Raw genomic sequence first — 57,671 nt, 5'->3', positions numbered from 1 at the left:
GCCCAGCACAGGCACCGGTGCATCCGCTTCGATCACCTGCTCGCGCTTGAGCTCTTCCCATACCGCTGCCGGAATCGCCACGCGCATCGAGGCCGCATTCGCAAGCGCCTGCTCGGCCGTGCGCGCACCCGGAATCACCGCGGACACCACCTTCGGCGCAGCGGCAAACTGCAGCGACACTGTGCGCAGATCCACGCCGTGGCGCTCGCAGATGGCGAGTGTTTTCTGGCGCTTGGCCGGCGCCCACTCCGGCACGGTGCCGTCGTAGAGATAACGCTCGCGCCCGGCCAGATAGCCCGCCAGCAGCGGCGCACCGACTACTACCGATGCACCGTGCTTTGCGATCTTCGGAAAGGTGTCGTGCAGCGCCTGCGCGTGATCGAGCAACGAGTACTGGCAGGCCAGCAGGAAGATGTCCGGGTCGGCCTCTTCGATCGCACGCAGGGCCGGCTCGGGGCGATTGACGCCAAAGCCCCAGGCCTTGATCAGGCCCTCCTTGCGCATCTTGGTCAGCTCGGGCATCGCGCCTTTCACCGCTTCGGCAAAACGCTGCTCCCACGGCATGCCCAGGTCTTTCTCGTTCTCCGGTGACAGGTCGTGGATGTAGGCGATATCGATCTGCGACACGCCCAGGCGCTGCAGGCTGTCTTCGATCGAGCGACGCACGCCGGAGGCGCTGTAGTCGTAGCGGTAGTCGAAGGGCGACGGCTGCTGCCACATCGTCTTCGGCGGTTTGTCGGTAGCGGTCAGCAGGCGCCCGACCTTGGTCGACAGCACGTAGTCGTCTGCAGCGTGATTGTGCAGGTGGTGGCCGGTACGGCGCTCGGACAGGCCCAGGCCGTACCACGGTGAGGTATCGAAATACCGCACGCCCGACTCCCACGCCGCAGCCAGGGTCGCTTCGCTTTGCGCATCGCTGGTCGGCGCAAAGCCATTGCCGATCGCCACGCCACCAAAGCCCAGTCGACTCAAGGGCCGATAGCGTGCGCCCTTGCTTGCGGGATTGGTCGGCAACGCCGATGCGGCGGCCTTGCCGCGCGTGGGCATCACGCTGCCCGGTGCGGAAGTCTGTGCCAACAACGGGGCGGCGGCCAATGCCGCGGTGCCGGCAGCGGCGGCGGAAAGGAACTGGCGACGGGTATTCATGGGGGAAATCCTTGCGGCGACTCGATGCACAAGGATGGTCCCGCCTGCGTGCAGACAAGGTCAGCGCAGGGACCACAGGCCTACACATGCAGGCAACGAACGACTTATGTGCGACTCCACAAGCAGGCACGTCAGCACAGGTTAGTAGCGGTCGCTGCTGCTGGTCATCGCATGCACCGCATGCTCAGTTCATGCGGCGGTGGCCTGCATGCCCGGCCGATGCATTTCAGCGCACGGCATTGTCTAAAAGCGGCTAACAAAACGTAGCGGCCTTCAGGTGGGTGCGGACGGCGCGCTCAGAAGCACAGTGCACGCATGGCCATGCCGATTCCGAGCAGCGACCGCGCACGCATGACGGCTGTGCAATCGTTTTTTGCTGGCCGCTCCAGATCCCTGCACACGTCTCTGTTGCACGGATCCAACTTCCGTCAGCGTATTTCCAGCAGCTGCAGCTGCGCACGCGGCGGACCATCGCCCAGCCACAGCGCGCCCACACTGATCGGCAAGCTGAAGCGACGCGGACCGGCGCTGCCCGGATTGATGTACAGCACATCGTCGTGCGTCTGTATCGACGGCTTGTGCGAATGCCCGCTGATGATCACATCGGCAGCAACATCCGCTGCCAGCGTTTTCAGATCGTGCAACACATGGATGCGCACGCCTGCGATCAGCAGATCCAGCGTTTGTGGAAGCTGCGCCGCCCAGGGCTTGTTGTCGATATTGCCGGCGATCGCATGCAGCGGTGCCAGCGCCTGCAGCGCAGCGAGGATCTCCGGCTTGCCCACATCGCCGGCATGGATGATCGCCGCACAGCCCTGCAACGCAGCCACCGCCTCGGGCCGCAGCACGCCGTGCGTGTCGGAGATCAGGCCAATGGGTAAGGCGACAGCCGTCATCGGGTGTGGGTGAAGGTGGCGGGCGATCAGGATGCACTGCCCGGCGAGGCCGTCGCGTCAACGGGCCAGGTTGTCGGGCCAGCCGCATGGTCAGCGACCAAGTGCTCCGCCGCAGCTGATGCCCGGCACACCGTCGCGTGCCAGGCATCAATCACGTCAGTGCGTCGACTCAGCGCGCTGCGCGCGCTTCCACGCCCAGACGCTGTTGGGATCGCCCTGCAGTCCGCGCCGCCTGCTCGCACGCGCCAGTTGCCAGTACGCCCATGCCAACACCAGGGCGATCAGGTCCACGACCAGCACCGTTGCGTCCTGCCACGGCAGCACCACGCCACGCGCGGAAACACAGCTGGCCAGCGGAATCAGCCCCGTGAGGACAGCGCAGGCCAGCAACGCCTCGTACGCACCACGTGCGGTGGGGCGGACCAGCGCCCACATCAGCACGGCCGCAAAGACCGCGTAATAGACATAACGCTCCTGTCCTTGCGCAAGCAGGCGTGCGGCGATGAACAAGGCCGAGATGCCGGCGACGCTGCCCAGGCAGACACCGATGGTCAGGCGTGCCATCGCGTGCGTGCGGCGCGGTTGATCCACCAGCCGACGCTTGCGGCGGGTTTCGATCCACAGCAGGTTGCCGCTGCAGAACAGGAACGCACCGCCCAACCCGAGCAGGAAATACAGCCACTGCACCGGTGCATGCCCGAAATTGCCGAAGTGCAGCCCTTGCAGCCCGCGCAAGGCGGAGGTGCCTGGCGACATCGTCCTTGGTTCGAGCACGCGCAGGACCTGGCCGGTTGCCGCGTCCAATGCCACTCCACCGAGTGTGTTGAGGCGGCGCTGATCGTTGTGGCCATACACTTCCGCGCGTGCATGGGCATCGCCTGCATCATGGAACCCGATGCTCTCCGGTACCAAGCCCGGGCTGGCTGCGCGCGCCTTGTCCAGCAGCACCGCAACCGGCAACACCGGCGCCGCACGTCTGGCCGGTTGCACATGTGGGGTGAGTTCGAACTCCGGTGCCAGGATCTGCATCAATTTGCCGTCGAACACCAGGAACTGGAACGGCGCCAGCAGCAGCACGCCCAGGCACAACACCGCGCCGGACCAGGCAAAGATCACATGGAACGGCAGCGACAACATGCCGACCACGTTGTGCGCGTCCTGCCACAGGCGCTTGAGGTTATGCCCCGGCCGCAGCGCGAACAGGTCCTTGAAGAACACCGGCGCGTACAACACCACCCCGCTGAGCAATGCCAGCCCGTACAGCACGCTCACCACACCGAACAGATAGGTGCCGAACACGCGTGGCAGGCCGGCGGTGAAGTGCAGGTCGTAGAGGAAATCGGCAAAGCCCACGCGCTGCGGCAGTTCCAGCAGGCGGCCATCGGCGGCCTGTTGATACTGCCGCATGCCGCCACTGGCCTCGGCCTGCGGCCCATACCAGTACAGCCGCGGAATCGGCCCGTGCTCGCCGGGCAGCAGCACCAGGAAGGAGTCGGCCACCTGCGGATGCCGGGCGATCACCGTATCCAGCAAGGTCTGCGTGGCGGCGACCGGATCTGCCGGCGCAGGCTGTGTGACAGGCGGCGTGGTCTGCCAGCCGCTCAGTTCATGCGTGAACACGGTGATGGCGCCGGCGTAGAAGGCGATGAACAAGGCCATGCCCGCCAACAGACCCATCCAGCTGTGGACCGACAGAAACGCGCGCAAGGTCGATGCTTTCATGCGCCCAGCTCCGTCCAGCCCAATGCCTTGATGCCTGCAAGCGCGAGGTAGCACAGCAGCGTCAGCCCGCCGAGCACGGCCCAGGCGCGCGATGCGCGACGGAACACGAACGGTAGCGCCATCGCACCCACCCAGGCCGGAAACATCAGCAGCAGCCATGCCAGCGTGTAACTCTGCTGCGGCCCCGGCAGCAACAGGGCGCACAGGCCGACCACGCCGACCGCCAGCGGCAGGCCCAGCACCACTGCGGCCAGCCACCTAGCCCACATGGCGCACCTGCCTGCGTTGCGTGCGCGCCTGCCGCCAGGCATCCAGATAGGGCAGCGCCACCGCCACCAGCATCAGCGCCGTCACTGCGGCGAAGATGCCGGCCCAGGTGCCCAAGGCCTGCATGGCGCAGCCCAGCGATAGCAGCAGCAATGCGCTGGCGCCGATGCGTAGCGCGCGTGCGGACAGCCGGCGCTGCGGCCACAGGCGTTGATGCCGTGTTGCCAGATAGAACGTCAGCGCCGACGCCGCAGCGCCGAGCAGATAACACCAGGTCATCAAACCGCTCATGCCTGCGTCCGCGTTGCATCGGAGAAACGCAACACACCGAGCTGCGCTGGCCACATGCCGCCACCTTGCGCGCCGACACACAGCGAACATGCAACCCACACCAGTGCATGCGCGCATCCAGCGATGCGCACACCATGGACAAACGGCTCAACCATCGAAGAAACCACAGCCATCAAAACGCCCACGCACAACACTCCCGTACACACGGTCGACGGAAGGCATGGCGGCGGCTGTGCCCGGCAGCCCTCCCCGGGCCGCCTACGTAGCGGGTGACACCCCGGCTGCACCGCCCGGTGGGCGCGCAGCGAGGTGTTGGCCGCTCTACGGCGCGCAATCTAACAGGTGCTACAGCGCCGGACCAGCGGTCCGGCGCTGTGTGTGCTGCATCAGCCCTGCGGCGTCAGCACGATGACGCCCAGCGGCGGCAACAACAGCGGCAGGGATTGCGCATGGCCATGCATGGACTGCTGCTCGGCGCTCACCACACCGCCATTGCCCAGGTTCGCGCCGCCGTAGATGCCGGCATCGCTATTGAACACTTCGCGCCACTGGCCGCCTTGCGGCACGCCGATGCGGTAGCCGTGCTGCACGATCGGGGTGAAGTTGATCACCACCAGCACCGGCGCATCGCCGCGCTTTGCCTTGCGCAGGAACGCCACCACGCTATTGGCCGCGTCATCGCCGACCACCCAGGCAAACCCGGCCGGGTCGTCGTCCTGCGCGTGCAGCGCGGGGTATTCGACATACAGCCGATTCAGATCGCGCACCAGGGTCTGCACGCCGCGATGGCGCGGGTCATCCAGCAGATGCCAGGGGATGCCGCCGTCGTGGTTCCACTCGGTGGGCTGGCCGAATTCGCAGCCCATGAACAGCAACTTGCGCCCCGGGTGGGTGAACATGTAACCCAGGTAGGCGCGCAGGTTGGCAAAGCGCTGCCAGTCGTCGCCCGGCATGCGGCCGAGCAACGAGCCCTTGCCGTGCACCACTTCGTCGTGCGAGATCGGCAGCACGAAGCGCTCCGAATACGCATAGACCATGCTGAAGGTCAGCTCGCCATGGTGGTAACGGCGGTAGATCGGATCCAGCGCGGCGTAATGCAGGGTGTCGTGCATCCAGCCCATGTTCCACTTGTAGTGGAAGCCCAGGCCGCCGTGCGCCACATCGGCAGTGACGCCGGGGAACGCGGTGGACTCCTCGGCAATCATCACCGCACCCGGGGTGTGCTCACGCACTACCTCATTGAGCCGGCGCAGGAAGGCAATGGTCTCGTAGTTCTCGCGCCCGCCGTGGATGTTGGGCACCCACTCGCCGGCATTGCGGCTGTAGTCGCGGTACAGCATCGAGGCCACCGCATCCACGCGCAGGCCGTCGACGTGGAAGCGCTGCAGGAACTCCAGCGCACTGGCGATCAGGAACCCGGACACCTCGCGCCGCCCGTGGTTGTAGATCAGCGTATTCCAGTCGCGGTGGAAGCCTTCGCGCGGGTCGGCATGTTCGTACAGCGCGGTGCCGTCGAAATGCGCCAGGCCGTGGGCGTCGGTGGGGAAATGCGCCGGTACCCAGTCGACGATCACGCCGATGCCTTCGCGGTGGCAGCGATCGACGAAGCGGGCAAAGCCATCCGGCGAGCCGAAGCGCGCGGTCGGCGCGAACAGGCCCAGCGGCTGATAGCCCCACGAGCCGCCGAACGGATGCTCGGTCACCGGCATCAGCTCGACATGGGTGAAGCCCATATCGGCCACGTACGGAATCAAGCGGTCGGCCAGGCCATCCCAGTCCAGGTCCACGCCTTCCTCGCGCAGCCAGGAGCCGGCATGGATCTCGTAGATGCTCATCGGTGCGTCGTGCGCCTGCCGACGCGCACGCGTGGCCATCCAGCCGTCATCGCTCCACTGGTGCGGGGTGGGGTCGGCCACGATCGAGGCGGTGCCCGGCGCCAGCTCGGCACGCCGCGCCACCGGGTCGGCCTTGGCCGGCAACTCGTTCCCATGCGGGCCGCGCAGCTGGTACTTGTAATGCGCACCCGGGCCGACGTCGGGCACGAACAGCTCCCACACGCCGGACTGGTGCCGCAACCGCATCGGATGCCGGCGTGCGTCCCAACTGTTGAAATCGCCCACCACCGCCACACGCGTGGCATTGGGTGCCCACACCGCAAAGCGCGTGCCGCGTACGCCATCGACTTCGATCGCGTTGGCGCCGAGCGCATCGGCCAACTGCAGGTGGTGGCCTTCGCTGATCAGGTGCAGGTCGAAGTCGCTGAGTTGCGGGCCGAACGCATACGGGTCGGCGGTGTCCTGCTCGCCGCCGGGCCAGCCGATGCGCAGGCGGTAGCCGCCCTGCGCCGGCAATGCGCCGGCGAACAGGCCCGGCTCCGGGCCTGCCTCCAGCGCGATGACCTGGCCATCGTCGAGCACGGCATTGACGTAGTCGGCACCCGGTTGATAGGTGCGCAGCAGCCGACCGTTGTCGGTCGGGTGCGCGCCCAGAATGGCGAATGCGTCGCCATGGCGTGCCTCGGCCAGGGCGCGGGTTGCGCCGGGATCCCATCGATTGGTCACTGCTGTCATCACTCCACTCATCATGTGTCTCCCGCACCAGCGCGCGCGCGGTGCAGGATGCGTCGCAAGCCCTCGATCGGCACCATCAGCCAGCCGGGGCGGTTGGCAGCCTCGTAACGCACCTCGTAACAGGCCTTCTCCACCAGGAACAGCAAGGTGGCCGCGTTGAACGCTGCCGGTGCGATCCACGGGTGCGTACTGGCGTCGAGCACGGCATGGTACGCGTCCAGAAACGCCTGTGTGGAGCGGCGGCGGAACTGCACCAGGAGCTCGTCCAGATGCGTGTCCACGCCCACGCCCGCACGGGCGGCGGTGCCTTCCTCGCCACGCGCCGACACTTCGCTGGCGTAATCGAGCGAGCGCAGGAAACCGGCCACATCGCGCAGCGGGCTGGCCTTGGCGCGCCGCTCGGACAGCGGCTTGGCCGGCTCGCCTTCGAAGTCGATCAGCACCACATCGTCGAAGGCCACCAGGATCTGGCCCAGGTGGAAGTCGCCGTGCACGCGGGTCAGCAAGGAGTCGGCCAGCACGCTCGGTGCCTGGGCGAGCAAGGCATCCAGCTGCGGGCGCTCGGCCAGCACCGCCTGCAGCGCGTCGCGTTCGGTTGCATCGTCGCTGCCGGCCAGGCGTGCATTGACCGTGTCCCACATCTCTTCGACCTGGCGTGCGACGCCGGCCACCACATCGTTGGCGGTGGGCAGGTCGATGCGCTGCGGGGCGAAGTCGGCATCGTCGGTGTCGCGCGACAAGGCCTCGTGCAACTCGGCCAGGCGCTTGCCGACCACCGCAGCGAAGGCATCGTAGCCGGCGATGGCTTCGGCACGCGATTCGTCGGTCTGCGCGGTGGCGTACTCGTCGAAGCTGCGTGCCAGATGGTCCAGCGTCCACCGCCAGGCATCGCCCTGGTTGCGGATGAAGCCCTGCAGCAGTGCGATCGTGGTGATGGTGCCCTGCGCATCGATACGGCTGACGCTGCCCAGCAAGGGCGCGGCGTTGGCGTAGCCCATCTCGGTCAGGCGACGGCCAATCTCGATCTCCGGGTTGGCGCCGTTGGCCACGTGCCGCAGCAGCTTGAACACCGCCTTGTCGGCGACCACCAGCGAACTATTGCTCTGCTCGGCCGACAGCCAGCGGATCTCCGGATCCTGCGGTATTTCCAGCGTGGCCAGCGCCGGTGTCGCCTCGAAGCGCACCTGTCCCTGCTGCGAGGCATCGTCGCCATCGCAGAACTCCAGCGCGGCGTTGTCGCGCAAGGCGTCGATCACCCCGCGCACCATCGGCTTGAGCGCGAAGGCATCGGTGAGGTAACCCACCTCGCGGCCCTGGCGCACCCGCGCCAGCGCAAGCTGCTCGGCCAGGGTGCTGGGCTGGTCGCGCTCCCACACGATGCCGACCGGCAGCATGTAGCTCTCGTGGTGGCCGTCTTCCAGCTCCACTTCCAGCTCCAGCAGGCTCATTGGCTCGGCGCCCGGCAGCGGCGTACGGCGCGAGATGCGCACGTGCTTGAGTGCCTGGTCCTTGGCCGAGAACCAGCGCCGCGCCGACAACCAGGCCGGCAGGATCTCCGCTTCCAGCGTGGGCAGATGCGGCAGCAGCGCATTGCTCTCGTCGGTGTCGCTGCGCAACACCAGCGTGCGGTAGTCCGGCAACGGCACCGGGCTGGGCACATGCCAGTCCGGCAAGGTGCCCTCGCTGACCAGCTGGAATGCGTAGAAGCCGAACGGCGGCACGGTGAGCAGATAGGTCAACCGCCCGACCGGCGGGAAGCTGCCGCCGCCGATGATGTCCACCGGTACGCGGCCCTCGAACTCGGACAGGTCCAGCTCCACCGCCTGCAGCGTATGCGACAGGTTGGCCACGCACAGCACCGTCTCGTCCTGGTAGCACCGCAGGTAGGCCAGCATGCGGCGGTTGCCCGGATACAGAAAGCGCAGGCTGCCGCGGCCGAAGGCCTGGTAGCGCTTGCGCACGCTGAGCACGCGGCGGGTCCAGGTCAGCAGCGAATGCTGGTCGCGGATCTGCGCTTCCACATTCACTGCCTGGAAGCCGTACAACGGGTCCATCACCGGCGGCAGCACCAGCTGCGCCGGGTCGGCGCGCGAGAAGCCGCCATTGCGGTCAATCGACCACTGCATCGGCGTGCGCACGCCATCGCGGTCGCCCAGATGGATGTTGTCGCCCATGCCGATCTCGTCGCCGTAGTACAGCACCGGCGTGCCGGGCATGGTCAGCAACAGGGAGGTCATCAGCTCGATGCGGCGGCGGTCGCGCTCCAGCAGCGGCGCCAACCGGCGCCGGATGCCGAGATTGATGCGTGCGCGGCGGTCGGCGGCATAGGTCTGCCACAGGTAATCGCGCTCCGAGTCGGTGACCATTTCCAGCGTCAACTCATCGTGGTTGCGCAGGAAGATCGCCCACTGGCAGCTCTCCGGAATCTCCGGGGTCTGGCGCATGATGTCGGTGATCGGGAAGCGGTCTTCGCGTGCGATCGCCATGTACATGCGCGGCATCAGCGGGAAGTGGAACGCCATATGGCATTCGTCGGCGTTCTGGCCGAAATACTGCTGGGTGTCTTCCGGCCACATGTTGGCCTCGGCCAGCAGCATGCGGTCCGGGTACTCGGCATCCAGCGTGGCCCGGATCTTGCGCAGGATCGCGTGGGTTTCCGGCAGGTTCTCGTTGGAGGTGCCGGAGCGCTCGATCAGGTACGGCACCGCATCCAGACGCAGGCCGTCCACGCCGCGGTCCAGCCAGAAGCGCATCACTTCCAGCACCGCTTCCAGCACCGCGGGGTTGTCGAAGTTCAGGTCTGGCTGGTGCGAATAGAAGCGATGCCAGAAGTACTGCCCGGCCACCGGGTCCCAGGTCCAGTTGGATTTTTCGGTATCGCAGAAAATGATCCGCGTGCCTTCGTATTCCTGGTCGGTGTCAGACCACACATAGAAGTCGCGCTCCGGCGAACCGGCCGGCGCGTTGCGTGCGCGCTGGAACCACGGGTGCTGATCGGAGGTGTGGTTGATCACCAGCTCGGTGACGATGCGGATGCCGCGTGCATGCGCCTGCGCCACCAGCTGCTCGAAGTCTTCGATGCTGCCGTAGTCCGGATGCACCGCCATGTATTCGGCGATGTCGTAGCCGTCGTCGCGGCGCGGGCTGGGGTAAAACGGCAGCAGCCAGATGGTGTCCACGCCGAGTTCGGCGATGTAATCCAGCTTGGAAATCAGCCCCGGAAAATCGCCGATGCCATCGTCGTTGGAGTCGAAGAACGACTTGACGTGCACCTGATAGATGATCGCGTCCTTGTACCAAAGCTGGTCTGCAACCACCGCGGACTGTTCCGCGTCGGCTTGTAACGATGGGACTGCATTCATGCGACCTCTCCTGCGCGGATGCGCCATAACGCGAACGGCCGCGTCGCCTCTAAACGGATGTGTTGCTGTTTTCCCTGCCATGTGAAGCGATGGCCGTCCCACAGGTCGTCCACTGCCACGCTGGCGTGATCGGGCAGGCCCAACTCCCACAGCGGGACTTCGATCGCGGCATCCTGCGCAGCGTTGGGGTCCAGGTTGATCGCCACCAACACCATGCTGCGGCTGCGCGACAGGTAGCCGGCATCCAAGAACTTGCCGAAGTACAACACCTGGTCGTTGTGCGCCTGGTAGAAGCGCGTGCCCAGGTGCGACTGCAGCTCCGGGTGCATGCGGCGCAGCTGATTGAAGCGGGTGATCTCATCGACGATGTCGCCGGGCGCACGCTCGGGCCAGGCGCGCAGCTGGAACTTCTCTGAGTCCAGATACTCTTCCTTGCCCGGCGCCAGCGGCGTGGCCTCGCACAGTTCGAAGCCCTGGTACATGCCCCACAGCCCCGACAGCGTGGTCGCCAGCGCGGCGCGGATCAGATGCCCGTTGCGCCCACTGGTCTGCAGGAACAGCGGATTGATGTCCGGCGTGTTGACGAAGAAATGCGGGCGGAAGCATTCGCGCGGCACGCCCTGGTTCAACTCTTCCACGTACTCCTGCAACTCGTGCTTGTGGTTGCGCCAGGTGAAGTAGGTATAGGACTGCGAGAAACCGCACTTGGCCAGGCGGTACATCATCTTCGGCCGGGTGAAGGCCTCCGACAGGAACACCACATCCGGCCGGCGCCCGCGGATATCGGCAATCAACCACTCCCAGAACGGGAACGGCTTGGTATGCGGGTTGTCGACGCGGAATAGCGTCACGCCCTCGTTGACCCAGAAAAGCACCGCATCGCGCAACGTGTTCCACAGATCCGGCACCGCGCCGCTGGCGTAGAAGTCGACGTTGACGATGTCCTGGTATTTCTTCGGCGGGTTCTCCGCATACGGAATCGAGCCATCCGCGCGCCAGGTGAACCAGTCCTTGTGGTCCTTCAACCACGGGTGATCCGGCGCGCACTGGATGGCGAAGTCCAGCGCCACTTCCAGCCCATGCGCACGTGCGGCCTGGATCAAGCGGCGGAAGCCCTCAAGCCCGCCGAGCTCGGCATGCACCTCGGTGTGGCCGCCATCGGCCGCGCCGATCGCATACGGGCTGCCCGGCTCGCCATCGACCGCGGTGACCGAGTTGTTGCGGCCCTTGCGGTTCTTCGCGCCGATCGGGTGGATCGGTGGCATGTACAGCACGTCGAAGTTCATCGCGCGGATATGCGCCAGCCGTTTGATCACATCGTCGAAGGTGCCGTGTTGTTGCGGATCGCCGCTTTGCGAGCGCGGGAACAATTCGTACCAGCTGGCAAAATGCGCCGCGCGCCGCTCGGATTCCACCCGGAAGGTCACCGGCGTCTCGGAGCGGAACGGCTTGTCGTCGGCCGCTGCCATCGCCTGCGCGGTGTCCGGCTCCAGCACGATCGCCAGCTGCTGCAGCGGCTCGCTCTGCGCGCCGATGCGGGTGAGGACGGCCTGCAGGCGCTCGGCCAAGGCACCGCTGCTGCGTGCATGCGCGGCCTGCACCACGGCCACTGCTTCCTGCACGTCCACCGGCAGCACCGTGTTGGCGGCGCGCTTCTTTTCCAGATCCGCATGCAAGGTGGCGAACACATCGCGCCAGCCTTCCACCCGGAACTCATAGGTGCCGATGCGCTCCAGCGGGAACTCTGCACGCCAGCGATCGTTGCCCAACGCACGCATCGGCGCGCTGGCCCAGGTCTTGGCATCGGCCGGACGCCACAGCACCGCCACCGCGATGCGGTCGTGCCCATCGCAGAACGCATCGGCTTCTACGCAGATACGGTCGCCCACGGTGCGCTTGACCGGGAAGCGGCCGTTATCGACCGACGGGGTCACCGACTCGATGCACACGCGCGGCCAGGCAGCCGCGGTCTGCGGGCGCGGGCGCATGCGCGGCACCGCCAGCACGTGCCGTGCCGGCACGCTGCGATAGACCCGCACCTCGCCCGGCTCCAATGCTTCCAGCGTCGCGCCGGAGAGCGTGCTGCCATCCTCGCCCACCAGTGCTTCGGCATCGCCGAGCAGGCGCAGCAGATCCGGCGCCGGGACCGGCACCACATGATCGGCATCGCCATTGATCAACAGCAGTGACGGCAAGCCGCCCAGCGGCTCGATCGCCACCGCCGTCAGGCCGGTGCCCTCGCGCAGCAGCGGACGCAACCGCAAACCGGCATTGCTCGGCGGCACGCCATCGCGGGCCCTGATCGACAAGGGCATTGTCTCCAGCTGGGTCTCGTCCAGCAGCCACGCACCACCCAGTGCCTGCGCCAGTTGCCAGTGCTGCCCGGCAGTGGCCGCACGTTTGCCATCGGGCGCGCCCACCACTGCGACAACCTGCGACGCCAACGCGCGCAGCGCCGTGTCTTCGTCGAAGAACCAGCTGCCGCGGCCGTCCCACCATGCGAGCGAGGAGAACGCCACGTCGAACCCGGCACCGGCCAGTTGCTGCAAGGCCTCGATGCCCAGGCCCGGCGTCCACGCCGCAAACACCACCTCCGGAGCCTGCGCATGCACGCGAGCGATCAGCTCGCGCCAGCGCTGCGCCGGCACCTGCTGCGGCTGCAACAGGCGGAAGCCGGCCACGCCCTGCGAGGCCCAGTCCAGCAAGCGCGCGCTCCACCACTCCACCAGCGCCGCACCTTCCTGCGCATAGGTAAAGCGTGCCTCGGCCACTTCGGGCGTGGCGCGCGGCTGGCGCGGGTCCGGCACCGCCGTGCTGCGTGCGCGGAACCACTGCGGGTTGTCGCGCACCACGGCGCTGGCACCGCCCACTTCATCCAGGCGCACATCGAGCAGCAGCTTCACGCCGGCCCGGTGCGCGGCCTGCACCACCTCGCGCAGACGTTGCGCGTCTTCCTCGCCGGTGGTGGCGACCTCGCTCAGCCGGCCTTCGGCGTCGCGTGCAAACGGCGGCGCGAGCACCACATGGTCAAAGCCCGCCTCACGCGCCGACTTGCAGCGCTGCTCCAGCCCGGCCTGCTCGCCGGTTGCCTTATTGAGAACACAGATCCGCATGGCGCCCCCTCAGCAGACCACGGCGCGCGCACGCACCGTGACAAAGGAGACGACGCGGGCCGACCCACCCCGCAGATCCACCGGCGCTCGGTCACGACGCACCAGTCCAACTCCCGTCCGGATCGACCCCTGCCTACTCAAGGCCTGGTCGACCCTTTCTACCGTGACTGCACTCATGTGCAACTCCGCAACGATTCTTGACCGATGCAGTCAAGCACCCCCACTGCGAATTTCATGTGTCGGTGGAATTGACGAAAATCAAACAAGCGCGGCAGTGGTGAGGGCTCAGGCAGTGCTGGCCAACTCCCAAGGGTTGTAGGCTATGGCCTCAACCTGCAGGGAGAGCAAGGATGCGGAGCTACGTCATGGCGGCACTGCTGGCCACCGCCACAATTGCAACGGCAAAGGATCAGAGGCTGAGCCCGAGCCGTGCCGGAGAGATCGTAGGGCTTTGGCAAGACGTCAGCGTCAACGACGACATCGTCAAGGAGGACTACGCCGGCTTCGTCCAGGTCGTCGACCTGGACAAGGATGGAGTCGATGAGATCGTCTATCTGAGTTCTTCGTATTGCTCGGGTGTCAGAACCTTCGATCGTTGCCGCTGAGCAGAAGGTCGGTTGCCATCACGTTTGCGGCAACGCGACGTGGGCTCGACCGCATCGCCAGAGAACGTTTGATCGACGTCCGCGCAGGTCCTTGAAGCTCAAAATGGCGACGTCGCGCTCATTCGCCGCTTGCAGACCAGGCGTGGCAGACCGGCGATCTGCCACGCCCGCGATCACATCGCCTTCTTGATGGCTTCCGCCTTCGCCAGGTGCTGCTCGACGTGCGTCTTGGTCTCGGTCAGATGCTGCTTGACCGGCTCGGTCGACGCCACCGTCATCATCTGTGTCTCGATCAGCTGCAGCGCGTCCTTGTGCCCGGCGATCATTGCATCGATGTAGGCCGCCGCGTAGTCATTGCCGGACTTCTGCCCCAGCGTGGACAGGTCCTGCTCGCCCTTGCTCTCCAGCTTCTTGACGTCCGGGGTTTCAGCCAGCGTTCCCAGCGCCTTGGTCTTTTCCAGGTTCTCGGTGTGCTCTTTCTCCATCATCTTCGCGTAGTCCAGCACCGCGCCGGTGACCTTCCTGTCCTGCGCCTGCTTCGCTGCGGCGATCTCGTGGTTGTCCACCGCCCCGAGCAAGCCAAGGGCGATGTCGTCTCCGGAACTCGCGCGCGCCGCGCCTTCAGGCGCCGGGCTGGCTTGGCCGACAGGCGGCGTGGTCGGGGTCGCCGCGCCACCGGTCGGCGTCGGCTCGGTGGACGCGGCAGGCGCTGCGGCCTCCTTGTCGGCATTCGGCTTGCAGCCAGCGAGCGCCAGCGCCGCGACGATGGACAGGACCAACAGTGACTGTTTCATGCTCCACTCCCTCTCGATTGGAGACAACAGCATCTGCCTGCCCAGGTGAAGAAGGCTCATACACGTCCACTGAGTGATTCAGACGTACGCACCGCCCGCGGGCGAATGCACAACGCCGCACCATGCCGCAATCGGCGGCACGCGCTTGCGCGCGGGCGTGGAACAGGACGTGGTCAGCGCAGCTGTGGCATGCGTGGCGTGTGGTGGCACTTTCCTGCTGAAAGACGGTCCGGTTTGCCGCACACTACCGCGCCACATTTGGAGTGATAGCCATGCACAAGGCCTGGATGCTTGCCCTGTTGGGCGTTTCGCCGTTGGTCCACGCCGCGCCTGCCGACGACGATGCCACCTGCCGCAATGGGTTGTTCACCAGCGCGCCGGTGGCGTTCTCACTCGGCAAGGTCATCCCGCCGCGCCTGTACCTGCTCAAGGACACCGATGGTTGCCCGGACACGGGCAGGGCCGCATGCCAGGGGCGCGCCTACGTGGTCAAGAACGATATCGTCCTGACGGCGCAGCGCCGCAATGCCTACGTTTGCGTGCTCTATCCCAACAAGGGAGGCGGCAATGCTGGTTGGGTCGCACAGTCGAGCCTGCAGATGCAGCCAAGCGCGGCCACGCCCACACCGCAGGCGTGGAACGGCCACTGGCACAACGGCGACAACACGCTGCAATTGACCACCAACCCAGACGGCAGCATCACCGTCAACGGCGATGCGTACTGGCCCAGCGCCTTTCCCGACCCGGAACAGACGCCGGGCGGTCCGCACACGGGCTCGGTCACCGCGCGCGGCTATCCGGAAGGCAACCGCGTCGAGGTCAACGAAGACACGTGCAAGGTGCGCCTGCAATTGCTGGGCGACATGCTGCTGGCCGACGACAACCTGGAATGCGGCGGAATGAACGTTTCCTTCGGCGGGGTGTACCGAAAGAAGTAATCGCAAGCCTAGCCCCCCGGTGCGCCGCACGCCTGCAGTGGCAGGCGCATCGAGGCAGGCACGCCATCGACCACCGCGCGACATAAAAGCCGATGCCAAGCGGTGAAGTGCGGTTTACGGTGGCCCGCACCGACCAGAGCGGGTTCGGCTCGCTCGATCCCGCAGGCGGTACGGTGGATGCTGATAGCAGCAGGACGCGCCAGAAGACCTTGTTAGGGGTGACGCACCACGTAGACCGGCGTCATCTATCATTGCCGATTGCTGTTTTGAAGGAATTGCGTTGAGACGTTCCGCCACGCGTTTGATGCGCGCACCGCTGCTTGCTGCCATGGCGTTGCTTGCCGCTTGCAGCACAACCAACACCACCAACAAATCGTTGCTGCCGTCGGCGGACAATCCCGTCAAGACCAGTTACTGCATTGGGCGTCTTGCCGTGACGACCGATGTGCCCCTGCACTTTCTGGGGAGTTCCGCGCAGTTTTATTGGGGCGACATCGATACCTACCGCGAGGACGCGGCCAGCTATGCGCAGCGCCTGCTGAGCGCACAAGCATCGGCCAGCGATGGCAAGGTGCGCCAACTGATCAAGCCGGTGGAAACGCTGGCACAGGACGATGGCAGGGTCATCGTCGCACACGCGGAAGACACGTTGCCGCTCGACCCGAATGTCGTACAGGTCACCGGCTTCGCCCATCGCGATGGCACCACCTTTCGTTTCCAGAAGACGGCCATCAGCCGCCTGCAGGACATCACCGAACGGCGCACCAAGGAAATCCTGGCCTCGATCACCAGCAGCGCATCGCCCTTCCCGCCAGCGGCACAGTCCCAGCAGGGGTTTTGCGTCATGCACGGCACCGTCAATCTGGCACCCGGACACGACTGGCACGAAGCCTCCAGGGTCGAAGGGGAATTCACCCTGCAGGAAACGCGCTACCGTTTCAGTCTGCGTTCGCGCTACCTGCGCTCGCTGTCGTTGAACGAACAGGAAGTGACAAACCAGCGCGACCTGCTAGTGGCACTGGCGGGCGCCGTACCGGGCTCCGGCCTGGCGCCGATCAGTGAACTATCGGGCGCCGACCGCAATCCATCGCAAGGCAGTGCCCGCCTGCTCGAGATGACGACAGCCGACGGTACGCACCAGGTCTATGAGTGGCACATGCCGGCCGTCAGTACAGCACCCAATACGCCAGCGACGTTTCTCTACATCTGGCCAGCATCCGGGCAGGCGTCAGCGCAGGACCAGTCCAATTTCAGGCGCTGGGTCGTGGCCCATCCGCAGCAGGCGACACCGCTGTTGCAGATACAGCAAATCGCCAGCAGCGTTATACGGCAGCAGGCGACGCCAGCAGTAGAAGAGAGCAGGCTGGTGTACCGGATGCAGCTGCATTACCACGGCGACCAGGCTGCCGGCGGGCGCCATTACGTGATCTACAAGGATGGCCAGAAAGTCGACGATGGACGCAGCGATGCCAACGGATTCACCAAGTCACACAATGCCGATTACGACCAGGTGTGGACAACCAAGGTGCTCAATAAATGAGTCCCTGCTTCAGTGCGGCGCACCCTGATCTATAACCAAGCACGCTGGAGAAGACCGGTAACCATACGGTTAACCTATCCTCCTGACCGGCGCTGAAGATAGGCATCCAGGCAAGACGTCTCGCTTTCGAAAGTGTAGGCGTTCGAGCAGCATATCCGGGCTTTTCAAGCGCACTCTGGTTACCTGCCTTTCGGAATCCGCTACGCTCAAACCCCAACACGTGGACACGAGACAGGCAATGAAGCTGACAGCTGCGCAAATCCTTTCGACGCCTGGCCAAGTCGAAGAGAACATCGGTAAGCACCTCGATGTCATTCGCCTGGCGGCGAGCAAGGGTGCGGATGTGCTGGTCTTTCCCGAGCTTTCCCTCACTGGTTACGAACCCGGATTGGCGCAGGCGCTGGCGGTGCAGCCGGCTGATCAGCGCTTTGATCAATTTCAGCTGGCAAGTGACCGGTACGGCATGCTCATCGCCGTTGGAGTACCCACGAAGGGGGCAAAAGGCACCGAAATCAGCATGCTCTGCTTCCAACCGGGGCTGGAGCGCGCAACCTATTCCAAACAGCAGTTACACCCCGACGAGTTCCCGTTCTTCACCGCCGGTACCGAGCAGCTTGTGCTCAGACACGCGGATCAGGTGCTGGCGCCTGCCATTTGCTACGAGTCACTGCAGGCAAACCATGCGGAACAAGCTGCAGCGTCAGGTGCTGGCGTGTACCTGGCAAGCGTAGCCAAATCCGAGAGAGGCGTGACATCGGCCTACAGTCATTATCCGACAATTGCAAAAACGCATTCCATGACTGTATTGATGGCAAACTGTGTAGGCCCCGCCGATACCTTTATAGGAGCGGGCCGGTCTGCCATCTGGAGCAGTGACGGTGACCTCGTTTGCGGCGCTGATGCCTTCCAGGAGGCGTTAGTGGCGTACGACACGAGGGATGGAGAAGCGAGCCTCTTCAGCTTAGTTTGAGATCAGGCCAAGGCCAGTAACAGGCAGCCCTGTCTGTGCGGTGACACTCGGCAATCCCAATTGCCCGCTGCGTCGGCAGCTGCGCGAGGACATCCGCGGTGGCAGGTTTGGCCTGACTGCATTATCAGGACGCAACGACCTGAGGATATAAGCCCTTTGCGCTGTTGAGCTCAACGGCCAACTTCCCTACCTTGGACAGTAGTTTGCCGATATCCTGCTCAGGATCAGCGTAGAAATAATCGATGCAAAAGCGAAGTGACGTGCCAAACTGATCGCCGATGGGTGGAAGCGCAACGCTCCTGATCTGCATCGGCTCGCCCGCTCGTGCCGAATCGCGTACCCACCAGGAAATGAACTCGAGTGCCTTGAGGCCTTTCGGATCGCGCGCGATACCAAAGTTGACGGAGATGACAAGCTCGTTGTCCAAGCCTCCCTTTGTGCGCTTCAACGCGCCGAGCGGCAGGTCGGCATACGGAAGAAGACCGAAGTCGCTTTCCGTGACATCAGAAAGATCGACCTTGTCCACCGCTGTATCGGTAATGCCGGGAATGGACGCAATGACGTCTTGCAGTTCTTGTACTTCGGGCGGCATTGCAGCTCCAGACGAATTGCTTCGGATGATCGTCGTCGAGATGTCGCTTGCGGTCAACTCCTCATGGTCTTGGAAATCGCCGCCCACGGCGCGACGCAACATCAAGAAATGAGATCAAACGCATACCTGTTGTCTTCCGGCATCGCCAGGGCTGTTGGCGCCGGACTCGCACGATCATCTTGAGAGATGAAGGAGCCAGGCATCACCTATCTCGTCGAAGCACAGTGGTATCGAAAGGCCTTGCGCGATGCGCATGGCAAACAGGGGCGTGGCGGCATTCCCGCTGACTTAAACGCAAATTTCTGAGTCAGCGGGCAATTTACGTCAAGGCGTATAGCCCCACTGCGCGATGATGGCTTCCAAGGTGGCTTGATTCACTGGGACCACGCCTGGGCATGTCATCAGATATGTCCGGCGTGCCGCCGCCGTGGCTGACGGGTTGAAGGCCGGGCTCCATATCTGAATGGAATGGAAGACGGCGATCGGCGCTGCACAAGCAGGACCTCCTGGCTTGCTTGGGGCGGTCATGCTGGCCATGCAAAGAAAGACCGAGCAAGGATCTCCCGCCTGGGCGCGCGCTGGAGCGCTCAAGCCAAGGCTTAAAGCTGCAGCCAATGCAAAAGTGGTGGCAATGCTACGTAGCTTCATGATGAATACGTCCCTGGTAGTGATTGAAATGACGTGCTTGTCTCTGGGCGACCTGCGTTAAGCGTGGCTCAGCGAGAAAGCCCCTGACACCGCTTGCAATGGTGTCAGCTGGGTCACCTGATGTTCCGTCTTCGCCAGAATGGCGGTGGTCAGGGTAGCATGTCGACCGCGCGCGGTGTGAGGGCTAGACACCGCCGGTTGGCCGCCGAGCAGAGATGCGCTGGTAGCTAGTCCAGTCCCGTGGCGCGACAGCTCAACGCCTGCTCATCCATCGCTCTCTTGCTTTTCATTGTCCAGGTCAATGTCGTGCAGATTAGACACCTCAGCACACTAAAATGAGGCGGCATAAGCCAACTTTCATAGCAAGCTGCGTTGATAGAAGATTGTCAATGGACATCTATCAAAGCCAGAGTTAGACAAAGCCTATCTGCCATCAGGCTGCTTGACCGTAAGAAAGCCAAGCGTGCACAGGATGACACCCATCACGGCAAGGCCAATGACAACCAACTGCCGGATCTCGTCGCTGGGCGAAGGAGCCTTGATTAGGCCCCTCAAGAAAACCAATGCGGCCACCGCCAATAATATGAGTCCGATTTTGCTATAAGGATTGATCAGGCCCCCAAGAGAAGGGCGCATCTTCTTATTCATCCATGAAATCCTTTTAACCAGCGGTGAGCGTTAGACTACTACCGTACGATATTCCCGCACTCTGGGCTCTTGGTCAATCATTCAACGATATCGAATCCAGCATAAAAATGGCAACCACGTTTGCATTGCGGATGCGCCATGAAGGAATGAGATGTCAAGTCGACTTATTAGATTAACCTGACTCTACTTCTTGTGGCCTCATCGCCTTGTGTAAGGTACAGCCCAGCTCACCTGCAGCGCGCTACGCCAGAGCTAGACAGTGTCTGCTGCATATGCGCGGCCCACTTCGTTTCTTACAGAGAATCTGTCTGTAGAAGAGCATGAAGATCTTCGGGTCCGGCGCTATGGGTGACGTTGAACCGTTGCATGTGGCTGTGAGCCTGAACTTGGACTTGGTCGATTGATCCTCGATGGCGCGAACACCGTCGATAACGCACAAGACGCCGAACAGCGTTGCATCGGCCGCCATTTGCAATGCGGCGACAACGTTGGCTTTGTCGGCAGGAGCGAGACCGCGATACCAGACGGACAAGCTAACCAAGGATTGTTCGGGCCTACGGCCCGGCGGGGCGTTAAGAAGTTCCACGCAGTCGTGAACGGCTGCGTCCGCGCATTGGGTCTTCAGCCCGCTAACAAAGTCATCTGGAGTCATGTTTGGTCCTGGCTTTTGAAGAGTTCGCTAGCTTCCACCTTCAGGCGATCACGGTGTAGGCGTTTGAATACGGCGGAAAACGAGCACAGCCATTTATAGCGTATGTGAGAGCGAACTCGATAGGACGCGGGAACAAGCCTTGCATGTTCTGTTGCGCACCTAACGTGCGACATTAGGACGAACCCATGCGACTACAGTTCTGCTTGCTTGCGTTAGCGATGGCATTAGCGCCACACGCACTTGCCAAAGGGCCTTCCACAGCGTTGTCTGATGCCAACATCAGGACGCTGCTGATTCAACAATCGATCAATGCATATCCCGGCAACTGTCCCTGCCCGTACAACGCGGCACGCAACGGCAGTAGCTGCGGTGGTAGAAGCGCATATAGCCGTGGCGGTGGCTACGCCCCGTTGTGCTACCCAAAGGACGTGACCAAGGCAATGATTGCCGACTACCGGGCTGGAGCGCAGTGAAGCCGATGGCCCAAGCTGGCCATACCGTTCGGGCCAAACGGCTCTCACGTCGTTCGTCTTCTGCGGCCCTGCATAAACCATCAAGTCGTTACGAGGAAACATCCATGAAAAAGGCAAAGATCGTTTTGGCGATCGTGGTAGCACTCGCCTCCGCTTCAGTGTGCGCGCAGACCCGTGTCAATGGTTACCACCGCGCTGACGGCACTTATGTGCAACCTCACTATCGCAGTGCGGCCAACAGCACAACGCTCGACAATTATTCGACACGTGGGAACGTGAATCCATACACCGGAAAAATTGGAACTGTCGATCCGTATAAAGAACAGAACACCTATCGCCAGCCAGCACCACAGCCAACCTACGGACCATCGAGGGCTGACGCCGTCGATCCTTATGGATCCGGTTACTGATGCATCAAACCCTGCCTCGGCAGGGTTTTTTATCTGCATCGATGTTTGCGGGTCGTAGCGCACCGGCATGTGTGTACAACACAGTGAGCATGCATCCTGATGTTCTCATCTGGTAGACAAGCACCCCGGGCGCATCACTGCACAGCGGCCCGGCACGCGGCCAGTGCGCGGCTGATGTGCTTTTCCACCATCTTGATCGAGATGCCCATGGCTGCGGCCACTTGCGGGTAAGTGAGGCTGTCGATGCGGCTGAGTACGAAGGCCTGGCGGATCTGGGCGGTAGTGCGGTCAGCGTGTGGGTGTGCAGGTGCTGCAGGATGCGGCGGGCATCGGCGATCTGGTCGACGTAGGCGCCGTCTGCAGCCAGTGGTACGATCAGGTCCAGTGCAACGTAGGCGTTGGCGTGGCGGCGGTGGCGTGTGCGCCAATACTCCAGCACCACGTTGTGGGCAATGCGGTACATCAGCAGCGCGTAGTCGCCGATGTCGGGCGCGTCGCGGTAGGCCAGCAGGCGGAGCAGCGTTTCGTGGGTGAGTTCGTTGGCGGTGTCGGGGTCACGCAGGCGCCGGCGCATGTAGGCGAGCAGGTCGGCATGCAACAGGCCGATGGCCTGGTCGAAACGCGCCCTGCCCGCTGCCGGCTCCTCGCGTACGCGCCAACGCGTCGTGTGGCGTACGCGGGTGTAGTTGCACATAGATGCGTCGCGCAGCTGCGCGACGTACGGCGTGCGTGTGGCGGTGGTGCCTGAGCCGCTGCGCCGATGCCAGGCGGTGCAGGTATTGGTCGCGCGTTCGACCGGCAGCGGCATCCATTTGCTGCCGAAGTGCGGGGATGTGCCAAGGGTGCCGGCCAGGGTGTCATTCACCATGCGAGTTCTCCAACTGCGGGGTGCACGCGCGGAGCGCGGGGTGCGGCGGGTTGGTCACTCTGCAGGTGCGACGGTGACGACCAGCTCGCCGTTGCGCATGCTTATGTTGAGTTTGCTACCGATGGTGAAGCCGAGTTGTTCCAGCCAGCGGCCGCGTAGGCGCAGCGTGGGGATGCGTTGGTGGCTGTCGGGGTAGTAGCCGTAGCCGACGGTGCAGTGTTGCGGGGCACGCGGGTGGCCTGGGCGGCGCGGCTTGTTGGGATCGGGGCGGGGCTCGGGGATGGGGGTGCGCTCGAGGTAGGGCCGCGGCGGGATCGAGGGGTCGAGCGAGTGCCAGCCGATTTCGGTGGGTGGCGGCACCGTGGCGCGCTTGCGCGCTGGCTTGGGACTGGACGTGGGTCGACGCATGGCAAAGCCCTCCTTGACGAACAGGCCCCGCCGCCGGGTGGCGACGGGATGTCGGGAGGTTAGAAACCGCAGAGAGCCGGCGGGCGTATTTCCCCGAAGGGTGTTGTATTAGCCGCCCTCCCGACGCAGGCATCGCGTCGGTTGTGCCCGCAAGATGCTGCAGGCACAAAAAACCCACCGGTTTGACGGAGGTGGGTACCGCTCTCTGAGGAGTTTCTACGCTCCTTGAGGTAGAGCTTGCTGCTGGCTTGTTGGGATGTCAACTATCTGACGAGACAGAGCGCTCAGAAGGATTTGAGCGTGCCAGGCTGCCAATGCGGCAAGTGGGAGATCTTTGGGCCCTTATCTTGCCGACTTATCTCAGTCTCAAGAAGTGAACCTGATCCGCTCACCGCTTGAACGATGGATTGGCCTTACCAAGGACGCTTACCGCCATGTTTCTTCCAATGTTCTACTTTCTTCGTAATTTCATCAAGCTTGATTGCTTCATCTGGATTGCCCCGAGCCAGCAGTTCTTGTTTTGCCTTTTGAATCATTTCATTTTGATCTTTAGGCGCAGGATTGCGGCGCTCTAATTCGAGTGCGTCCGCCTCTTTTATCTTTCCCTGTGATCGTAAAACTTTAATAATGGCTGGGGCATCGAAATTCTTCCACTTCCAATACACTAACTTAAAAATTATTTTATTTAACACTAAATCATTCCTTTAGATTGATTTTATTCTTAACACCTTAATTTCGTACGGTGAAGCAGACCTAGCTATAGCAGTCGTTGCGACGGCGAAAAAACGGGGACACGAAGCACCGCCACAGATGCAACGACGTTGATAAATGCAACAGCTGCTATTACTAGCAGGGTCAGTGCATAGAACCCTCCAAAGCCGCCTAACTTCTGAGTTAAGCCGAGCTGCGAAGCAGCGTCTGCTTGGCTGATTTTTAGCCTTTATTTGCGGGCTTCTTATTCGCGAGCAACCGATTGCATTGGAGAATGAACTTATTACCCTCCGGGCTTAAAGTAAGGCGTCTGAACCACTTAGCTTGTGCTGCAGGTAGTTTTTCGAATTGGACAAGACCATACGGCACCAGCCGCAGCCCAACCTCGTGATATAGAAAGCCTCCACCCGTATTGCGGTCCCAATTGCTTTGCACGCCGTTGATAAATATGCGTGAATTGGCTACGAACATCGAGAACACCGAAGTTGTGCTGAGAGTGTTCTCGCTCGATATCTCCGGCGGAACTTCGATCGTCTCGTTGTTGAGGATAGTCATAAGCTCCGAGAAGGGCATGCCTGCAAACTGAGGTTCTTTTGACTTTGTCTCGACTCGATTCTTCGGCGCATCAGATGTCGCAAACTTCATATGAGCGGCGTGCGCAACCATAACACCGTCGATGGCTGCAGCCGACTTGGCTGCAGCTCTTCGCTTTGCACCAAGGACGCCAACAATTTCCTCAATGAGCTGACTCAAGTCCCCTTTGCTCGCCAGCTTTGCCGCGTGCTGGCCGCTGAGCGGTCCGGGAAGATCCTTAAAATCAACGTCATCCGCCAATAAGGGCTTGAGATGCTTCTTTGCTCCCCAACTAGCACCGAGCTCAAATAGAACCCAACCGGAGGCAAGTGCATTTTTGGTCACCAAGCCGATCACAACGGAGCTTTCCCCTAAATCATCGCGAAGTGTTGCCGCCGAATCACTTCCGACAGGTAGCTTATGGCCGGGGACGGAGGTGCAGCGAAGTTCTTCGTCATCGATAACGATGCTGCCCTGCAGGAAGTCAACAATTGCTTCTGCAAGCTTCTCGTCCTTCGCGGAATGACTGACAAAGATACGAATTGCCATGAACTCTCCTGTGAGGGCCGACGCCTGAATAAGCTATAGAGCGAAACGGCATCGGTTGAATGAGTTGTTAGAGCACTGTCTCTAGAAATCAGCCTACGGCGCGACGACGCGGAACCAGTCTCGCATTGTCTGGCGAATACGATCTGACTCTTCGTCTGGAATTTCCGACATGTGGCAGATTGTGTTTCTGAGGTGGCCTATCAACCTGGCTTCTTGAATCAGTCCCTTGTCCCTGACAATGTCTACAAAGCCATCCTTCCACGCATAATCAATCACGCGAAGCAGCTGAGGAAATGTCATTAGTGCAGACTTGTCGCGAGACCCCAAGGCCATCCAGCTCTTAATTTCTTCGGTCTGCTCAAGTTTCGAGATTTCGTCTTGCACATCGGTAGGAAGCCGTTCCCACCAAGACTTTGACAGATCCTTTGAGAGAACTTCAAGCACGAATTTGCGTAAGAAGTTCTCGAATACAAAGAACAACCGATAGCCCTCAGCCGCTGATGTAGCGCGCCTGACCATATCAGGGAGTAGCGGTGCGAGATCGTATGATGGAGATAGTAAGAGCGTCTCTCTTGGCACCAGTTCTTCGATCTTTGCTACCGAGCGCTCAGCAGTCTGCCCTAACATCAGAAAGAGCGCTGCTTTCGAATCGACACTCACTGAAATACCTTACGGATCGCATTGAAAATATTCAGGTACACATCTTCTGTCGCGTTAGATGGCAGGTGTACCTGGATGTTGTAATGAAACTGAGGATTGAGGCCTTTCCCAATAGCAGGGCGAACTGGAGGATTTCCGTTAGCATCGGACAGCTCAATATTGGAGTCCGCCTCTTCTTCGCTAGCCTCGATGGCAGGAGTGCGAGAGAAGTCACCCTGCTTAGCAACAGCGGTGAACGTTGCGACGATGCGAGCGGTCATATCGTCGTCAGTGCCAGCAACCTGCGCTACGAGACCCTTTAGCTTATCGCTTGCCAGGCTTTGAGCGTTTTCGTTCGCCTCAAAGAGAGGTGCGTAAGCCGCCCGAATTCCATTGGCGATTGCAACTTTCGCGGAGTCGCGATTCTTCAACTGGCGATAAGCCGCGGTGGGAGCTCCCGACTGATCCAAGAACCCCAGGTTGCGCAACAACGGGATCATGCCTCTGTCGTTAGTTCCTTTCAGGCCAATTGTCGTTGCCAAAAAGTCCTGAGTGAACCTATCAGGAACTTTTGCAGACTGAATTGTCGAAAAAAGTGCATCAATGTTCTTGTTCGACGACAGATATGGCAATGAAGCTGGCATTTCACTCCCCATTTTTTTGAATTGCGGAAAATCTTAAGTAATGGTCTAACATCTGGATTAACCCGTGCCGCAAAGCGGCATCAGGCAGGATAAATTGTTAAGCCGCGAATGCATGAAACATGCTTTTGATGGAGCCTAAATTTGACACAACGACTGAAGCTGCAATGCCAACTATGGCCCAGCGAACGGTAGCTCTTATCCCCTTCCTCCCTTCTTCCTCGATAGGCTTAAGCACGTTGGAATAGACTGAAGAATAATTCTCTGCCACTACTGCGAGGCTATCAAAATGTTGTTGAATATCATCTAATGGCCCAGCCAATGGGCGGAGCAAGGCGTTCTGTTCGATTGTGTGCCGAGCTTTCTCGATGTGTTCTTTGGAGGAACGGATCTTCTTCTGAAGTTCAGTTGGATTGTGGCGATAGATAGAGGTTAGCGCACCTTGCGACGCCTCTAGTTCAGTCTTTACGGAGCGCGTTGCGGACTGGAGACTCTGGATAGATGCCTCGACATAATTCTGCAGGAAACGCGGCGTTTCCCTGTTGGTGTAGCAGAGGAGCATGTCGTCTCCAGCAGCTTCGAAGTGTATGGCGCCCTCTTGGTCAAGTTCATAGAGCAAGTCCTCAGTGCCACCCGCTGCCCAAAGTTCGTTGATACTTTCGGCCTTGAAATCTAGCGGCTCACCAAAGGGCGCGATCTTCAACAATACCGCTAGGGATCTGGCCTTGGTAATAATGCTGTCTGTTGTCAAGGGCTGCACAAAGGCTCCTGAGCGGGGCAACTGCTATTGGGCCGCCTAAGCGCGGCATAACGTGATCCTCGCCGACTCCATGACAGTGGTAGATCGCCACGAGCGCTTAAAGTTAACCGCTTCTCAGCTATGTCCCTCTGACGCCAAGTTTTACGCCGCATCCCCAGTGCGACCAAACTCAGTGCCAAGATGCTCCCTGCCTTGCTCAACATTGTTTCTTCCCCCTGAAGAAATGTGTGGCTTTGCGGCTGCATTAAGTACTGCGTGCCTTGATCCTCGCCGAGTTTCTGGATTGCGTCAATGCGCTTGGGCGATCGATTGTTGGCTTTATCGGCTTTGCCCTCATCCGCCCTTCGGGCACCTTCTCCCGCGTGCGGCAGAAGGGAGTGGTGCGTTTGGTTATGGGCTGTTTTTTGTTGTTGGCGCGGTGGTTGAGGTTGGCAGCGGCAGTTTATTGTTGAGCTCGGTAATCTCTGCGACGTTGTTATCGGTGATGACGCGCAGTTGCGTGGCTTTTGCGCTTGCGGCGTTGGTTAGCGGCAGGCGTACCTGCGTGGTGATCGGCTGCAGATTGCGTGGTGCCGCGAGTGCCGGGAACGGGGCTCTTGCCAGCTCCTTCCCACGCGCATCTTCCAATACCACAAAGCCTGCCGGTGCATCGGCATGGCCGAGGCTATGCACGGTCACTTCAATGGCATCTGCGGTCACGCGCACATCGCCGTGGCCGATGCCCAGGTCTGGGCGCAGTTCGACCGGGGTGGCGGCGGCGATGCGTTCGAGCTGCAGGACGGTGGTGCGGCCTGCGGGGAAGTCGATGTCGATGGCTGCGCTTTTTTCGAAAGCGACTTCTTGCGTTTTACCCGCGCTGTCGAGCTTGCCGTCGTTGCCTTTGCTCACGCCTTGGGTGATGCGCCATTGGCCTGGGGCGACGTTCCAGCCGGTCATGCTGGCGCGCTGGTTTTTATTCGATGTGTTGTAGGCGATGACGGTGAAGCGGTCTTGCTGGGGTGCGGGGATGGCGATGGCCACTTGCGTGGCGGCCTCTGGATCGGCGAAGCGCCAGCTCACGGTGTGGCCGGGGTAGGTCTGGTTGCGCTTGAGCGCCACGCCGCCAAGGCGTGCGCGTTGCAGGTTGACCGTGGGGGATTCCACGCGGTCGCTCCACCAGTGGCCTTCGGTGTTCATATAGAAGTTCTGTAGTTTCTCTCTTGCCTCGCTGCGGTAAATGGCGGCGAGATACTCGAGATTGCCGGTCTGCTCCCAGGCCACATGGTGCGGGAAGTCCAGGGCGCTGCCGTCGTCCTTGTTGGCGGCATCGATGAGCTTGCCGCTCCAGTCGCTGCGCTTGCCCATGACGTCGAGGAAGTTTTCGTTGAGCAGCGACAGGCCGTTGGGGCCGCTGTTGGCGACGCGGTAGTCGATCGGCTTGAGATAACGCGCATCGCCGGTGAAGCGGTAGGCGGCCCAGAAGGTGTGCAAGGTGTCGGCGCCGCCGCTGCCTTCGAACAGTTCGCCGCCGCGGGTTTTGCCGGTTTGCCAGTTGATCTCGTTGGGTAGGGCCCAGTTGCCCTTGGCGTTGGTGTAGGCGTGGGCGAGATAGCCGTCCGCTAACCCGGTGACGATGCGGCGGCTGTTGGGGTCGGCGTTATAGCCGCCCAGCAGGATGGCCGGGTGCACGATGGGGAAGGAGTACGGTTTTTGCCACTGCCAGTTGGGCTCGCGATAGACCTTGCGGCCGCCGAACCAGTTGCTGGCAAACAATAGGTGGCCTTGCGGGTTGACCTGGATGATGGTGTCGAAGGCTTTGACCGTTTGCATCAGCCGCTCGACGGTGCGCGGGTCGCCCCAGTTGAGGTACAGCAGGGCGCTGTTGAGGTTGATGCCCTCCTCGTACGAATGCAGCTCGTCGGTTTCGATGGTGGACAGGCCGTTGGTGAACATGCCGTTGCGGTAGTTGGCATCGGACAGCGCCAGCATGGAGGCGTTGAGCCTGTCCGGGTCCACACCCATCAGGGCGACGCCGGGCCATTGCTGCACCAGGTCCGAGTCGTCGGAGATGCCGCCGCCGAAATCGCCGTAGGCCACCTGGCGTTGCTCGATCCACCAGCGGATGTAGCGGCGGGTGGCGCTGAGGTCCTGCAGCTGCCAGAACGCCCAGGCGGGAACGCCCTTGGGCACGGCGGGCAGTTCGACAGGCAGCGCGCCCTGGTTGGCGTAGCTGATGTCGTTCCAGTACTGGCGGCCGAGGGCGTGGTCCGGGTCGACGCGCAGCAGGTCGGTGATGTCGGCGTCCAGGCGCTTGTAGAGCAACTGGCGCTTGGAGGTGGTGTGTTCTTCCACCAGAAAGCCCCAGTTGTCCTTGACCTGGTTGAAGCGGTCGGCGACGTGCTCTTTGATGGCCTCGGCGCGCGGCTTGAACACCAGCTGCAGCTGGGTGCCGTCGAGCGCGTTGGCATCGAAGCCGGGCGCGGCGGCGGCGATGCTGAGCATCAGGCTGTCGTTGCTGAGGATGCGGTCGCGCAGGTCAAGCCACAGCGTGCGGGCCTGGCCGGGGGCGACCGCGACCGAGACATCAATCATGTCGCGCGCGGGCCAGATGGGGTCCTTGATGCGGATGTTGAGCGGGATGCTGCCGTTGTGGGTGGCCGGCAGGTTGAGCGCCGGCAGGGTGATGGCGATGCCGTCCAGGCCGTCGTGCATGTTCTCCCAGCCGTAGGACCAACTGCGCATCAGCGCCTGGTCCGGCGGCGGGTTGCCCAGGCTGGAGGGCACCAGGATGTGCACGATGGGTTGCTGCGCGCTTGCTGCGGCCTTGTCGCTGGGGCGCTTGCGCGCCGGTGCCTTGGTGGGAAGCGCGATGACGGTCTGGCGCTCACTTGGCGGGTAGCGGCCGGCGATGACATCGCGCAGCGGGGCGAGGTTGTCGTAGTCGGGCTGGATGTCACTGCGCACGGTGTAGCTGAGTTGCGCGCTGCCGGTGGGCACCTCGCCTGGCTGCACGTTGTAGGCCCAGATTTCCTGGATGGGGGTTTCCTGCGCGGTGTTGGCAAAGCGCAGGGTGCCGCCGCGGCGCTGGGCGAACTGGTCCACGCTGCGTACGACGCCCTGGCTGCGTGCGAACAGCGGCTGCGCCTGTGCGTTGGCCGCGGCGTAAGTGGCCTGGCCATAGGCGGCGCCGCGCAGCTCGATGCGGTTGAACGGTTCGTCCGGCAGGGTGAGGTCCAGCGCCTTGCCGCCTTCGACATAGGTGTTCCAGTCCGGCAGCTGGAAGTAGTCGTCGCGCCCGGGCAGGCGCGAGCGGTTGTAGACGCCGGGCCAGGTGGTTTCGGCAATGCCGTCGGTGGCCTTCCACATCCATTGCTTGAGGTCGCGCGCGTCGGTGAACTCCACCTTGCGGATGCGGGTGACCGGTGCATCCAGCAGTGGCGGTGCGTGGCCGTTGTCCCAGCCAAAGCGGTGCAGGAAGGCGGCGTGTTGCGATGCCGGTGTGGCCGACTCGGCGGTGGCGGGCTCCTGCAGGCGTGCGAGCGCGGCAGCGCCGCTGGCGTCGAGCATGCGGTCGTAGATGCGGATCTCGTCGAAGTCGCTGCCACGTAGGAAGTTGTAGCGGCTCTGCACCTGGTGCGGTGACATCACGCGGCCGGCCAGGCCAAACTGGTCCAGCGCGGCGTCAAAGTCGAGCGCGCCGCCGTTGGCGCAGGGCGCACCGCAGTCCACGCGTGCGGCTTCCTTGCCATCGACATACAGGCGCACGCCGCGGGTTTCGTCCCAGGCAAACGCAATGTGGGTCCAGTCGCTGGCGGCCGGGGCCTTGTCGAGCTTGAAGGAGACGCGGGTGCGCGCGAGGTTGGCGTCGGTGACGAAGGCATCGAAGCCGTGGCCGTTCCAGTCGATGCGTAGCCAGGCCATGTCCCAGCTGGTGTGGTCGGCGTAGCCGACACGGAAGATCACGAATGGCGCTTCGCCCACGGGATAACGCGCGCGCCAGAAGAAGCCGAGCGTGCCGCGCTGGGTGTAGAGGTTGCCGGGTGCGTTCCACGACAGCACGCCGTCGTCGGCCCATTCGATGGCGTTGCCGCGTTTGCCGGTGGGCACCAATGTGATCTTGTCGCGGAAGTTGGGCACGCCGTCGCCGCGGGCCACATCGGCCTGCAGGTCGCGGTCAGCCGACACCCGGAACAACAGCTCCGGCGCGGTGGTGGTGGCCGCGCTCACCGGCAGCGCGATCAGGCACAGCATTCCCAACAAGAACTTCGACACGCTCACCTCGTCAATTCCAAAACGTAAAACAGCCACCGCGCGCTTGCACGCGGTGGCGACGACGCACTTACAGACCGTTGGCGGTGCGCCACTTGGGAATGTCGTCCTTCAACAGCTTGTCCGGCCAGGTGCCGTGCCAGGCATAACCGACGCGGCGCTCGTTGGGCACCTGCATGTACTCGGTCAAGGCCTTGCCGTCGCGGTTGGCATAGAGCGGGCGTTGATTCTGCAGGTCGTAGAAGCGTGCCCATAGTGACGCACCCGGTTGCGCGACGAGGATCACGTCCTGGCCGGTCTCCTGGGTGGGGTCGTCGATCTTCTTGGTGGCCAGGTCGCGCATGCGGTGGGTGTCGAACCAGCGTGCAGCGGCCTCGACCGCGGTCTTGATCTGCGCGGACGGGTTGGGCTGGCGCATCAGAAAGCGCACGATGCTGACCGACTCGCTGGAGGCCAGCGACGCCAGCTCATACGCGCGTGCCTTGGCCGGCTTGAGCGTGACCTCGTCGTACTGCGCGCCCCAGATGGTGAGCGTGCCGCCGATCCTGACCTGGGTGGCGAGCACGCATTCCAGTCCCTTGGTCACCGCCTGGCGGGCGCGTGCACCGTGGCTGGCACGCAGCAGCGCACCGGTGTCGCCCTTGCCCTCGCTGATGTCCTGCAGCAGGTTGAGCACGCGCACCATCGCGTCGTCGTTGTAGGTGATCTGGTGATGGTAGGACGAAAGGTCCGGGTAGAACTGCGGCCAGCCGCCGTTGGCGTATTGCGCGGTGAGCAGATAGTCCACGCCGCGCTTGGCGGCGGCCACGTACTTGGCGTTCTTCTCGGTCTTGTAGAGCGTGGAGAGATAGCCGATCTCGTAGGTGGTGGCCTTGTTGTCGATGGTGGCGTCGTCCTTGCGCGCGGGTTGCTGCAGCTCGGCGATTTCCGCAGCGGTGAAGGTGCGGTTGTAGTCGACGGCGACGCCCTTGTATTGCTTGGACCAACCGCCGGAGGCGGTCTGCAGCAACAGCATGTTGTCGGCGATCTTGTCGGCCAGTGCGGACAGCGGTGCCAGCAGCAGCGCGGTGGCGAGGGCGAAGGTGGTGAGCTTGCGCATCAGAACGGCCTCCAGGTGCCGAGGATGGTGTTGCGATCCAGCGCGGCGGCTTGCGCAGCAGTGAGCTGGCGCGACCACTTCACGCGGCGCGATGGGTTGGCGCCGGCGCCGGTGCTCTGGTACTCGCTGTAGCGGGCGGTGGCCTCGTTGGCGGTGTTGCCCCAGTTGTTCCAGCCCTCGGGCAGGATGTGCGCGCCGAGCTGGCTGCCGATGAAGCTGACGCTGGCATACGGGCGCCACGGCCGGCCCAGGAACACGCGCGACACGCCGCTGGCAGCGGTGACGCGCGCGTTGCGGAACACGAAGCCGCGTGCGCTTTCCTGTGGGGTGGAGGCGGCGGTGAGATAGCCGTCGCCCAGCGAGTGCAGTTGCACGTTTTCGAACAGCGCGGTGCCGGCGCCGAACACGAAGTCCACGGTGCCTTCGACATAGCAGTCGAGAAAGTAGGACAGCTTGGCGCCGCGCAGGTACAGCGTGTCCTGGTAGCCGAGGAAACGCACGTTGCGGAACGCGGCGCGGTCGCCATCCACACGCACCGCCACCGCCTGCCCGACCGGGCCGGCGTGATTGCCGAAGCTCAGTTGCTCGGCAGTGAAGTCGTTGCCGGCGATGATGACGCTGGACGAGCCGGAGGTGCCGTACTCGGTGCCGGTGGCCGGATTGATGCGTGAGGCGTAGTTGTCGTAGGTGATGACGGTCTGGGTGGCGCCGGCACCGGTGAGCTTGAGCGCCGGTGCGTTGGACGGCACCACGATCAGTTCCTGGTAGGTGCCGGCGCCGATGTTGATCTGCGCGCGCTTGCCGCCCTGCACGGCGGCATCGATGGCGGCCTGCACGGTGCGGTAGCCGGCGCTGCCCTGCTTGGCCACGGTGTAGACCGGGTCGGCGGCAATGGCGGCGTTGCTGCACAGGCCTGCCACGGCCACCAACGCGGTGGCGGCCAACTGACGTAAGACGGTTCTGCGATGCACTTGCATGTCGCTCTCCTGGTCAGAACTTGTAGCGCGCGCCGATGTAGTACTGGCGCCCGGTGACGGTGTACTTGTCGGGCAGTTCCAGCGTGGAATCGACGTAGCGGCGGTCGGGGGTGTCGAGCAGGTTGATGGCCTCGAAGGTCAGCGATAGCTGGTCGTTGAGCTTGTAGGACATGTTGAAATCCACGTTTTCCACGCTGTATTTGCCGGTCACGTCGGCCGTGACCAGGCGCTTGCCATCCAGGTCGTAGACGTCTTCCTGGGCGAGGATGTTGTTGATGTAGCCATCGCGATAACTCGTGGACACGCGCGCACTGAAGCGGCCGTCGTCGTAATAGACGGTGGCGTTGTAGGACTGCGGCGAGAGGTTGAGCAGGTCGCGCTCGGTGGCGGTGGTGGTGATGCTGGTATTGCTGCTGCCGGCGGTACTGAACAGGTAATTGATCTTGGAATCGACCTGGGTGTAGTTGAGCTGCACGCCGAAGTTGCGCCAGAAGCCGGGCAGGAAATCGAAGGCCTGCTGGTAGGTCAGCTCGAAGCCCTTGAGCGGGCCACCGGGCGTGTTGAAGTAGCTCTGCACGTTGAAGATGGTGTCCGGCGTGAAGCCTGCGGGGAGCAGGTCCAGCGAGTAGCCCATCGCTTCCCAGGTGCTGAGCACGCGGGTGCGCTGCACGTAGCTGTCGATGTCCTTGTAGAACACCGCCGCCGACAGCAGCGAGCCTTCGCGGAAATACCACTCGGCGCTGAGGTCGTAGTTGGTGGAGCGGAACGGGTCGAGCTTGGGGTTGCCCAGGTTGATCGAGAAAAAGCGCCCGTCGTCGAAATACTGGGTGGGGCCGCCGCTGACGCTGGGCGACAGGTACGCCAGCGTGGGGCGCGCCATGGTCTTGGCCGCGCCGAAGCGCAGCACCACCTCGTCGCTAACATCCCACGACAGGTTCAACGAGGGCAGGATGTCGCGGTAGTTGTGGTTGACGGTGGTGGGCACCAGCAGGCGCTCGCCGGCCGCGGCGGTGGCGCTGGCCACGCCGAAGAACGACTGGCAGTTGGGCGAAATCGCACCGGCCGCGGTGGCCGTGCACGGCGCATAACCGCTGGCGGCGATCTGCGTCTGCACATAGCGCACGCCCAGGTTGCCGCGCAGCGCGCGGCCCCACAGGTCGGTATTGAAATCGAGTTGCAGGTAGGTGCCCAGGCTCTTTTCGTTGACGGCGAAATTGTTGTTGGACGAGCCGAAGTGGCCGACATCGGCCAGGCGGTAGTCGCCACCGGGCACGCCGGTGTCGCAGTCGCAATTGATGTTGAGCAGGTCGGCGACCTTCTGGAAATCCGGAATCACCCAGGTGGTGGGGAAGCTGCCGTTCAAGCTGCGGCCGAAGCCGTCCAGGTTGGTGCTCAAATCGCCCACGCCCACACCGGCCGGCAGTGCCTGCGCCAGTCGCCCGTAGGAAATGTTGCGCGACTCCGACGTGTCCATGTCGTAGTTCTTGTAGGCCAGCCCGGTGCGGAAGGTGAAGGTGGGGCTGATGTTGAATTCCAGATCCACCTTGGCGGTATCGAAGGTGTTGCCCACCGACTGTGGGTTGAGCCGCACCTCGCTGATGTTGGTGCCGCGCGCGGTGCCGTTGCTGTTGACCGGCACTGCGCCGTAGCCCAACCACTGCCAGTTATTCGGGTTGCCCGCATCGAAGGGGAAACTCATGCTGGGGTAATCGCCGCCACCGCGCCGGTCCAGCACGAAGCCGTCCAGGTTGGTGTTGTCGAAACTCACCATCGAAAACTCGGGGCGTTCGTAGTCCGAGGTCGAGTGGCCGACCAATGCATTGACGCGCACCTGGTCGTTGAAGCGGTGCTGCAGGTCCAGGCTGAACTGCTTGAACTCGGTGGATTCTTCGATGTTGCTGGATTCGGTGCGGAAGTCGACGTTGTCGAACACGCCGTAGGTGAGGCGGTTCTGGTCGTCCACCTGCGCCTCGCGCACGGCGATCTGGGTCTTGCCGCCGAAGTTGGCGGTGCGGTGCAGGTTGGCGCCGACCGAGTCTTCGCGCTGGTCCTTGTCCAGCTTGGAATACAGCATGTCGAAGTTCAGCAGGGTGTCGTCGCTGACCTTGAACTGCAGCGCGCCGGTGACGCCCAGGCGCTTGATCTCGTGGTCGGTGCGGATGTAGCGCGGGTAGCGCGGAATCCAGGCGTTGGTGGCGGTTTCGTAGGCCTGGATGTTCTCCGGCGTATTGGCCGGGCGCGCGATGCCGGTGCCGCAGTTGGTGGCGCTGATGCCGTAGCTGCCCCAGCCATTGTTGCGGTCCTGGTTGGCCTGCGAGCCGACCCCGGCGCGCGTTTCATTGGACAACGGGTTGCGCGGGGTCTGCGGGTTGTAGCCCACCGGCGAACAGAAGCCGTAGGTGCCGTTGCTGGTGGCGGTGCTCTGGTTGGAGTTGCGGTAATTGCCGTGCTCCCAGCGCACCGGGTTGTAGCCCTCTTCGCGCAGGTGGCGCTCGCTATAGGACACCGACATCAGCGCGCCAACGCGGCCATCGGCCCAGATGTTGCTGATCAGGCCGGAAAAGCGCGGGTCCTTTTCGCGCGAGAGATCGTTGTAGCCGTATTGCGTGGACGCGGCCGCTTCGAAGCCGTCGAAGTCGAACGGGCGCGAGCCGCGCAGATCGACCGTGGCACCCAATGAGCCTTCGTCCATCTGCGCCGACTGGGTCTTGCTGATGGTGACGCGGCTGAAGAGTTCGGAGGCAAAGGTATTGAAGTCGAAACCGCGGCTGCGGTTGACGCCATCGCTGCCGCTGCCGGCGGTGGCCAGCGCTTCCAGCCCGTTGATGCGCACGCGGGTGAAGTCCGAACCCAAACCGCGCACGGAGATCTGCTTGCCCTCGCCGCCCTCGCGGTCGATGGAGACGCCGGCGATGCGCTGCATCGATTCGGCCAGGTTCAGATCGGGAAACTTGCCGATGTCTTCGGCATAGATGGCATCCACCTGCTCCACGCTGTAGCGCTTGGCATCCAGCGATTGCTGCAGGCTTTCGCGGTAGGTGGCCTTGACCTGCACGCGGTCCAGGTCCACCGCATCGGTGGGCGTGGCCGGTGGGCCGACGGTTTGCGCGGCAGCGCTCACACCGTGCAAGGCCAGGACGATGGCCACCGACAGACGTGCGGCGGAAAGGCGGACGCCTGCCTCGGCGGCGGGACGACGCAAACGGGCTTGCATGATGCACTCACTCCAATGGCACTGGCTGCAATGACGCGCTCAGCCTCCCCACGGGCCACCGGCGTCGACATGAGCGACCGGCAGCACCGCTGCGCAGCCGTCAGGCGACTGTCCGCTGCGTGGTGCCTGACGCTTCCAACATCACGCCCACCGCGTTGCATGCGTGCAGCAACGGCAACGCATGCGCAGCGATCAGGCGTCGGATCGGGGCCCGCTGCGCGTGTGCGCAGCGGGCAGACAGCGGGTCAGAACTTGTAGCGCAGGCCCAGCAGGTACTGGCGGCCGGTTTCGGCGTACTGCAGCGGCAGCTGGCCGGTCCGCGGCGAGGACACCCATTCGTCGGAGGCTTCGTTGGTGAGGTTGATGCCTTCCAGGCTCAGCTCCAGCTGCTTGCTGATCTTGTAGCGCAGCGAGGCGTCGAGGATGGTGGTGCCGGTCATGCCGTGCACGCCGTCGACGTTGAAGCCGGTTTCCGCACCCGGTGCCTGGGTGAGGTAGTCGTCGCGGTTGGTGGCCGACACGCGCCCGGCGAAGGAGTCGCCTTCGTAGAACAGCGTGGCATTCCACGACGAGCGCGACAGCCCGAGCAGGTCGTTCTTCATCACCGGTGCGCCGCTGCTGGCCAGGTACTGGATCTGCGAATCGACCCAGGTGTAGTTGAGCTGCACGCCCAGGTTGGCCCACTTGCCCGGCAGGAAGGTGAAGGGCTGGGTGTAGTTGGCTTCCACGCCCTTCAATTCGCCGCCCGGGGTATTGAGCGGGATGCTGAAGGCGAAGTCGTCGTTGACGGTGGCGCCAGTGCCCTCCAGCAACGAGGCCGGCAGGCCGCTGCTGGAGTACGGACGCACTTCGCGCGCGGTCTGGATGAAGCTCTCGATGTCCTTATAGAACAGGCCGACACCGAGCATGGCGCCTTCGTTGAAGTACCACTCCAGGCCGAGGTCGACGTTGGTGGCTTCGATCGGGTCCAGGTCCGGGTTGCCGCCGGCCACGGTGCGCGCACCACCGGCCACCGCCACGGTCACGCCGGGGGTGAGGCTGCCCAGGCCCGGGCGGCTCATGACCTTGGCCGCGCCCAGGCGCAGCAGCAGGTCCGGAGCCAGCTCGGCGACCAGGTTGAACGAGGGCAGCGTGTTGTTGTACTTGCGGCCCACGGTGGTCAGCGCCGGTGCGTTGTTGATCAGCGCATAGCCGGTGGACTCCTGCTCGGTGCGCACATAGCGCACGCCGAAGTTGCCCGACAGCGGGATGGAACCCAGGTCGGTGGAGAACTCGCCCATCAACCAGACGCCGCGGTCCTTTTCCTCGACGCTGCGGCTGTTGTTGACGCGCGGCGCCACGGCGAAGGTGCCGCTGTTGCTGTAGATGCCGAACAGGTCGGCCACCGCATCCAGGTTGGGCACCACCCAGCTGGACGGGCTGCCGTTGATGCCCTTGAGTCCGGCCTGTTCGGTCAGATCGGCCGGCACGATGGTGCTGCCGTTGGCGAAGGTGGGCACCGACAGTTCGTTGGCGCGGCGCAGCTCGACCGTGCTGAAGCTGTAGTTTTTGGCCAGCACGCCGCCCTTGAGGCGGAAGCCGGGGCTGATGTTCCAGTTGAAGTCGATCTGGCCGGTGTCGAAGTCGTTGTCCACCGACTGCGGACGCAGACGGATTTCGGCCAGTTCCCAACCGGCGGGGTTGGTCGGGTCGATGCCGTAGTTCAGCACCGGCGCGCGGCTGTTGCCGCGGTAGTCGTAGCTGTACCCGTCGACGTCGTACTTGTCCATGATGATGGTGGTCTGCACCGGGTTCTCGTGCGCAGAGCGCGAGGTGCCGACCCGGGCATTGATGCTGAAGTCGTCGTTGAAACGATGCTCCAGGTCCAGGCTGACCTGGGTGAACTTGGTGTTCCACTCGTCGTGGCGGTTTTCCGAGCGGATATCGACATTGTCGAACTCGCCATAGACCAGCGCGTTGTTGCGGATCTCGCCGTTGCGCACGATGGTGCCCGGCTTGCCGTCGCGCTCCGGCCGGCGCGGGGTGAGCCCGTCGCGGTTGCGGCTGAAGGAGATCGCTTCGATGTAGTGCTCGTCGCGCTTGGCGTCGATCTTGGAATACAGCGCGTCCAGCGACAGCGTGGTGCGGTCGGTGGGCTTCCACTGCAGCGAGCCGGTGACGCCCAGGCGTTCCTGGTCGTGGATCTGCTGGGTGTAGCGCGGGAAGCGCGGGTGGTAGACATCGGCCGAGCGCGCCGCGGCGTACGGCGAGGCGGCACTGAAGTTGCCGTTGCTGGGGCCGTTGGCCCAGCGGCCGGTGTTGGCGCCTTCTTCCAGCACCTCGCGCTCGGTGTAGGCCACCGACAGCAGGGCACCGAAGGTGTTGTCGGCCCAGGTGTTGGCGATCAGCGCGGCCACGCGCGGGTTGGCCTTCTCGGCCATGGCGTTGTAGGCGGCCTGGCCGCTGGCGGCGAAGGTGAAGCCGTTGTAGTCGAACGGGCGCGCGGTGCGCAGGTCGACGGTGGCGCCAAGCGAGCCTTCTTCCACATCGGCCGAGGCGGTCTTGCGCGCGATCAGCTGCGAGAACAGGTCCGAGGCGAACACGTTGAAGTCGAAGCCGCGGCCGCGGTTGGTGCCGCCGCTCTGGTCGCCGGCACCGACGGTGGTGAGCGCTTCCATGCCGTTGATGCGCACCCGGGTGAACTCCGGGCCCAGGCCACGCACCGAGATGGCGCGGCCTTCGCCGGCCTCACGGGTGATCACCACGCCGGGGATGCGCTGCAGCGACTCGGCCAGGTTGAGGTCGGGGAACTTGCCGATGTCCTCGGCGACAATCGCATCGACCACGCCGGCTTCGCCGCGCTTGATGTCCAGGGCCTTTTCCACCGAGGCGCGATAGCCGGTCACCGTGACGGTGTCCAGGTCGACGGCCGGTTCTGCGGGCGCTTGGGTGGTTTCTTGTGCTGCCAGGTGGCCGCTCAGCGCAAGGCCGATCGACAACGCCAGCAAGGTAACCGGTGTCTTCCGGCTGGTGGTCCGAAATTGCATGTCCTCCCCTCCCAAGGGTCCATGAACAACATGAAAGTCTGGTTGTGAGCGGCAATGACACCGCTGGTCAAAACGACGTTACCAGCTGAATCCTCCCGTAACATCTTGCAGCGCAGCAGAAAACGTCACCAAATTTGCCCAAAAGGGGTGCAAGCGGTCACTGCGCGTCGCATCATGGGCCTCGCCCGGCGCGTTTGGCGCCGGCTAGAATGACACCGATGGTCATCCTGACGCGCGACGGTTCCCCCACACCGTGACGCACCATACAGCCGAGGTAATTGCCGCATGAGTCGTGCCCGTATCCTGTGCTTTGGAGAGTTGTTGCTGCGCCTGGGGGCGCCTGGTCACGAGCTGCTGCTGCAGCAGCCGCGGCTGGACGTGCATTGCGGTGGGGCCGAGGCCAATGTCGGCGTGTCGCTGGCGCATTTCGGCCATGACGTGGCCATGGTCAGCACGGTGGCGGACAACCCGCTGGGTGCGGCGGTGCTGGGCGAGTTGCGCCGCCATGACGTGGACACGCGGCATGTGCGGCGGGTGGATGGGCGCATGGGGCTGTACTTCCTGACCACCGGCGCGATCCACCGCCCCAGCGAAGTGGTCTACGACCGCGCCGACTCGGCGTTTGCGCTGGCCCCGGCCGACGCCTACGACTGGCCGGCCCTGCTGGACGGGGTGCAGTGGCTGCATCTGTCCGGGGTCAGCCCGGCCCTGGGTGCGGACGTGGCGCAGGCCACGCTGGCGGCGGCACGCGCGGCGCGCGCGGCCGGAGTCAAGGTCTCGTTCGACGGCAATTACCGGCCCAAGCTATGGCAACGCTGGCAGGGCGATGCGCGCGGCATCCTGCACCAGCTGTTCGCCTGTGCGGACGTGGTCTTTGCCGACTACCGCGACATCGGCGTGGTGCTGGGCGGCGAGTTCCCGCAGGACACGCTAGAAGCGCGTGTGGAAGCGGCCGCGCAGCAGGCCTTTGCCGCATTCCCGCAGCTGCAGCTGATGGCGTGCACGCAGCGCGTGGCGCACAACGTGGACCACCACAGCCTGGGCGCACTGCTGGTGCCGCGCAGTGGTGCGGTGGCGCGCGCGCCCAGCGAGGAGCTGAGCCCGATCATCGACCGCATCGGCGGTGGCGACGCGTTTGCCGCCGGCGTGCTGCACGGCCTGATCGAAGGCTGGTCGCTGGACGACACGGTGCGCTTCGGCCTGGCGGCCGGCTGCCTGAAGCACTCGATTCCCGGCGATTTCAATCCGCTCTCGGTGGCCGATGTGCAGGCCTGCGTGGGGGATGCGCGGTTTGATGTGCGGCGCTGACGCGCTGGGAATCGGGAATCGGGATTGGGGAATCGTAAGAGCTTAAGAGCGCTGGTTTTCGGCGCTCTGTCCAGGCTTGTTGCTAACGGAGCGCGGTGCGCTGAGGGCTGATGCGCGCGTGGGCAGCGGGCAGGTGCTTGCTAGGTGTTGTTCGCTGCGCTCACGCGTTTCAGGCGGGCGCACGGCTGCGGCGTTTGTTGGTGATCCATTTGAAGCCTGCGCTCAGCAGCACCACACACAGCGACGCCGGGACGCTGAAGAACAGCGTGATCAGCAAGGCGTGGTTCCAGGGCGGTGCAGAGCCGTCCCGCATCACCACGGCGCAGACGACGGCCGTGGTGATCAACAGATTGGCGATCGCCTTCAATGACCAGTGCAACCTGACGAAGCGCAGCAACACGGCACAGGCCACGCTGACTACAACGGCCAGCACCAGAAAGGCGATCAGTTTGTCCATTGGGGGCGGGGATTTGGGATTGGCGAGTGGGGATTCGTAACAGCGAGGGCAACCGGCATCGATTGCCGATTGTCCTTGCCGCAATGCATTTGGATCCGCCGAAGATCAGCGGTGCAGTCACCCACCGCGCTTGCAAATCCCAAATCCCGATTCCCGAATCCCTGCTCTCAGCCCAGCTCGATGCAGTCGAACTTCACATCCGTCTCCACATCGGCGTCGTAATCCACATCGTCGCGTTCGAAGCCGAACAGCTTGAGGAACTCGTGCTTGTAGCCGGCGTAGTCGGTGAGCTGGAACAGGTTCTCGGTGGTGACCTGCGGCCACAGCGCCTTGCAGGCGTCCTGCACGTCGTCGCGCAGTTCCCAGTCGTCCAGGCGCAGGCGGTTTTCGGCGTCCACCTCGGCGGGCTGGCCGTCTTCGCGGTACAGGCGCTCGCGGAACAGGCGGTCGAGCTGCTCGATGGTGCCTTCGTGCAGGCCCTTTTCCTTCATGATCTTGTAGACCATGGAGATATACAGCGGCATCACCGGGATTGCGGCGCTGGCCTGGGTGACCACCGACTTGAGCACCGCCACGTTGGCGCTGCCGCCGCGCTTGGCCAGGCGCGCGTTCAACCGCTGCGCGGTGTGGTCCAGATTGACCTTGGCCTTGCCCAGCGCGCCGTGCCAGTAGATCGGCCAGGTGATCTCGGTGCCGATATAGCTGAAGGCCACGCTGCGCGCGCCGTCGGCGAGCACACCGGCGCCTTCCAGCGCGTCGATCCACAGCTCCCAGTCCTGCCCGCCCATCACGGTGACGGTGTCTTCGATCTCCTGCGCGCTGGCCGGCTCGATCGAGGCCTGGATGATGGTGTCCTTGTTGGTGTCGATGGCGGTGGCGGTGTAGGTGTTGCCGATCGGCTTGAGCGCCGAGCGCTTCACTTCACCCGTGCCCGGCAGCTTGCGCACCGGCGAGGCCAGCGAATACACCACCAGGTCGACCTGCCCGCCCATCTCGGTCTTGATCAGCTCGATGACCTTCTCGCGTGCGGCATCGGAAAACGCATCGCCGTTGATCGACTTGCTGTACAGGCCCGCCGCCTTGGCGTGCTTGTCGAACGCCGCGGAGTTGTACCAGCCGGCGGTGCCGGCCTTGCTGGGGCTGCCGGGTTTTTCGAAGAACACGCCGAGCGTGTCGGCACCGAAGCCGAACGCGGCGGTGATGCGCGAGGCCAGGCCGTAGCCGCTGGATGCGCCGATCACCAGCACCTTCTTCGGGCCGTCGTTGCGTACGCCGCGCGCGCGCGTGGCCGCGATCTGCTCGAGCACATTGCGCTCGCAGCCAAGCGGATGCGTGGTGGTGCAGATGAAGCCGCGCACTTTGGGATGGATGATCAACGTGGACTCCTGGTCAGCAAGATGCTGGCGGCATCTTAATCGCTGGCCTGCTGGCGAAACAGCCTGAGGCACACCACACGCCGCTGTATGGCGCTGCGTGAAGCCCGCTTGCAGCGCCTGGCATGCCGCACGACCGGGCATGCATCTTCCGCGCACGGACGCGAACGAACGGCGATCACCATCGATTTCCTGCGTCAGCGCCTGTGCTACTTTTGCGCCTGCCGTGCCGTGCCTGGCCGCGCCTGATGGCGATCGTCGAGGCTCCTCCCACCGTGCGACCGGTATCCGAGCGAATGTCTCTTCGAAGCGAGCGCGTCACGCAGCTGGGCTCGGTCCCGCGGTTTCGGCTTGGGCCCTTGCTGGTCGAGCCGGAACGGCTTGCGCTGATCGACGACGGCCAGACCATCGCGCTGGAACCGCGCATGATGGAAGTGCTGATCGCGCTGGCCGAACGCGCCGGCGAGGTGGTCAGCGCCGAGCAGTTGCTGATCGAGGTGTGGCACGGCAGCTTCTACGGCGACAATCCGGTGCACAAGACCATCGCCCAACTGCGCCGCAAGCTGGGCGACGACAGCCGCCAACCGCGCTACATCGAAACCATCCGCAAGCGCGGATACCGGCTGCTGCCCAAGGTGGTGTTTCCCGACGATTATCGCGGTGCGGTGATGGGCACGCAGGTGTGGGGACACGGCAGCCCGTACGTGGGGCTGCAGGCGTTCGATCCCGCACACGCCGAGGTCTTCTTCGGCCGCAGCCATGCGATTGCGCAGGTGCTGGGCGCGATGCGCGCGCAATTGCACAGCCAGCGCGGGCTGGTGCTGGTGAGCGGTGCCAGCGGCTGCGGCAAGACCTCATTGCTGCGCGCCGGCGTGGTGCCGTTGCTGGCGCAGCCCGGCGGCCTGGATGGCCTGGAAGCCATTGCGGTGGCGTATTGCAACCTGGCGCAATGCCGTGGCGGCGATGTGCTCGACACGCTGGCGCGCGCACTCGGCGACTGGACAGCCGGCGGGCGCGCGGTGTTTTCGCCGGCGCAGATGGCCGCGTTGCCCGAGTGGCTGCAGCGCCCTGCCCCGCTGCATGCGGCCATTGGCGAGGCGATGCGTCAACGCGCACCAGCACGCGACAGCGCGCAGACCCAGCGCCATCTGCTGCTGGTGATCGACCACGCAGAAGCGCTGGTGGCCACGCCCGGGATCACCGATGCCGACCGCGCCGCACTGGCCGCGGCCTTGCAGGCACTGTGCAGCAGCGCGCAGGTGGCGGTGCTGATGCTCACCCGCAGCGATTTCTACCCGCGCCTGATCGACGCATTGCCGCAGATCGTCGAACTCAAACGCGGCGACGGGCACGTGGATCTGCTGGCGCCGCGCGATGGCGAGATCGGCCAGATCATCCGCGTGCCGGCGGCCATGGCCGGGCTGCGTTTCGAAGAGGACCGCGACAGCGCCAGCCGGCTGGACGATGTGCTGCGCGATGCCACCGCGCGCCAGCCCGATGCCTTGCCGTTGCTGCAGCATCTGTTGCATGCCTTGCACGCGCAACGCAGCGACGACGGGCTGCTGACCTTTGCCGCCTACCGCGCATTGGGCGGGCTGGAAGGCGCATTGGCGCACCATGCCGAACACACCTTCCGTGCCCTGCCGGCTGCCGCACAGGCGGCATTGGGCGAGGTGCTGAGCTTGCTGAGCGTGATCCATCCCGACAGCGATGCGGTGACCGCGCGGCGTGCGCTGTGGTCGGCCCTGCCGGCGCATGGCGCAGCGCGCGTGGTGGTGGATGCCTTCGTGCAGGCGCGCCTGTTCGTCAGCGAGCTGGTGGCCGGCGAGCCGGGGTTTGCGGTTGCGCACGAGGCCTTGCTGCGGCAATGGCCGCGCGCGGCCGAGTGGATCCACGAAAACCGCCGTCTGCTGCAGGCACGCAAGCGGCTGCAGCTTGCCGCACAGCGCTGGGCTGCCGAAGGCCGGCGCAGCGATCACCTGCTCAACAGCGGCCGCCCGTTGAGCGAAGCGCGCGAGGCGGCGCGGCGCATGCCGCAGGATCTGGATGCGCTGGATCACGCGTTCCTGCATGCCTGCGAGCGCTCGCAACGGCGACGCCGCGGCCTGTACGCAGCGGCGGCAACCTTGCTGGTGGTGCTGGCAAGCGCCTCGATGCTGCTGGGTTGGCAAGCGCGGCAAGCGCAGCAGGTGGCCGAACAACGGCGCGACCAGGCGCAGCAACTGGTGAGCTACATGCTGGGCGACCTGGCCGAACAACTGCGCACCGTGGGCAACCTCAAGCTGCTCGACAGCGTAGGCAGCCGCGCGCTGCGCTATCTGGAAGACCTGCCCAGCGCGAGCATGCAGCCAGGCGATCTGATCAACCACGCCCGTGCGCTGCGCACCACCGGCGAGGTGCTGATGAACCAGGGCAAGCTGGACGAGGCGCAGGCGGCATTCACGCGTGCCGCCGCCACTGCCGAGCAGGCGCGTGCGCGTGCGCCGGCGTCCCTGGAGGCGCATGCCGAAACCGGGCAGACCGCGTATTGGCTGGGCGATCTTGCCTACCGGAGCAAGCAGTTGCCTGTGGCGCAGCGCTACTGGTCGCAGTACCTGGCCGCCTGCGAACACCTGGTGCGCGCCGCGCCGCAGGATCCGCACTGGCAACTGGAACTGTCCTACGCCCTCAACAACCTCGGCACGCTGGCCAAGGAACAGGGACGGACCGGTGCGGCAATCGGCTTGTTTGCACGCTCGATCGCCCTCAAGCGCCAGTTGCTGGCGCGCACGCCGGACAACGCAGCGCTGCGCTACGAACTGGTCGACAGCCTGTCCTGGCTGAGTCTGACGCAGGAAATGCAGGGCTCGCTGGCCCCCGCCGAGCAGGGTTACCGCGAGCAGATCGCCATGCTGCGCACGCTGGTCGACCACGATCCCGACGCGCATGCCTGGCGCAGGCGTCTGGCCGGCTCGCTGATCCGCGTCTCCAACCTGGCACTGGCGCGCGGCCAGCTGCACCAGGCGCAGACCGATGCGCAGGACAGCCTGCGCATGCTGCAGGCGCTGGTGGCCTTGCAGCCGGACAATGTCGCCTGGCGCCGCGATCTGGCGCATGCCGACGCCCAGGTTGGCTGGATGGCCGCGCTGGACGGGCAGCCCGAACTGGCGGTGCGGCACCTCGAGCGCGCCCGCCAGACCATGGCCGGGTTGCTGACACAGGCGCAACCGCTGCCGGAGTGGCAATGGCTGGACGCCATCATCGCGCTGCGCCTTGAGCGCGTGCAGCGCACGCGTGCGGGCAACCACGCCGATGGCTTGGCGCCGATCGTTGCGCAACTGGATGCCCTGCACCGCGCCAGGCCCGACGATCTGCTCGGCCTGGCGGCCCTGGCCCAGGCGCTGGTCTGGCAGGGCGAACAACAGGCCGCCGCCGGCGACGCGGCCGGCGCACGCGCGGCGTGGCAGCGCGCGGTGGCGGTGTTGGGCAAGGACATCGGCAACAGCCGCGACAAGAACCTGCTGGACCCCTGGATTCGCGCACAGGTGCATCTGGGCCAGCGCAGCGCCGTTACGCAACAGCTCGGATGGCTGTATCACGCGGGCTACCGCCACCCGGGATTCGTCTCCCTCTATGCCCCGCTTTTCAAGGAACAGGACAGCTCATGACGGACTTCAAGATCAAGCTTACGGTGGCGCGGGTGGGATTCGGCGGCAACACCGGTGCCGGCGAGTATTTCTACAGCTTCGCCCCGGACCTGCTGATTGTGGACAAGCACGACAAGGCATCGACGCTGCTCTATTACTTCGATGAAGACGTCGTCCCCCGGCATTTCAAGATCAGGAGCCTGCTGAGTTCCGATGCCTTGAAACAGATCGGGCAACCCACGATCAGCCCCGACGGCCGCAGCGTGCAGGTCACCAATGCCAATAGCGTCCCGACCCTGATCTTCCTGACCATCATCGTCGAGGACGAAAGCCGGAAGGACAAGAAGACCTGGTTCAGCTGTGATCCCCAGGTGGGCAACGATCCGCAGATCAACCCGCAGGAAACCCCGCCCCTGCCGTAAACCCTGCGTCGACACCTGCCTGGCGGCTCGCCGCCAGGCGGTGCGTTGATGCAGTGCGTTGGCGCGGCGTAGCGTGCGCATGCACGGGACTTGGGCCAGCGATGGCCAAGCCACTGCCGCAGGTACCTAAGGTCGACCTGCACACTGGACCAGTTGCCACGGAGGAGACTCCTGGCGGTCGCGATATATCTCGCTGCGAGCTGGCTGGCGTGCGCGTTGCCGGGCGCTCCGGCCAACCGTAGATGGCGGCAGGCAGGCCTGCCGCGGTGTCGCCCGCGTCGCCTGGCGACGTTCTTACTTATCCCACACAGTCCCGCGCGCGCGGCTGGATGCCGGCCGGCGCGTCCGCCAGGCCGGTAGTGCAGTGCGGCGCCACTGGGTGCAGCCGGTCATCGCGCTCGGAGCCGTTGCTGAAAGCCACCTTGAACTGGCCGCGGCTAGACCACGCGCCGGGCATGCCGGTGCCGATGCGATGGGTGCTGCCAACGCCGCGCCCTGCCCATGACCGACAGGCCGGGCCCGGGCTGCAACCGCCCTGGTCGGTATGGGCGGACAAGCTGTCGCAGGTTCGGGCCGCCGCGCCCTGCGCGGTCAGCTCGCAAAGCGCCACGCCGACGCGCAGGTCGCGCTCGGTTGGCGGCTGGGTGTGCAGCGCGGCCTGGAACCAGGCGATCGGCAAGTCGGCCTGGGTGGGCGCCGCCCAGGCGCTGGTGGACAGCACGACGATCAACACGAACAGATACCGGACCAGGCGCATGACGGACTCCGCAGCGGACCGGAGCGCGGCGCGTCCCCGAGCGACCTCGGTGGCCGCCGGACGACCTTCCCGCCTGGCCGCCCACACGACCTGACGGCAACCTTACGGTTGCTACCCAATCCTGCCGAAGCCGGCAAATTCCTTATGAAACAATGGCATGCAATCTAGGGAGACAGCGTCATCCACCATGGTGGCGATGTGTCCAAGCGTTGCGCCAGTTCCCGCATGCGGCAGTGGCAGCGCTCTAGAGCCACCGCCCTTCGGCTGGGAGGACCGCCCTTCGACTGGGAGGAATGGGCCAACGCCAGCACCAACAACAGTGAGCTCGGTCAGCGAGGGGCAGACGCCAAACGCTCCGGGCTGACCGCCGGCTCTTCCTTCTCCCTGCGAGAGAAGGTGCCCCGCAGGGGCGGATGAGGGTACGGGCGAAGCCTCGTGGCATCTCATTCCAGGAGCGACTTCGCCCCCCGTACCCTCACCCCAACCCCCACCTCCCGCTCCTGCGATTCCCGATTCCCGATTCCTGAGTCCGCTCTGACCAATCCCCAATCCCGACTCCCCAATCCCCACCCTCAAATCACCCGCAACGTGATCGCCTTCAACACCGCCCTTGTGCGGTCGCGGGTGCCGAGCTTTTCCAGAATGGTGGAGACGTAGTTCTTCACCGTGCCTTCGGCCAGGAACAGGGTGCGGGCGATCTCCTTGTTGGAATAGCCGCCGGCGAGCAGGCGCAGGATCGCCACCTCGCGCTCGCTGAAGGTCTCGCGCGGGGGCTGCTGGTCGCGGAACTGGTAGCGCGCCCGCACCGGGTCGGTGCTGACCGGCTGCAGCAGGGTCTCGCCGTGGGCCACCCGCTCGATCGCCTCGCGCAGGTCTTCCGGGGCGGCGTCCTTGAGCAGGAAGCCCTGCGCGCCGGCTTCGGTGGCGCGCAGCAGCAGGTCGCTGTCGTCGAAGGTGGTCAGCAGCAGCACCGGGGTGCGGTCGCCACGGGCGCGCAGTTGCTGCAGCGCCTGGATGCCGTCCACGCCGGGCATGCGGATATCGCTGAGCACCACGTCCACCGTGGTGCTGACCAGCGCGTCCAGCAGGCCCTGGCCGTCGTCGGCCTCGCAGACCACCTCCACGCCCTGTTGCTGCAACAGCGCGCGCAGGCCGGCGCGGACCAGGATCTGGTCGTCGGCCAGCGCGATGCGATGTGCACTCATGCCGGTAGCCTCGCCATCAGGTGCATGCCGCCAGTGGGCGTGCGGCCAAGCTCAAGCTGCCCGTGCAGGGCGGCCAGGCGTTCGCGCATGCCGGTGATGCCGTTGCCTTCGCGGATGCGCTCGGCGCGGCGGCCATCGTCGCAGATGTCCACCTGCAGCTGCGCATCCACGCACTGCAGGTGCACCGCGACCTCGTTGGCGTCGGCATGCCGCACCGCGTTGGTCAGCGCCTCCTGCACCAGCCGCAACAGCAGTTCGGCCACGCGGGCATCGGTGATGCGCACGGCCGGGTCGATCTGCAGGCGCAGCGCCGGGCGCGGGAACGGTGCGGCCAGCGCGCGCAAGGCGGTCTGCAGGTCCAGGCCCTGATCGTCGCGCAGCGACTGCACCACGTTGCGGATGTCCGACAGCAGTTCGGCCGACAGCTGCTCCACCACCGCGACCTCGTCGCGCCGCGCCAACGCCGGGTCGGCACCGAGCAGGCGCAGGTTGATGCGCATGGCGGTGAGCTTGTGCCCGGCCACGTCGTGCAGCTCGCGCGCCAGGCGCAGGCGCTCGGCATCGCGCGCGCTGTCGGCCAGCAGCGCGCGGGTGGCCAGCAGGTCGGCATTGACGTAGGCCAGCGCATCGCGTGCACGCTCGGCGCTGCGCGCGTAATGCGCGGTCAGCGCGGCGAAGGCCTGGAAACCGGCATAGATGCCGACGATCAACCACGGGCGCTCGAACCCGGCCTGCACCAGCAGCGCATACATGCCCGCGTTCAATGCCAGCGCCAGCAACAGCACGCGCACCGGCGGCCAGGTCATGCCCGCCTGCGCGACCAGCATGACCAGCAGCACCGGGGCGGTGCCGGCACGCGGCTCCATCCACACCAGCAGCAAGGCCAGGACCGCCTGCAGCAGCGTGGCGGCAGTGCGCAAGGCATGCAGCGACGGCAACACGGTGTGCAGCAGGAACAAGGCGGTGAAGCCGGTCAGCACGCCCCAGCGCCAGGCGCCCTGCGGTGACGCATCGGGCATGAACGACAACGCCACCGCCGCAATGGTGAACGCACCGGCCAGCCGCAGCGGATGCGAGAGATGACTCAGGGAAGAATGCATGCGGCGATGCTGACGGCCGCGCGGCCACTCGGCAATGGTGCGCGTGCAGAAAGTGACTTCCGGCAGGTGCGATCGATGACCTGCGGCCCCTGCGATCCATACGGCGCGTGCACACACTGGCATCACCAGCCCACCCATCGCTACGGAGTCACGCCATGTCCGCTTCCAGTCTGTTTCTTGCGCTCAATCTGTTATGGGGCGGCTACGAACTGCTGCTCAGTCGCCGCCGCCGTGCCGGCGACGGTGGCGCGCACGATCAAGGCACCCTGCAACACCTGTGGCGCGTGTTGTCTGCGGCGGTGGCCGTTGCGGTGGCACTGGCCTACAGCGGCCTGGCCCACTGGCCGCAGGGTTGGGGCGCGCCGCTGCAATGGGCCGGCTGCGCCTTGATCGGCAGCGGGCTGGCGCTGCGCGTGTGGGCCATCCAGGTACTGGCGCGCTGGTTCACGGTGGATGTGACCATCCAGCCCGATCACCAGCTGGTGCGCAGCGGCCCGTATCGCTGGCTGCGCCATCCCTCCTATACCGGCGCGCTGATGGCCTTTTACGGGCTGGCGCTTGGCATGGGCAATGCGTTGTCGGTGGCGGCGATCGTGGTGCCGGTGACCTGGGTCTTTCTGCACCGCATCCGTATCGAAGAGGCCGCATTGCAGCGTGCCTTTCCGCTGGCTTACCCGGCTTATGCAGCGCAGAGCCGGCGCTTGCTGCCGCTGGTGTGGTGAGAGTTGATAAGGCAGCGGCGCAGCACCACTGCGCTGGGCCTTGCCGGGCTTGCGTCCTGCAGATCGCGCAGCGGTCCACCGGCCACACCGATGGTCTTACACTCAGCGGCTACCCCGCCGCTGCCGTTCGTCTTCGATGATCATTTCCGCCGCTTCCGACTACCGTGCCGCCGCGCAGGCGCGCCTGCCGCCGTTCCTGTTCCACTACATCGATGGCGGGGCGTACGCCGAGCACACCTTGCGGCGCAATGTCGCGGATCTGGCCGATATCGCGCTGCGCCAGCGGGTGCTGCGCAACATGGCGGACCTGAGCCTGGGCACCGAGCTGTTCGGCGAGACGCTGGCGATGCCGGTGGCGTTGGCGCCGGTCGGGCTGACCGGCATGTATGCGCGGCGAGGCGAAGTGCAGGCCGCGCGCGCGGCGGCCGCGCGCGGGATCCCGTTTACGTTGTCCACAGTGTCGGTGTGCCCGATCGAGGAAGTGGCGCCGGCGATCACGCGGCCGATGTGGTTCCAGCTGTACGTGCTCAAGGACCGCGGCTTCATGCGCAACGCGCTGGAGCGCGCCAAGGCGGCCGGGGTGACCACGCTGGTGTTCACCGTGGACATGCCCACGCCGGGCGCGCGCTACCGCGATGCGCACTCGGGCATGAGCGGGCCCAACGCGTCGCTGCGGCGCATGCTGCAGGCGGTGACGCATCCGCGCTGGGCCTGGGACGTGGGCCTGCTGGGTCGCCCGCACGATCTGGGCAATATCTCGACCTACCGCGGCAGCCCGACCGGCCTGCAGGACTATATCGGCTGGCTGGGCGCCAACTTCGACCCGTCCATCGCCTGGAAAGACCTGGAATGGATCCGCGAGTTCTGGACCGGGCCGATGGTGATCAAGGGCATCCTGGACCCGGACGATGCGCGCGATGCGGTGCGCTTCGGCGCCGACGGCATCGTGGTGTCCAACCATGGCGGCCGCCAGCTCGACGGCGTGCTGTCCAGCGCGCGCGCATTGCCGGCCATTGCCGATGCGGTGAAGGGGCAGCTGAAGATCCTGGCCGACTCGGGCATCCGCAGCGGCCTGGACGTGGTGCGCATGCTGGCGCTGGGCGCCGATGCGGTGCTGCTGGGGCGCGCGTTCGTCTATGCGCTGGCGGCCGGTGGCCAGGCAGGCGTGGAGAATCTGCTGACCCTGATCGAGCGCGAGATGCGCGTGGCGATGACCCTGACCGGCACCCATTCGATTGCCGAGATCAGCAGCGATGCGTTGAGCCGGGTGACGCGGGAGAACGCGGTCTCGCCTTGATGGGATTCGGGATTCGGGATTCGGGATTTGGGATGCGTTGGTAGCTGAGAGCGGGTGATCTGCGACTTGGCTGCAGGGCCCTTGCCCGCCCACCCTCGCAGGACACGCCGCAAGGACGTCCGTGTAGGCGCTTACGCGGCATCCATGCCGCGTAAGGTCCCGCGACGGTGGGCGGGCAAGGACCTGTCGAGATGGTCGGTGTGCTTGGTCAGGCTGTGTGCGTGATGCGTATCTGATCGCATAAGCGAGCAGTCGTCGGGTCGGTGCGGGCTGCGCGCAGGACCCGCGATGTACGCGTTACATGCCGGCTCCGAGCATCGACCGCGCCCGCCTGGTGGCGGCGCAGTCGTCTTGTGGGCTGCTCTTAGTGGTTGTCGTCGCCGGTGGGCAAGTATTGCTGCAACGCCAGCACCGATTCCCAGGGATCTGCACGCTGACGCCTGGCCCGTTGCAGTGCCTTGTCCATCGGGAAGGCGTCCGGGCCGCTGATCTTGCCGAGTTCTTCCCAGCGCAGCGGCACGGCGACGGTGGCCTTTTCGCGCGCACGCAGCGACCACGAACACACGCTGGTATTGCCGCGCCCGTTGCGCAGCCAGTCGACGAAGATCACGCCGTGGCGCTTGGCCTTGCTCATGGTGGCCACGTAACGGTCCGGGGCGTGCGTGGCCAGTGCCTGGGCGAAGGCCTCGCAGAAATCACGCGCCTGTTCCCAGTCCGCTTCCGGCACGATCGGCACCACCACGTGCAGGCCCTTGCCGCCGGACAGGCGCACCGCGCTCTCCAGGCCGGCACTGCGCAGCTTGGCGCGGATGTCGCGCGCGGCCGCCACCACGTCGGCCCAGGACACCCCGTCGCCGGGGTCCAGGTCGAACACCAGCCGGTCCGGATGCTCCGCATCGTCGACCTGCGCGCCCCAGGGATGCAGCTCCAGCGTGTTCATCTGCACCAGCTCAAGCAGGCCGGCGGCATCTTCGACGTAGATGTAGTCCTCGGTGCCGCTCTTCTGCTGCAGCGGAATCGCCTTGATATGCGTGCCCAGGTGGCGGCCTTCGTGCTTCTGGAAGAAACAGTCGCCACCGGCACCATCGGGGCAGCGCAGCAGCGACAAGGGACGGCGTGCGATCTCTGCCAGCACCAGCGGCGCCACTGCGCGGTAGTAGTCGGCCACATCGCCCTTGCTGATGCCCGCTGCGGGAAACACCACCCGCTCGGGATGGGTGATGGTGATGCCGTCCGTCGACGTGGCGGTGGATTTGGACGTAGTGGATCTGGATGCAGTGGACTTTGATGTGGTGGATTTGGAGGCCGCGGACGTGGACGCTGCAGCCTTTCTGGATGTCGTGGTCGCAGTCCTCTTCGATGCAATCGACCGCACGCGCTTGCTGGCGGTGCTGGTGGAGGCGTCGACCGTCGTTTTGGATGTTTTCTTCGTCGCCGCCTTGGGCGCAGGTGCGGCGGTCGCTGTCGCAGCACTGCCTTTACCTGCAGCACGCGCCTGGCCCGGCGCGGCGCGGTCGCCGCCCAACTCGCTCATGGGTTTGTCCTCGCGCAGACGCTTGAACGCGGCCTGCCGCAGCAGGCCTTCCTTCGCCCAGCCGCGGAAGGCGACCTCGGCGATCAAGACCGGCCGTACCCAATGCACATCGCGTGGCCGCCCCGGGATATGCGTCGGCAATTCCAGCGTGGCGGTGTCGCTATGCAGCGCCTGCAACAGCGCGGTGATCTTGCCGAGCAAGGCATCGTCGAAGCCGGTGCCCACACGCCCGACGTAACGCAGCGTCTTGCCCTCGCGCTGCGCCATCAGCAAGGCGCCGAAGCCGCTGCGCGCGCCCTTCGGGTCGGTGTAGCCCACCACCACGAACTCGTCGCTGTCTTCGTGCTTGGTCTTGACCCAATCGGCGCTGCGCCCTTCGCGATACCGCGCATCGGCGAGTTTGCTGACGATGCCTTCCCAGCCGGTGCCGGCGCTGGCCGCAAAGACCTCCGGGCCGTGGCCGATCACATGGTCGCTAAACGCCAGCGTGCCCGGCACATCGCCCAGCAAATCGTGCAGCAACTGCTTGCGTTGCAGCAGCGGGGTATCGCGCAGATCCACCCCGGCCACGCCGAGCAGGTCGAACACGATGTAGCGCAGCGGTTGCGTGACGCTGCCATCGAGCGCGCGTTGCAATGCCGAAAAATCGCTGCGCCCTTGCGCGTCCAGCACCACCAGCTCGCCATCCAGGCGCGCATCGCGCACCGGCAGGGCCTGCACTGCGCGCACCACGTCCGGGAAGCGCTGTGTCCAGGCCTGGTCGTTGCGCGAGCGCAGCTGCACCTGGCCATCGACCATGTCGGCCAGCAGGCGGTAGCCGTCCCACTTGATCTCGTGCAACCAGCGCTCGCCATCCGGCGCCTGCTCGCGCAGCAAGGTCAGTTGCGCGCGCAGCTCGGTTGGGCATGGCGCATCGCGCGCGCCGTCCAGCGCCAGGGCGCGGGTACGCCATTGCCTGGCGTCCGCACGCGCCGGGCGCGCGCGTTTGCCGGCTGCAGTTGTCTCGGCGCTCGCCGTTGCTGCCGGCGCACGCCGCGCCCGGCTAGCCTTGGCACGGGTTGCCGGCGCCACTGCAGCCGATGCGCCAGCGGCCTGCTGCGCCACCAGCGCATCGGCATCCAGATCTGCGGCGTGCGCATCGCTGCGCTTGAACAGCAGCCATTGCGGTTTGCCGCCGCGCATCTGCGTGCGCACCAATGCAAAACCGCCGCGCAGCAACTTGCCCTGTAGTTCGAACTCCAGCTTGCCGGCTTCCAGTGCCGCCAACGCATCGCCTTCGCACTGCCAATGCCCGTGGTCGAACACGTCCACATGCCCGGCGCCGTAATGGCCCTGCGGAATATCACCCTGGAAGCTGGCGTACGACAGCGGGTGGTCCTCCACCTGAACCGCCAGGCGCTTTTCGCCCACGCGCAACGATGGGCCCTTCGGCACGGCCCAACTCTTGAGCACGCCGTCGGCTTCCAGACGGAAGTCGTAATGGCGCGAGCTGGCGTGGTGCAACTGCACGACAAAGATCGGCTGCTTGCTGGCGCGCGCCGGCGTGTCGCCGGCCGGCTCCGGGGTCTGGTCGAAGCGGCGCTTGGCGTTGTAATCGTGCAATGACATGGGCGGGGCCTAGCCGGCCTTGCGGCGCGGCGCCGCCTTGCTGGCGGTGGTCTTGGTGGCCTTGGTGGCCTTGGCCGCGGTCTTCTTGGTGGCCTTCTTGGCCACTTTCTTGGTGGCGGTCTTTTTGGCCGACCCCGTCGCCGGCGCGCTGCTCTTCTTGGCCGGCGTGCGCGTATTGGCCTGCAGGCTCTTCTGCAGCAGCGACATGAAGTCGACCACATTGGTGCTGGCGTCTTCGTGCTGCGGTGGCTCGACATCCACGGTGGTGGTGCCGCCCTTGGCCTGGATGCGCTTGCGCAGGATCTGCTCGAGCTTGCCGCGGAACTCGTCGTGGTAATCCTCCGGCTGCCAGGTGCCGGACATCGACTCGATCAGCTGCTTGGCCATCTCCTGTTCCTTGGGCGTGATGCGGTACTCGCCCACCGCGCCGGCCGGCAGCTTGAAGTCCTGCGGGTCCACCACTTCCTGCTGGTAGCGCAGCAGCAGCAGGATCAACGCATCGCCCTGCGGCATCACCGCAGCCAGGTATTCGCGCGTGCGGATGACCACCTTGGCAATGCCCACCTTGCCGGTATCGCGCAGCGTCTCGCGCAGCAACACATAGCCTTTTTCGGCCTTCTTGCCCGGCACCAGGATGTAAGGCTTTTCGAAATAACGCGGGTCGATATCGGCGGCGTCGACAAAGGTTTCCACTTCCACCGTCTCGTGGCTTTCCGGCGAGGCCGAGCGGATGTCCTGCTCTTCGACGATGACATAGCTGCCCTTGTCGTACTCGAACGCCTTGACGATCTCCTTCCACGGCACCTCATCGCCGGTGTCGGCGTTGACGCGCTCGAAGCGGATCGGCTTCTTGTCGCGCGAATCGAGCATGCGGAAATGCAGATCCACCTTGCGCTCGCCCGACATCAACGACACCGGCACATTGAGCAAGCCGAACGAGAGCGTTCCGGTCCAGATCGGTCGTGCCATCGGCGTGTGACTCCGGGTGTTGTGTGAGTTGACCCATAGCTGTAGCGCGGCCACCGTGATCCATGCGTGAGCCGTGCGTCTGCAGCAGCCACTGCGTCCCCTTCACTAGGCGCGCGGTGAACTGCGCATCCATCCCCATGACCAGGAGCACCGCATGTCCCGCGACCCACTGCGCGACCAACCGACCCAGCCGGGCGAACAGCACGGCAAGCGCGATGCCGAACACTATGAAGACCGCGGTGCCGGCGATGCGCCCGACACGCTGGTTCCTGCCGATGGCGACACCCCGGCCAAGACGCCGGGCACCGCGCCGTCGACCGTGGCAGACCGCTGAAACCAGCCGGCTGATTCCCCGCCCGGCAGCACCGCCAGGCGGGCGAGGGTTACGCCCGGCCTGCCCGCTGCAGCTGGGCAAATTCCTCATCGGCAAACAGGCGCGAGCGCACCAGAAAGCGCACGCCCTCGCCGTTTTCCAGCGAGAACATGCCACCGCGCCCCGGCACCACATCGATGATCAGCTGGGTGTGCTTCCAGTATTCGAACTGCGAGGGGCTGATGTAGAACGGCGCGCCGCCGATCTCGCCCAGCAGCACGTCGCGGTCGCCGACGATGAAGTCGCCCACCGGGAAACACATCGGCGAGGAGCCATCGCAGCAGCCGCCGGATTGATGGAACAGCACATCGCCGTGGCGTGCGCGCAGCGTATCGATCAGCTGCAACGCCGCCAGCGTGGCCATCACCTGCAAGGGTGGGTCTGTCTGCGTAGTGGTGCCCTGCATCGTCTGCCTCCTGCGGCGCGGTCAGGCCGCCATGTCGAGCACGATACGCCCCTCGATCGTTCCGGCGTGCATGCGCGCGAACACCTCGTTGATGTTGTCCAGGGTGTCGGTGGCCACGGTCGCCGCGACCTTGCCCTGCTCGGCGAAGGCCAGCGACTCCTGCAGGTCCAGCCGGGTGCCGACGATCGAGCCGCGCACGGTCACGCCATTGAGCACCATGCCGAAGATGTCCAGCGGGAACTGGCCCGGTGGCAGGCCGTTGAGCGACACCGTACCGCCACGCCGCACCATGCCGATCGCCTGCTCGAACGCCTTGGGCGATACCGCGGTGACCAAGGCGCCGTGTGCGCCGCCGATTTCCTTCTTCAGGTACGCCACCGGATCGGTGGTGCGCGCATTGACCGTCACCGTGGCGCCCAGGCGCCTGGCCAGTGCCAGCTTGGCGTCGTCCACGTCCACCGCCGCCACGTGCAGGCCCATCGCCCTGGCGTACTGCACCGCCAGATGGCCGAGCCCGCCGATGCCGGAAATCACCACCCACTGGCCCGGCTTGGTATCGGTGACCTTCAGGCCCTTGTAGACGGTGACACCCGCGCACAGGATCGGCGCGACCTCGACAAACCCCAGGGTGGCGGGCAGATGCCCGACGTAATCGGCATTGGCCAGCGCGTACTGCGCGAAGCCGCCGTTGACCGAGTAGCCGCTGTTCTGCTGCGCCTCGCACAGGGTTTCCCAGCCGCCCAGGCAGTGCTCGCAATGCCCGCAGGCCGAGTACAGCCACGGGATGCCGACGCGGTCGCCTTCCTTGACGTGACGCACGCCCGCACCCACCGCCACCACATAGCCCACGCCTTCATGGCCGGGGATGAATGGGGGATTCGGCTTGACCGGCCAGTCCCCCTGCGCGGCGTGCAGATCGGTGTGGCAGACCCCGCAGGCCTGGATTTTGACCAGCAGATCGCCGGCCTGGGGCCGCGGCACCTGCACTTCCTCGATCACCAGTGGTGCGCCGAATTGGCGCACCACCGCCGCTTTCATTGTCGTGTCCATGCTGCACTCCGCACTGATAGTGCGGCCCACCCTAGGCGCCTTGAGGACGCCGTGCCTTGATCGAGGTCAATTCGCGCGTGCGCGGTTCATGAACAGCCGGTGCAGCGGCCCGGC

Annotated in this window: 44 protein-coding genes and 1 other RNA gene (1 of these 45 cut by a window edge); 12 read left to right on the top strand and 33 right to left on the bottom strand. The window is 64.7% G+C overall.

Annotated features, from left to right (window positions below; all coding sequences use genetic code 11):
- The 9 genes from ABQ137_RS01175 to ABQ137_RS01135 form a co-directional block, all read right to left on the bottom strand.
- On the bottom strand, positions 1-1,146 hold the 5' portion of the coding sequence (locus tag ABQ137_RS01175) for an aldo/keto reductase (RefSeq protein WP_349780988.1). It extends 3 nt beyond the left edge of the window; 1,146 of the gene's 1,149 nt are visible here — the first part of the coding sequence; its start codon is at positions 1,144-1,146; its stop codon lies off the left edge, out of view.
- 251 nt (positions 1,147-1,397) lie between these two features.
- A non-coding RNA gene (locus ABQ137_RS01170) (sX9 sRNA) lies at positions 1,398-1,469 on the bottom strand.
- 105 nt (positions 1,470-1,574) lie between these two features.
- Positions 1,575-2,042: a metallophosphoesterase family protein gene (locus ABQ137_RS01165; RefSeq protein ID WP_349780987.1), complete on the bottom strand. Its 468-nt coding sequence runs from the start codon at positions 2,040-2,042 to the stop codon at positions 1,575-1,577.
- Positions 2,043-2,198: 156 nt separating this feature from the next.
- Positions 2,199-3,764 carry a PepSY-associated TM helix domain-containing protein gene (locus ABQ137_RS01160; RefSeq protein WP_349780986.1) on the bottom strand — a complete coding sequence of 522 codons (1,566 nt, stop codon included), beginning with the start codon at positions 3,762-3,764 and terminating at the stop codon, positions 2,199-2,201.
- Positions 3,761-4,033: a hypothetical protein gene (locus ABQ137_RS01155; protein WP_026064062.1), complete on the bottom strand. Its 273-nt coding sequence runs from the start codon at positions 4,031-4,033 to the stop codon at positions 3,761-3,763. Before ABQ137_RS01155 ends, ABQ137_RS01160 begins: the two co-directional genes overlap by 4 nt.
- The gene (locus ABQ137_RS01150; RefSeq protein ID WP_184577775.1) at positions 4,023-4,322 is read right to left on the bottom strand and encodes a hypothetical protein; all 300 of its coding nucleotides are present in this window, start codon (positions 4,320-4,322) and stop codon (positions 4,023-4,025) included. The genes ABQ137_RS01155 and ABQ137_RS01150 overlap by 11 nt, the downstream gene beginning before the upstream one ends.
- Positions 4,323-4,708: 386 nt before the next feature.
- On the bottom strand, positions 4,709-6,892 hold the full coding sequence (gene glgB, locus ABQ137_RS01145) for a 1,4-alpha-glucan branching protein GlgB (protein ID WP_154831185.1): 2,184 nt from the start codon (positions 6,890-6,892) through the stop codon (positions 4,709-4,711).
- A gap of 11 nt (positions 6,893-6,903) precedes the next feature.
- A complete protein-coding gene (treS, locus tag ABQ137_RS01140; RefSeq protein WP_349780985.1) occupies positions 6,904-10,254 on the bottom strand; it encodes a maltose alpha-D-glucosyltransferase in 3,351 nt (1,116 codons plus the stop codon).
- Positions 10,251-13,367, bottom strand: coding sequence for a maltotransferase domain-containing protein (locus ABQ137_RS01135; RefSeq protein ID WP_349780984.1), 3,117 nt, complete (start codon positions 13,365-13,367; stop codon positions 10,251-10,253). The genes treS and ABQ137_RS01135 overlap by 4 nt, the downstream gene beginning before the upstream one ends.
- Before the next feature lie 365 nt (positions 13,368-13,732).
- Between ABQ137_RS01135 and ABQ137_RS01130 the strand changes: the two genes are divergently transcribed.
- Positions 13,733-13,972: a hypothetical protein gene (locus ABQ137_RS01130; RefSeq protein ID WP_146097051.1), complete on the top strand. Its 240-nt coding sequence runs from the start codon at positions 13,733-13,735 to the stop codon at positions 13,970-13,972.
- Positions 13,973-14,145: 173 nt separating this feature from the next.
- Here the strand turns inward: ABQ137_RS01130 and ABQ137_RS01125 are convergent, their stop codons facing one another.
- Positions 14,146-14,826: a DUF4142 domain-containing protein gene (locus tag ABQ137_RS01125; protein WP_349780983.1), complete on the bottom strand. Its 681-nt coding sequence runs from the start codon at positions 14,824-14,826 to the stop codon at positions 14,146-14,148.
- 212 nt (positions 14,827-15,038) lie between these two features.
- Here ABQ137_RS01125 and ABQ137_RS01120 point away from each other — a divergent pair, with 212 nt between their 5' ends.
- From ABQ137_RS01120 to ABQ137_RS01110, 3 genes are all read left to right on the top strand, one after another.
- Positions 15,039-15,704, top strand: coding sequence for a hypothetical protein (locus ABQ137_RS01120; RefSeq protein WP_166771482.1), 666 nt, complete (start codon positions 15,039-15,041; stop codon positions 15,702-15,704).
- 304 nt (positions 15,705-16,008) lie between these two features.
- On the top strand, positions 16,009-17,244 hold the full coding sequence (locus tag ABQ137_RS01115; protein WP_349780982.1) for a hypothetical protein: 1,236 nt from the start codon (positions 16,009-16,011) through the stop codon (positions 17,242-17,244).
- Between the two features lie 238 nt (positions 17,245-17,482).
- Positions 17,483-18,214: a carbon-nitrogen hydrolase family protein gene (locus tag ABQ137_RS01110; RefSeq protein ID WP_349780981.1), complete on the top strand. Its 732-nt coding sequence runs from the start codon at positions 17,483-17,485 to the stop codon at positions 18,212-18,214.
- A 124-nt stretch (positions 18,215-18,338) separates the two neighbouring features.
- Here the strand turns inward: ABQ137_RS01110 and ABQ137_RS01105 are convergent, their stop codons facing one another.
- The gene (locus ABQ137_RS01105; protein WP_349780980.1) at positions 18,339-18,908 is read right to left on the bottom strand and encodes a hypothetical protein; all 570 of its coding nucleotides are present in this window, start codon (positions 18,906-18,908) and stop codon (positions 18,339-18,341) included.
- A 361-nt stretch (positions 18,909-19,269) separates the two neighbouring features.
- Between ABQ137_RS01105 and ABQ137_RS01100 the strand changes: the two genes are divergently transcribed.
- The gene (locus tag ABQ137_RS01100; protein WP_172454355.1) at positions 19,270-19,515 is read left to right on the top strand and encodes a hypothetical protein; all 246 of its coding nucleotides are present in this window, start codon (positions 19,270-19,272) and stop codon (positions 19,513-19,515) included.
- Between the two features lie 362 nt (positions 19,516-19,877).
- On the opposite strand, the gene ABQ137_RS01095 is transcribed toward ABQ137_RS01100, so the two are convergent.
- Positions 19,878-20,102 carry a hypothetical protein gene (locus tag ABQ137_RS01095; RefSeq protein WP_046345278.1) on the bottom strand — a complete coding sequence of 75 codons (225 nt, stop codon included), beginning with the start codon at positions 20,100-20,102 and terminating at the stop codon, positions 19,878-19,880.
- Between the two features lie 1,229 nt (positions 20,103-21,331).
- On the opposite strand from ABQ137_RS01095, the gene ABQ137_RS01090 reads away from it, so the two are divergent.
- On the top strand, positions 21,332-21,637 hold the full coding sequence (locus tag ABQ137_RS01090; RefSeq protein WP_349780979.1) for a hypothetical protein: 306 nt from the start codon (positions 21,332-21,334) through the stop codon (positions 21,635-21,637).
- A 4-nt stretch (positions 21,638-21,641) separates the two neighbouring features.
- Here the strand turns inward: ABQ137_RS01090 and ABQ137_RS20640 are convergent, their stop codons facing one another.
- The 12 genes from ABQ137_RS20640 to ABQ137_RS01025 all read right to left on the bottom strand — a co-directional run bounded on the left by ABQ137_RS20640 (position 21,642) and on the right by ABQ137_RS01025 (position 39,350).
- A complete protein-coding gene (locus tag ABQ137_RS20640) occupies positions 21,642-22,502 on the bottom strand; it encodes an RNA polymerase sigma factor (RefSeq protein WP_503021175.1) in 861 nt (286 codons plus the stop codon).
- 57 nt (positions 22,503-22,559) lie between these two features.
- A complete protein-coding gene (locus ABQ137_RS01075; protein WP_349780978.1) occupies positions 22,560-22,913 on the bottom strand; it encodes a SymE family type I addiction module toxin in 354 nt (117 codons plus the stop codon).
- 413 nt (positions 22,914-23,326) lie between these two features.
- On the bottom strand, positions 23,327-23,605 hold the full coding sequence (locus ABQ137_RS01070) for a hypothetical protein (protein ID WP_349780977.1): 279 nt from the start codon (positions 23,603-23,605) through the stop codon (positions 23,327-23,329).
- Positions 23,606-23,846: 241 nt separating this feature from the next.
- Positions 23,847-24,746, bottom strand: a complete 900-nt coding sequence (locus ABQ137_RS01065; protein ID WP_349780976.1) for a toll/interleukin-1 receptor domain-containing protein — start codon at positions 24,744-24,746, stop codon at positions 23,847-23,849.
- Between the two features lie 93 nt (positions 24,747-24,839).
- Positions 24,840-25,406: a Swt1 family HEPN domain-containing protein gene (locus ABQ137_RS01060; protein ID WP_349780975.1), complete on the bottom strand. Its 567-nt coding sequence runs from the start codon at positions 25,404-25,406 to the stop codon at positions 24,840-24,842.
- Complete coding sequence (locus ABQ137_RS01055) at positions 25,403-26,029, bottom strand: DUF5343 domain-containing protein (protein WP_349780974.1); 627 nt, start codon at positions 26,027-26,029, stop codon at positions 25,403-25,405. Before ABQ137_RS01055 ends, ABQ137_RS01060 begins: the two co-directional genes overlap by 4 nt.
- Before the next feature lie 97 nt (positions 26,030-26,126).
- A complete protein-coding gene (locus ABQ137_RS01050; protein WP_349780973.1) occupies positions 26,127-26,786 on the bottom strand; it encodes a hypothetical protein in 660 nt (219 codons plus the stop codon).
- Between the two features lie 390 nt (positions 26,787-27,176).
- A complete protein-coding gene (locus ABQ137_RS01045; protein ID WP_503021191.1) occupies positions 27,177-31,016 on the bottom strand; it encodes a LamG-like jellyroll fold domain-containing protein in 3,840 nt (1,279 codons plus the stop codon).
- Between the two features lie 88 nt (positions 31,017-31,104).
- Complete coding sequence (pelA, locus tag ABQ137_RS01040) at positions 31,105-32,133, bottom strand: pectate lyase (protein ID WP_349780971.1); 1,029 nt, start codon at positions 32,131-32,133, stop codon at positions 31,105-31,107.
- On the bottom strand, positions 32,133-33,110 hold the full coding sequence (locus ABQ137_RS01035) for a pectinesterase family protein (protein WP_349780970.1): 978 nt from the start codon (positions 33,108-33,110) through the stop codon (positions 32,133-32,135). The genes pelA and ABQ137_RS01035 overlap by 1 nt, the downstream gene beginning before the upstream one ends.
- A 13-nt stretch (positions 33,111-33,123) precedes the next feature.
- Positions 33,124-36,324: a TonB-dependent receptor gene (locus ABQ137_RS01030; protein WP_349780969.1), complete on the bottom strand. Its 3,201-nt coding sequence runs from the start codon at positions 36,322-36,324 to the stop codon at positions 33,124-33,126.
- A 245-nt stretch (positions 36,325-36,569) separates the two neighbouring features.
- Positions 36,570-39,350 carry a TonB-dependent receptor gene (locus tag ABQ137_RS01025; RefSeq protein WP_154831170.1) on the bottom strand — a complete coding sequence of 927 codons (2,781 nt, stop codon included), beginning with the start codon at positions 39,348-39,350 and terminating at the stop codon, positions 36,570-36,572.
- A gap of 285 nt (positions 39,351-39,635) precedes the next feature.
- Here ABQ137_RS01025 and ABQ137_RS01020 point away from each other — a divergent pair, with 285 nt between their 5' ends.
- Positions 39,636-40,658 carry a sugar kinase gene (locus ABQ137_RS01020; RefSeq protein ID WP_039515512.1) on the top strand — a complete coding sequence of 341 codons (1,023 nt, stop codon included), beginning with the start codon at positions 39,636-39,638 and terminating at the stop codon, positions 40,656-40,658.
- Between the two features lie 169 nt (positions 40,659-40,827).
- Here ABQ137_RS01020 and ABQ137_RS01015 read toward each other — a convergent pair whose 3' ends face one another.
- Both ABQ137_RS01015 and fabV read right to left on the bottom strand, forming a co-directional pair.
- Positions 40,828-41,115, bottom strand: coding sequence for a hypothetical protein (locus ABQ137_RS01015; protein WP_184457682.1), 288 nt, complete (start codon positions 41,113-41,115; stop codon positions 40,828-40,830).
- A 167-nt stretch (positions 41,116-41,282) separates the two neighbouring features.
- Positions 41,283-42,491: an enoyl-ACP reductase FabV gene (gene fabV, locus ABQ137_RS01010; RefSeq protein ID WP_349780968.1), complete on the bottom strand. Its 1,209-nt coding sequence runs from the start codon at positions 42,489-42,491 to the stop codon at positions 41,283-41,285.
- A 293-nt stretch (positions 42,492-42,784) separates the two neighbouring features.
- On the opposite strand from fabV, the gene ABQ137_RS01005 reads away from it, so the two are divergent.
- Together ABQ137_RS01005 and ABQ137_RS01000 are read left to right on the top strand one after the other, a co-directional pair.
- Positions 42,785-46,135, top strand: coding sequence for an nSTAND1 domain-containing NTPase (locus tag ABQ137_RS01005; protein ID WP_349780967.1), 3,351 nt, complete (start codon positions 42,785-42,787; stop codon positions 46,133-46,135).
- Entirely contained in the window at positions 46,132-46,536 is a 405-nt protein-coding gene (locus tag ABQ137_RS01000) for a hypothetical protein (protein ID WP_245104096.1), read from the top strand. Before ABQ137_RS01005 ends, ABQ137_RS01000 begins: the two co-directional genes overlap by 4 nt.
- Before the next feature lie 298 nt (positions 46,537-46,834).
- Here the strand turns inward: ABQ137_RS01000 and ABQ137_RS00995 are convergent, their stop codons facing one another.
- From ABQ137_RS00995 to ABQ137_RS00985, 3 genes are all read right to left on the bottom strand, one after another.
- The gene (locus ABQ137_RS00995; RefSeq protein WP_349780966.1) at positions 46,835-47,293 is read right to left on the bottom strand and encodes a hypothetical protein; all 459 of its coding nucleotides are present in this window, start codon (positions 47,291-47,293) and stop codon (positions 46,835-46,837) included.
- Positions 47,294-47,865: 572 nt separating this feature from the next.
- Positions 47,866-48,498, bottom strand: coding sequence for a response regulator transcription factor (locus ABQ137_RS00990; protein WP_024939865.1), 633 nt, complete (start codon positions 48,496-48,498; stop codon positions 47,866-47,868).
- Positions 48,495-49,694: a sensor histidine kinase gene (locus ABQ137_RS00985; protein WP_349781491.1), complete on the bottom strand. Its 1,200-nt coding sequence runs from the start codon at positions 49,692-49,694 to the stop codon at positions 48,495-48,497. Before ABQ137_RS00985 ends, ABQ137_RS00990 begins: the two co-directional genes overlap by 4 nt.
- Positions 49,695-49,753: 59 nt before the next feature.
- Between ABQ137_RS00985 and ABQ137_RS00980 the strand changes: the two genes are divergently transcribed.
- Together ABQ137_RS00980 and lldD are read left to right on the top strand one after the other, a co-directional pair.
- The gene (locus ABQ137_RS00980; RefSeq protein WP_104544221.1) at positions 49,754-50,320 is read left to right on the top strand and encodes a methyltransferase family protein; all 567 of its coding nucleotides are present in this window, start codon (positions 49,754-49,756) and stop codon (positions 50,318-50,320) included.
- Between the two features lie 136 nt (positions 50,321-50,456).
- Positions 50,457-51,617: an FMN-dependent L-lactate dehydrogenase LldD gene (gene lldD / locus ABQ137_RS00975; RefSeq protein WP_054591797.1), complete on the top strand. Its 1,161-nt coding sequence runs from the start codon at positions 50,457-50,459 to the stop codon at positions 51,615-51,617.
- Between the two features lie 364 nt (positions 51,618-51,981).
- Here the strand turns inward: lldD and ligD are convergent, their stop codons facing one another.
- Both ligD and ku read right to left on the bottom strand, forming a co-directional pair.
- Complete coding sequence (ligD, locus tag ABQ137_RS00970; RefSeq protein ID WP_349780965.1) at positions 51,982-54,759, bottom strand: DNA ligase D; 2,778 nt, start codon at positions 54,757-54,759, stop codon at positions 51,982-51,984.
- 9 nt (positions 54,760-54,768) lie between these two features.
- Positions 54,769-55,728 (bottom strand): non-homologous end joining protein Ku, encoded by a 960-nt coding sequence (gene ku, locus ABQ137_RS00965; protein WP_047129870.1) that lies wholly within the window; start codon positions 55,726-55,728, stop codon positions 54,769-54,771.
- 154 nt (positions 55,729-55,882) lie between these two features.
- Here ku and ABQ137_RS00960 point away from each other — a divergent pair, with 154 nt between their 5' ends.
- The gene (locus ABQ137_RS00960; protein WP_024940466.1) at positions 55,883-56,062 is read left to right on the top strand and encodes a hypothetical protein; all 180 of its coding nucleotides are present in this window, start codon (positions 55,883-55,885) and stop codon (positions 56,060-56,062) included.
- Positions 56,063-56,111: 49 nt separating this feature from the next.
- On the opposite strand, the gene ABQ137_RS00955 is transcribed toward ABQ137_RS00960, so the two are convergent.
- Positions 56,112-56,507 (bottom strand): DUF779 domain-containing protein, encoded by a 396-nt coding sequence (locus ABQ137_RS00955; RefSeq protein ID WP_016902914.1) that lies wholly within the window; start codon positions 56,505-56,507, stop codon positions 56,112-56,114.
- Between the two features lie 21 nt (positions 56,508-56,528).
- On the bottom strand, positions 56,529-57,557 hold the full coding sequence (adhP, locus tag ABQ137_RS00950) for an alcohol dehydrogenase AdhP (protein ID WP_349780964.1): 1,029 nt from the start codon (positions 57,555-57,557) through the stop codon (positions 56,529-56,531).
- Between the last annotated feature and the right edge of the window lie 114 nt (positions 57,558-57,671).

This window comes from Xanthomonas sp. WHRI 8393, from assembly GCF_040203315.1.
Classification (GTDB): Bacteria; Pseudomonadota; Gammaproteobacteria; order Xanthomonadales; family Xanthomonadaceae; genus Xanthomonas; species Xanthomonas arboricola.
This window is presented reverse-complemented; position numbering and strand designations above follow the sequence as displayed.

What these genes read in the sequence shown, in the direction of transcription:
- ABQ137_RS01160 (WP_349780986.1), bottom strand. Translation starts at nt 3,764, where the DNA reads ATGAAAGCATCGACCTTGCGCGCGTTTCTGTCGGTCCACAGCTGGATG.
- ABQ137_RS01115 (WP_349780982.1), top strand. Translation starts at nt 16,009, where the DNA reads ATGCGCGCACCGCTGCTTGCTGCCATGGCGTTGCTTGCCGCTTGCAGC.
- ABQ137_RS01045 (WP_503021191.1), bottom strand. Translation starts at nt 31,016, where the DNA reads ATGCTGTGCCTGATCGCGCTGCCGGTGAGCGCGGCCACCACCACCGCG.
- ABQ137_RS01055 (WP_349780974.1), bottom strand. Translation starts at nt 26,029, where the DNA reads ATGCCAGCTTCATTGCCATATCTGTCGTCGAACAAGAACATTGATGCA.
- ku (WP_047129870.1), bottom strand. Translation starts at nt 55,728, where the DNA reads ATGGCACGACCGATCTGGACCGGAACGCTCTCGTTCGGCTTGCTCAAT.
- ABQ137_RS01065 (WP_349780976.1), bottom strand. Translation starts at nt 24,746, where the DNA reads ATGGCAATTCGTATCTTTGTCAGTCATTCCGCGAAGGACGAGAAGCTT.
- ABQ137_RS01135 (WP_349780984.1), bottom strand. Translation starts at nt 13,367, where the DNA reads ATGCGGATCTGTGTTCTCAATAAGGCAACCGGCGAGCAGGCCGGGCTG.
- ABQ137_RS01025 (WP_154831170.1), bottom strand. Translation starts at nt 39,350, where the DNA reads ATGCAATTTCGGACCACCAGCCGGAAGACACCGGTTACCTTGCTGGCG.
- ABQ137_RS01155 (WP_026064062.1), bottom strand. Translation starts at nt 4,033, where the DNA reads ATGTGGGCTAGGTGGCTGGCCGCAGTGGTGCTGGGCCTGCCGCTGGCG.
- ABQ137_RS01130 (WP_146097051.1), top strand. Translation starts at nt 13,733, where the DNA reads ATGGCGGCACTGCTGGCCACCGCCACAATTGCAACGGCAAAGGATCAG.
- ABQ137_RS00980 (WP_104544221.1), top strand. Translation starts at nt 49,754, where the DNA reads ATGTCCGCTTCCAGTCTGTTTCTTGCGCTCAATCTGTTATGGGGCGGC.
- ABQ137_RS00995 (WP_349780966.1), bottom strand. Translation starts at nt 47,293, where the DNA reads ATGCGCCTGGTCCGGTATCTGTTCGTGTTGATCGTCGTGCTGTCCACC.
- ABQ137_RS00960 (WP_024940466.1), top strand. Translation starts at nt 55,883, where the DNA reads ATGTCCCGCGACCCACTGCGCGACCAACCGACCCAGCCGGGCGAACAG.
- glgB (WP_154831185.1), bottom strand. Translation starts at nt 6,892, where the DNA reads ATGACAGCAGTGACCAATCGATGGGATCCCGGCGCAACCCGCGCCCTG.
- ABQ137_RS01105 (WP_349780980.1), bottom strand. Translation starts at nt 18,908, where the DNA reads ATGTTGCGTCGCGCCGTGGGCGGCGATTTCCAAGACCATGAGGAGTTG.
- ABQ137_RS01125 (WP_349780983.1), bottom strand. Translation starts at nt 14,826, where the DNA reads ATGAGCCTTCTTCACCTGGGCAGGCAGATGCTGTTGTCTCCAATCGAG.
- ABQ137_RS01095 (WP_046345278.1), bottom strand. Translation starts at nt 20,102, where the DNA reads ATGAATAAGAAGATGCGCCCTTCTCTTGGGGGCCTGATCAATCCTTAT.
- treS (WP_349780985.1), bottom strand. Translation starts at nt 10,254, where the DNA reads ATGAATGCAGTCCCATCGTTACAAGCCGACGCGGAACAGTCCGCGGTG.
- ABQ137_RS01100 (WP_172454355.1), top strand. Translation starts at nt 19,270, where the DNA reads ATGGAATGGAAGACGGCGATCGGCGCTGCACAAGCAGGACCTCCTGGC.
- ABQ137_RS01150 (WP_184577775.1), bottom strand. Translation starts at nt 4,322, where the DNA reads ATGAGCGGTTTGATGACCTGGTGTTATCTGCTCGGCGCTGCGGCGTCG.
- ABQ137_RS01035 (WP_349780970.1), bottom strand. Translation starts at nt 33,110, where the DNA reads ATGCAAGTGCATCGCAGAACCGTCTTACGTCAGTTGGCCGCCACCGCG.
- ABQ137_RS01110 (WP_349780981.1), top strand. Translation starts at nt 17,483, where the DNA reads ATGAAGCTGACAGCTGCGCAAATCCTTTCGACGCCTGGCCAAGTCGAA.
- ABQ137_RS00955 (WP_016902914.1), bottom strand. Translation starts at nt 56,507, where the DNA reads ATGCAGGGCACCACTACGCAGACAGACCCACCCTTGCAGGTGATGGCC.
- pelA (WP_349780971.1), bottom strand. Translation starts at nt 32,133, where the DNA reads ATGCGCAAGCTCACCACCTTCGCCCTCGCCACCGCGCTGCTGCTGGCA.
- ABQ137_RS01000 (WP_245104096.1), top strand. Translation starts at nt 46,132, where the DNA reads ATGACGGACTTCAAGATCAAGCTTACGGTGGCGCGGGTGGGATTCGGC.
- adhP (WP_349780964.1), bottom strand. Translation starts at nt 57,557, where the DNA reads ATGGACACGACAATGAAAGCGGCGGTGGTGCGCCAATTCGGCGCACCA.
- ABQ137_RS01015 (WP_184457682.1), bottom strand. Translation starts at nt 41,115, where the DNA reads ATGGACAAACTGATCGCCTTTCTGGTGCTGGCCGTTGTAGTCAGCGTG.
- ABQ137_RS01075 (WP_349780978.1), bottom strand. Translation starts at nt 22,913, where the DNA reads ATGCGTCGACCCACGTCCAGTCCCAAGCCAGCGCGCAAGCGCGCCACG.
- lldD (WP_054591797.1), top strand. Translation starts at nt 50,457, where the DNA reads ATGATCATTTCCGCCGCTTCCGACTACCGTGCCGCCGCGCAGGCGCGC.
- ABQ137_RS01120 (WP_166771482.1), top strand. Translation starts at nt 15,039, where the DNA reads ATGCACAAGGCCTGGATGCTTGCCCTGTTGGGCGTTTCGCCGTTGGTC.
- ligD (WP_349780965.1), bottom strand. Translation starts at nt 54,759, where the DNA reads ATGTCATTGCACGATTACAACGCCAAGCGCCGCTTCGACCAGACCCCG.
- ABQ137_RS01005 (WP_349780967.1), top strand. Translation starts at nt 42,785, where the DNA reads ATGTCTCTTCGAAGCGAGCGCGTCACGCAGCTGGGCTCGGTCCCGCGG.
- ABQ137_RS01030 (WP_349780969.1), bottom strand. Translation starts at nt 36,324, where the DNA reads ATGCAAGCCCGTTTGCGTCGTCCCGCCGCCGAGGCAGGCGTCCGCCTT.
- ABQ137_RS01165 (WP_349780987.1), bottom strand. Translation starts at nt 2,042, where the DNA reads ATGACGGCTGTCGCCTTACCCATTGGCCTGATCTCCGACACGCACGGC.
- ABQ137_RS01020 (WP_039515512.1), top strand. Translation starts at nt 39,636, where the DNA reads ATGAGTCGTGCCCGTATCCTGTGCTTTGGAGAGTTGTTGCTGCGCCTG.
- ABQ137_RS01090 (WP_349780979.1), top strand. Translation starts at nt 21,332, where the DNA reads ATGAAAAAGGCAAAGATCGTTTTGGCGATCGTGGTAGCACTCGCCTCC.
- ABQ137_RS00990 (WP_024939865.1), bottom strand. Translation starts at nt 48,498, where the DNA reads ATGAGTGCACATCGCATCGCGCTGGCCGACGACCAGATCCTGGTCCGC.